The 57,671-nt window shown below is 54.9% G+C and carries 50 protein-coding genes (1 of these 50 only partly in view); 26 read left to right on the top strand and 24 right to left on the bottom strand.

Annotation, left to right across the window (positions count from 1 at the left end; genetic code table 11):
• The 4 genes in view from H5T64_06145 to H5T64_06160 are tightly spaced (at most 43 nt apart) and all read right to left on the bottom strand, a layout consistent with a single transcriptional unit that may run on beyond the window.
• Positions 1-689, bottom strand: partial view of a nucleotide sugar dehydrogenase gene (locus H5T64_06145; GenBank protein ID MBC7263928.1) — the 5' portion only. The gene continues 676 nt to the left of window position 1, outside the view; 689 of the gene's 1,365 nt are visible here — the first part of the coding sequence; its start codon is at positions 687-689; its stop codon lies off the left edge, out of view.
• A complete protein-coding gene (locus H5T64_06150; GenBank protein ID MBC7263929.1) occupies positions 686-1,729 on the bottom strand; it encodes an undecaprenyl/decaprenyl-phosphate alpha-N-acetylglucosaminyl 1-phosphate transferase in 1,044 nt (347 codons plus the stop codon). Before H5T64_06150 ends, H5T64_06145 begins: the two co-directional genes overlap by 4 nt.
• Positions 1,730-1,772: 43 nt before the next feature.
• A complete protein-coding gene (locus H5T64_06155) occupies positions 1,773-5,186 on the bottom strand; it encodes a tetratricopeptide repeat protein (protein ID MBC7263930.1) in 3,414 nt (1,137 codons plus the stop codon).
• Positions 5,187-5,210: 24 nt separating this feature from the next.
• Positions 5,211-6,197 carry a GDP-mannose 4,6-dehydratase gene (locus tag H5T64_06160; protein ID MBC7263931.1) on the bottom strand — a complete coding sequence of 329 codons (987 nt, stop codon included), beginning with the start codon at positions 6,195-6,197 and terminating at the stop codon, positions 5,211-5,213.
• A 142-nt stretch (positions 6,198-6,339) separates the two neighbouring features.
• Here H5T64_06160 and fusA point away from each other — a divergent pair, with 142 nt between their 5' ends.
• From fusA to H5T64_06180, 4 genes are all read left to right on the top strand, one after another.
• Positions 6,340-8,415 (top strand): elongation factor G, encoded by a 2,076-nt coding sequence (gene fusA, locus H5T64_06165; protein ID MBC7263932.1) that lies wholly within the window; start codon positions 6,340-6,342, stop codon positions 8,413-8,415.
• 99 nt (positions 8,416-8,514) lie between these two features.
• Positions 8,515-11,448, top strand: a complete 2,934-nt coding sequence (locus H5T64_06170) for a cation-transporting P-type ATPase (GenBank protein MBC7263933.1) — start codon at positions 8,515-8,517, stop codon at positions 11,446-11,448.
• A gap of 79 nt (positions 11,449-11,527) precedes the next feature.
• Positions 11,528-12,178: an NAD-binding protein gene (locus H5T64_06175; protein MBC7263934.1), complete on the top strand. Its 651-nt coding sequence runs from the start codon at positions 11,528-11,530 to the stop codon at positions 12,176-12,178.
• An 11-nt stretch (positions 12,179-12,189) separates the two neighbouring features.
• Entirely contained in the window at positions 12,190-12,864 is a 675-nt protein-coding gene (locus H5T64_06180; protein ID MBC7263935.1) for a TrkA family potassium uptake protein, read from the top strand.
• On the opposite strand, the gene H5T64_06185 is transcribed toward H5T64_06180, so the two are convergent.
• The gene (locus tag H5T64_06185) at positions 12,853-13,380 is read right to left on the bottom strand and encodes a helix-turn-helix transcriptional regulator (protein MBC7263936.1); all 528 of its coding nucleotides are present in this window, start codon (positions 13,378-13,380) and stop codon (positions 12,853-12,855) included. The two genes, H5T64_06180 and H5T64_06185, sit on opposite strands and share 12 nt — an antisense overlap.
• Before the next feature lie 127 nt (positions 13,381-13,507).
• On the opposite strand from H5T64_06185, the gene H5T64_06190 reads away from it, so the two are divergent.
• The 3 genes from H5T64_06190 to H5T64_06200 are packed head-to-tail and all read left to right on the top strand — an operon-like array spanning position 13,508 to position 15,706.
• Positions 13,508-14,173: a PHP domain-containing protein gene (locus tag H5T64_06190; protein MBC7263937.1), complete on the top strand. Its 666-nt coding sequence runs from the start codon at positions 13,508-13,510 to the stop codon at positions 14,171-14,173.
• Positions 14,170-15,183, top strand: coding sequence for a PrsW family intramembrane metalloprotease (locus H5T64_06195; protein MBC7263938.1), 1,014 nt, complete (start codon positions 14,170-14,172; stop codon positions 15,181-15,183). Before H5T64_06190 ends, H5T64_06195 begins: the two co-directional genes overlap by 4 nt.
• A 31-nt stretch (positions 15,184-15,214) precedes the next feature.
• Positions 15,215-15,706 carry a metallophosphoesterase family protein gene (locus tag H5T64_06200; GenBank protein MBC7263939.1) on the top strand — a complete coding sequence of 164 codons (492 nt, stop codon included), beginning with the start codon at positions 15,215-15,217 and terminating at the stop codon, positions 15,704-15,706.
• A 34-nt stretch (positions 15,707-15,740) separates the two neighbouring features.
• Here H5T64_06200 and H5T64_06205 read toward each other — a convergent pair whose 3' ends face one another.
• From H5T64_06205 to H5T64_06285, 17 genes are all read right to left on the bottom strand, one after another.
• Entirely contained in the window at positions 15,741-16,439 is a 699-nt protein-coding gene (locus H5T64_06205) for a deoxynucleoside kinase (GenBank protein ID MBC7263940.1), read from the bottom strand.
• A 4-nt stretch (positions 16,440-16,443) separates the two neighbouring features.
• Positions 16,444-17,472 (bottom strand): deoxynucleoside kinase, encoded by a 1,029-nt coding sequence (locus H5T64_06210; protein MBC7263941.1) that lies wholly within the window; start codon positions 17,470-17,472, stop codon positions 16,444-16,446.
• A 252-nt stretch (positions 17,473-17,724) separates the two neighbouring features.
• The gene (locus H5T64_06215) at positions 17,725-18,948 is read right to left on the bottom strand and encodes a hypothetical protein (GenBank protein MBC7263942.1); all 1,224 of its coding nucleotides are present in this window, start codon (positions 18,946-18,948) and stop codon (positions 17,725-17,727) included.
• Positions 18,948-19,253 (bottom strand): acylphosphatase, encoded by a 306-nt coding sequence (locus tag H5T64_06220; GenBank protein ID MBC7263943.1) that lies wholly within the window; start codon positions 19,251-19,253, stop codon positions 18,948-18,950. Before H5T64_06220 ends, H5T64_06215 begins: the two co-directional genes overlap by 1 nt.
• A gap of 38 nt (positions 19,254-19,291) precedes the next feature.
• Complete coding sequence (locus H5T64_06225; GenBank protein MBC7263944.1) at positions 19,292-20,239, bottom strand: radical SAM protein; 948 nt, start codon at positions 20,237-20,239, stop codon at positions 19,292-19,294.
• 74 nt (positions 20,240-20,313) lie between these two features.
• On the bottom strand, positions 20,314-21,309 hold the full coding sequence (locus H5T64_06230) for a HEAT repeat domain-containing protein (protein MBC7263945.1): 996 nt from the start codon (positions 21,307-21,309) through the stop codon (positions 20,314-20,316).
• Positions 21,310-21,388: 79 nt separating this feature from the next.
• Positions 21,389-22,213, bottom strand: a complete 825-nt coding sequence (locus H5T64_06235) for a zinc ribbon domain-containing protein (protein MBC7263946.1) — start codon at positions 22,211-22,213, stop codon at positions 21,389-21,391.
• Positions 22,214-22,220: 7 nt separating this feature from the next.
• Positions 22,221-23,282, bottom strand: a complete 1,062-nt coding sequence (rseP, locus tag H5T64_06240) for an RIP metalloprotease RseP (protein ID MBC7263947.1) — start codon at positions 23,280-23,282, stop codon at positions 22,221-22,223.
• 183 nt (positions 23,283-23,465) lie between these two features.
• The gene (locus tag H5T64_06245) at positions 23,466-24,266 is read right to left on the bottom strand and encodes an isopentenyl phosphate kinase family protein (protein MBC7263948.1); all 801 of its coding nucleotides are present in this window, start codon (positions 24,264-24,266) and stop codon (positions 23,466-23,468) included.
• The gene (locus tag H5T64_06250) at positions 24,259-24,657 is read right to left on the bottom strand and encodes a DUF126 domain-containing protein (GenBank protein MBC7263949.1); all 399 of its coding nucleotides are present in this window, start codon (positions 24,655-24,657) and stop codon (positions 24,259-24,261) included. Before H5T64_06250 ends, H5T64_06245 begins: the two co-directional genes overlap by 8 nt.
• Positions 24,658-24,754: 97 nt before the next feature.
• Positions 24,755-26,047 carry an aconitase X catalytic domain-containing protein gene (locus H5T64_06255; GenBank protein ID MBC7263950.1) on the bottom strand — a complete coding sequence of 431 codons (1,293 nt, stop codon included), beginning with the start codon at positions 26,045-26,047 and terminating at the stop codon, positions 24,755-24,757.
• Between the two features lies 1 nt (position 26,048).
• Entirely contained in the window at positions 26,049-27,383 is a 1,335-nt protein-coding gene (locus tag H5T64_06260) for a UbiD family decarboxylase (protein MBC7263951.1), read from the bottom strand.
• Positions 27,358-28,308, bottom strand: coding sequence for a ribonuclease Z (locus H5T64_06265; GenBank protein ID MBC7263952.1), 951 nt, complete (start codon positions 28,306-28,308; stop codon positions 27,358-27,360). Before H5T64_06265 ends, H5T64_06260 begins: the two co-directional genes overlap by 26 nt.
• A complete protein-coding gene (locus H5T64_06270) occupies positions 28,301-29,662 on the bottom strand; it encodes a hypothetical protein (protein MBC7263953.1) in 1,362 nt (453 codons plus the stop codon). Before H5T64_06270 ends, H5T64_06265 begins: the two co-directional genes overlap by 8 nt.
• Positions 29,663-29,772: 110 nt before the next feature.
• Positions 29,773-31,446 carry a putative DNA binding domain-containing protein gene (locus H5T64_06275; protein ID MBC7263954.1) on the bottom strand — a complete coding sequence of 558 codons (1,674 nt, stop codon included), beginning with the start codon at positions 31,444-31,446 and terminating at the stop codon, positions 29,773-29,775.
• 7 nt (positions 31,447-31,453) lie between these two features.
• Positions 31,454-33,970, bottom strand: coding sequence for an endopeptidase La (gene lon / locus H5T64_06280; GenBank protein MBC7263955.1), 2,517 nt, complete (start codon positions 33,968-33,970; stop codon positions 31,454-31,456).
• 67 nt (positions 33,971-34,037) lie between these two features.
• Entirely contained in the window at positions 34,038-34,475 is a 438-nt protein-coding gene (locus tag H5T64_06285; protein ID MBC7263956.1) for an Hsp20/alpha crystallin family protein, read from the bottom strand.
• Positions 34,476-34,684: 209 nt separating this feature from the next.
• On the opposite strand from H5T64_06285, the gene H5T64_06290 reads away from it, so the two are divergent.
• The 10 genes from H5T64_06290 to H5T64_06335 all read left to right on the top strand — a co-directional run bounded on the left by H5T64_06290 (position 34,685) and on the right by H5T64_06335 (position 43,668).
• A complete protein-coding gene (locus H5T64_06290) occupies positions 34,685-35,608 on the top strand; it encodes a lysophospholipid acyltransferase family protein (GenBank protein MBC7263957.1) in 924 nt (307 codons plus the stop codon).
• A 12-nt stretch (positions 35,609-35,620) separates the two neighbouring features.
• Entirely contained in the window at positions 35,621-36,529 is a 909-nt protein-coding gene (locus H5T64_06295; protein ID MBC7263958.1) for a lysophospholipid acyltransferase family protein, read from the top strand.
• Positions 36,519-37,286 (top strand): phosphotransferase, encoded by a 768-nt coding sequence (locus tag H5T64_06300; GenBank protein MBC7263959.1) that lies wholly within the window; start codon positions 36,519-36,521, stop codon positions 37,284-37,286. Before H5T64_06295 ends, H5T64_06300 begins: the two co-directional genes overlap by 11 nt.
• Positions 37,283-38,428 carry a glycosyltransferase family 4 protein gene (locus H5T64_06305; protein MBC7263960.1) on the top strand — a complete coding sequence of 382 codons (1,146 nt, stop codon included), beginning with the start codon at positions 37,283-37,285 and terminating at the stop codon, positions 38,426-38,428. The genes H5T64_06300 and H5T64_06305 overlap by 4 nt, the downstream gene beginning before the upstream one ends.
• On the top strand, positions 38,418-39,005 hold the full coding sequence (locus H5T64_06310) for a CDP-alcohol phosphatidyltransferase family protein (GenBank protein ID MBC7263961.1): 588 nt from the start codon (positions 38,418-38,420) through the stop codon (positions 39,003-39,005). Before H5T64_06305 ends, H5T64_06310 begins: the two co-directional genes overlap by 11 nt.
• Positions 39,006-39,011: 6 nt before the next feature.
• Positions 39,012-39,773, top strand: a complete 762-nt coding sequence (locus H5T64_06315; GenBank protein ID MBC7263962.1) for an MBL fold metallo-hydrolase — start codon at positions 39,012-39,014, stop codon at positions 39,771-39,773.
• Between the two features lie 71 nt (positions 39,774-39,844).
• Complete coding sequence (locus H5T64_06320) at positions 39,845-40,468, top strand: CDP-alcohol phosphatidyltransferase family protein (protein MBC7263963.1); 624 nt, start codon at positions 39,845-39,847, stop codon at positions 40,466-40,468.
• Between the two features lie 126 nt (positions 40,469-40,594).
• A complete protein-coding gene (locus tag H5T64_06325) occupies positions 40,595-41,197 on the top strand; it encodes a GNAT family N-acetyltransferase (GenBank protein ID MBC7263964.1) in 603 nt (200 codons plus the stop codon).
• Between the two features lie 2 nt (positions 41,198-41,199).
• Entirely contained in the window at positions 41,200-42,789 is a 1,590-nt protein-coding gene (locus H5T64_06330) for an amidohydrolase (GenBank protein MBC7263965.1), read from the top strand.
• Positions 42,790-42,810: 21 nt separating this feature from the next.
• Positions 42,811-43,668: an ATP-dependent Clp protease proteolytic subunit gene (locus H5T64_06335; protein ID MBC7263966.1), complete on the top strand. Its 858-nt coding sequence runs from the start codon at positions 42,811-42,813 to the stop codon at positions 43,666-43,668.
• Positions 43,669-43,775: 107 nt separating this feature from the next.
• Here H5T64_06335 and infA read toward each other — a convergent pair whose 3' ends face one another.
• Positions 43,776-44,024 (bottom strand): translation initiation factor IF-1, encoded by a 249-nt coding sequence (infA, locus tag H5T64_06340; protein ID MBC7263967.1) that lies wholly within the window; start codon positions 44,022-44,024, stop codon positions 43,776-43,778.
• Positions 44,025-44,061: 37 nt separating this feature from the next.
• Positions 44,062-45,270: a sigma-70 family RNA polymerase sigma factor gene (locus tag H5T64_06345; GenBank protein ID MBC7263968.1), complete on the bottom strand. Its 1,209-nt coding sequence runs from the start codon at positions 45,268-45,270 to the stop codon at positions 44,062-44,064.
• 545 nt (positions 45,271-45,815) lie between these two features.
• Between H5T64_06345 and H5T64_06350 the strand changes: the two genes are divergently transcribed.
• The 9 genes from H5T64_06350 (at position 45,816) to H5T64_06390 (ending at position 57,611) form a co-directional block, all read left to right on the top strand.
• Positions 45,816-47,210 (top strand): undecaprenyl-phosphate glucose phosphotransferase, encoded by a 1,395-nt coding sequence (locus tag H5T64_06350; GenBank protein MBC7263969.1) that lies wholly within the window; start codon positions 45,816-45,818, stop codon positions 47,208-47,210.
• Between the two features lie 172 nt (positions 47,211-47,382).
• The gene (gene hrcA, locus H5T64_06355; protein ID MBC7263970.1) at positions 47,383-48,432 is read left to right on the top strand and encodes a heat-inducible transcription repressor HrcA; all 1,050 of its coding nucleotides are present in this window, start codon (positions 47,383-47,385) and stop codon (positions 48,430-48,432) included.
• Positions 48,433-48,448: 16 nt separating this feature from the next.
• Positions 48,449-49,123, top strand: a complete 675-nt coding sequence (locus H5T64_06360) for a nucleotide exchange factor GrpE (protein ID MBC7263971.1) — start codon at positions 48,449-48,451, stop codon at positions 49,121-49,123.
• 34 nt (positions 49,124-49,157) lie between these two features.
• The gene (dnaK, locus tag H5T64_06365; GenBank protein ID MBC7263972.1) at positions 49,158-51,053 is read left to right on the top strand and encodes a molecular chaperone DnaK; all 1,896 of its coding nucleotides are present in this window, start codon (positions 49,158-49,160) and stop codon (positions 51,051-51,053) included.
• A gap of 141 nt (positions 51,054-51,194) precedes the next feature.
• Positions 51,195-52,307, top strand: a complete 1,113-nt coding sequence (gene dnaJ, locus H5T64_06370) for a molecular chaperone DnaJ (GenBank protein MBC7263973.1) — start codon at positions 51,195-51,197, stop codon at positions 52,305-52,307.
• Entirely contained in the window at positions 52,291-53,229 is a 939-nt protein-coding gene (gene prmA / locus H5T64_06375) for a 50S ribosomal protein L11 methyltransferase (protein MBC7263974.1), read from the top strand. The genes dnaJ and prmA overlap by 17 nt, the downstream gene beginning before the upstream one ends.
• Positions 53,230-53,244: 15 nt before the next feature.
• Positions 53,245-53,997 (top strand): 16S rRNA (uracil(1498)-N(3))-methyltransferase, encoded by a 753-nt coding sequence (locus H5T64_06380; GenBank protein ID MBC7263975.1) that lies wholly within the window; start codon positions 53,245-53,247, stop codon positions 53,995-53,997.
• Between the two features lie 2 nt (positions 53,998-53,999).
• Positions 54,000-56,888 carry a DEAD/DEAH box helicase family protein gene (locus H5T64_06385; GenBank protein ID MBC7263976.1) on the top strand — a complete coding sequence of 963 codons (2,889 nt, stop codon included), beginning with the start codon at positions 54,000-54,002 and terminating at the stop codon, positions 56,886-56,888.
• Positions 56,889-57,611 carry a DUF2085 domain-containing protein gene (locus H5T64_06390; protein MBC7263977.1) on the top strand — a complete coding sequence of 241 codons (723 nt, stop codon included), beginning with the start codon at positions 56,889-56,891 and terminating at the stop codon, positions 57,609-57,611.
• Positions 57,612-57,671: the final 60 nt, after the last annotated feature.

Genomic DNA, 57,671 nt, shown 5'->3' on the forward strand with positions numbered 1-57,671 from the left:
ATGTTCACACTACGGAAAATGTTTTCCAACAATTTGGACATCTCTGCGGCTCGTGGGGAGGAGACAAGGTGCACAGCCGGGGTAAGATGTGAGAGTAACGCTGCAGCCAGTCGTCCGCATTCCGGCGTCAGCCCACCTACTACCTTTGGCGTGTTTTCCACAGTATGCTTTGTGTCTCCCGGATTGATGCGCTCTGGAGAAAAGGCTAAGTGAAAATCCACACCCGCCACCAACCCACTCGCACGCTCGAGGATGGGTAATACCACTTCCTCGGTCGTCCCCGGATACGTAGTGCTCTGGAGGATGATCAACTGTCCGACTCGCAGGCGTGTGGCGATGCCCTCGGCTGCCGCTTCCACAAACGATAGATCGGGGGCTTTCATACGATTGAATGGTGTGGGAACACAGATGAAAATCACATCTGCTTCCCGCAAGACATCGTAATCCGTGGTTGCCCGGAACCGGCCAGACTTCGTTATCACCTGCAGATCTTCATCTCGGATATCACCGATATAACTTCTGCTAGCAGCGAGGCTTCGCACTCGGCTCTCATCTGTGTCCAGGCCTGTTACGTCATAACCGCAGCGGGCGAAGGCCACCGCCAAGGGCAGACCCACATATCCGAGCCCGATGACAGCAATACGAGCCTGCTTGTTGTGAATTGTCTGCTCCAAATCAGATGTGTTCACTTTGTTTCGCTTGACTGCGCCGTTTCACGTGTGATTCTGAGTTGGCCACCTGGCACTCGCCACTCCAGCCATACTAAAGCCACAAGCCCCCCAACGAAGGCGATGCTGCCCAGGATGTAACCCATGACCACACTGGCCTCAGTGATGGCCATCGCCAGTACCCCACCCGCCCCGCAAGCCAGATACAACATCAGCACAGCCTCACGCCGGGTGTAGCCCAATGCCACTAAGCGGTGTGAGACATGGTCCTTGCCAGGCGTGGTCAGCGGATTCTTGCCCCGCCGTAGCCGAGAGAGTACTACCAGCGCCATATCAAAAATAGGCAAAGCCAACACAGCCACAGGAACCATCCAGGTCACGAAATCCACATTATCAGGGAAGCGTAATTTGATCCCTACTGCAGCGAGCACGAAGCCGAGGAAAAGCGCACCTGAATCGCCCATAAATATGGTGGCAGGGTTGAAGTTATAGAGGAGAAAGCCGAGTGAAGCACCCATCACTGCGGCGGCCAAACTGCCCACCAGGTATTGTCCGCTGAGCCCAGCCATAAGGACAAAGAAAGTGGAGGCAATAGTCGCTACTCCTCCAGCCAGCCCGTCCATATTGTCCAGAAAGTTGAGAGCGTTGGTGATGCCCACCACCCAGATCACGGTAACCAGAGCGTTCAGCACAGGGTGGTGCAGGAAGCCAACCTCTACGCCAGAACCGATCAGGATCAAGGCGGCGAGTATCTGCCCCACTAACTTCAGGTAGGCTGGTAGCCCCCGGCGGTCATCCCACGCGCCTAGGAGCGAGACCAGCGTCGCGCCCAGGAAAATGCCAACTACCTGAGAAATATAGAAGCGGTTGCCGAGAAGAACGAGGGCCAGCATGAAGGCCGTGTAGATGGCAACACCGCCCAGGCGGGGGATAGGTTGGCTATGTATTTTACGCTCGTTAGGCAAGTCGAGCACATCCAGGCGCAATGCCAGCCTGCGGGCCAGAGGTGTGCCACCCATGGCCAGGAGCAGCGCGCTTATGAAAATCAGCAGATAATTCATATCCTGATCCTCAAATGCGCCCCCAAAGCAGGATAAGGCCAGATCACTGCGTGGTGGGGGTAACTATTTGTCCTATCATCTGCTCCAACTGTTGTATGAAGGCCTGCATGGTGGGCTTCTCGCTCTCAGGCGAGAGCGAAAGAGCAATGCGTGCTTCCTCGAGAGCCAGTTCATATTGACCCGTTTGTTGGTACAGGATAGCCAGGTTGCGATGACTGACCAGGTCATCTGGCGCGAAATCTAGCACATTGAGGTTAGCCTGAATAGCCTCGGTGAGCATGCCTTGATCATAATAGATCTTGCCCAGAGTGCTGTGAGCTTGGATTAGATTGGGTGCCAGCGCAATAGCCTTCTGGTTCGCCTCAATCGCCTTGGTGATCGCCCCCTGTTCGTAGTAGAGCAATCCCAGGGAGGCATAGGCCTGGACTTGCTCAGGATTTATTTCCACTGCCTTCTCATAATTCTCGATGGCCTTCTCTCGATCGCCGGTAATAGAGTAGTAATTCCCTAAGAGGACGTAGGTCATGTCGAATTTCTGATCCAGACTGAGTGAGTATTCGAATTTCTCCAAAGCGTTGGGCATGTCCCCCAATACTAAGTACGTCAGGCCCCACTCATTGATGATCTGGGCGTTATGAGGACTGAGCGAAGCAGCCTTCTCATAGTAGCCGAGGGCAGTCTGGAGTTTCTCCTGCCGCTCCTCGGGCGTAGCCGCGTAATCGGCCCAAGTCCGATACAGGCGACCCAGATTGGCGAAATGATCAGTATTGAGCGGGTTCAGGTCTTTGGCTTTTTCCAGCGCGGCACGGCTTTGCTCCAACCAAGTAGCACGCTCCTCGGGTGTGGTCACCGCTATGGCTTTTTCCATCAGAGCCCGGCCCAAGAAAAGATAGTAATAATCTTGGTCCGGCGCCCAGGCAATGGCCTTGGAATAAAGGGCAATGCTGGCATCCCAACGTTGCTCCTCCTCCAGTTTGAGACCTTGCTTGTAATAGATGTCCGCCTTCACGATACTCACATTGGTAGTGAAAATCGCTAGCGCGATGCCCGCCGCAAGGATGGGGTATAGCCATAAATTGCTTTTCTGCCAGAACTGAACGGGCAGGGACTTCTGCACGGTGAGGACAATGGACAGGAAGAGCAAGGAGAGACCAAGGAAGAGATAATAGAAGACCACTGTGTTTGCAATGTCTCGGTTCGGTTTGATCAGCGATGTGTGAGTGAACAGAAAGATCAGGAACACCAAGAGCGTGATGAGAGCGTAAACGCCAAACGCCTGAAGGAGCCACGATACGCCCTGTTGGCGCTGACGATATAGAATGAGAATCGAGGCGATAGCAACCATCCCGGCCACCAGCCAGGTGAGCACGAACATCCACAGGACCCCGTAGGCGATGATATGCGGGGACCCTCTTGGAGCCAACGTGGTCAAGGAAAGGCTGATGATGCGTAGTGAATCCATCTCCCCCATCGGATTGGCAACGAACTCGAAACCAAGCGTGCAGAGCAGTACGCTCACCAAGAGCGTCCTGGTGATCAACTCCAACATAGGGTTGGGTTCTGTTGCAACCCCGTGCGTGCTGACTGGCTGGCTGACGAATGCCTCCCGCCTGGATCGCTTTTTCTTGCGCCGGCGGGAATACAGTTCCTGAGATGTTGTGGCTGGCCGGTACACGGGTTCCAGTGCAGGCTCCTCTTTCTGGAACCAACCCATTCCGATCACCACCAACAAGGCCGCAAAAATCCAGAAGTATGTGCGAGTCGCGGCGATAGCGATGCCGAAGTGAATCTCAATGAAATGGCCCACGATCGTTGCGAGCAGTGCAATGAGCAAGATCTGTCGGAACCGATCCTCCCTCTCTCGGCTTTGACCATGCGCAAAGAAAGCAACGATCATTAGGTAGGCAGCAATGCCAGAGATAAACCCCGCGGGCAGAGCCACTCCTACGAAGCGGAACTCGCGGTCTATGATCGCTGCCAACACCGTCGCTGCGGCAGCACCGCCAATGCCCAAGGCTAGGAATAAGTTGCGCTGCCTCCGGGTTTCCATAAAACCCAGCCATTTCAGGCCGTAGTAGAAGACCGCAGTGAACAGCCACATGTAGATGAGAAAACCAACAGCTCCGGTGATGACCAGCGCATCGAACGTCTCATTGTGTGAGCGATCAGGTGAGGCATTGCGGGCCTCGTAATGGGCCAGGTCAGGAGGATAGTAAGGGTTGTAGGCTACATGCATCGTTTCTGGGCCGTACCCAAAGATGGCACGGAAAGGATTTGCGGCAATGAGTTTCACTGCTCCTTCCCAGATTAGCACACGGACCTTGCCCGTGCCCTCCTCCGTCTGGAACAAATTGCCTAGGCGGCCGATATACGGCATTTCTCTGAGGCCCATAAAGGGATTGTTGGGAAGGTTGAACACGACCAGGAAACTGGCCAGGATCAATGATTGAATGCAGAAACTGAGCCATAGCCAACGCATCCCGCGCCGAAAGGCAGCCAAAACCACATAAGCAGGTATCACACCTACGGGCAGGCTGACGACAGCAAAAGCCAGGGCAGTGAGTAACTCGTGCATCGAGAGCCGGGATTGGTCCGGTGCCGTTCTCCGCAACCAGACAAGTAGCAGAAGCACAAAGAAATAGATCCCGCCAAACAACCCCAGCCACGGGCCACGGCTTTGAGTGAAAAAGGTGCAGATTAACTGCACGACAAAAATGAAGGCGTAACTACCTGTGAGAATGGCATCAGCCGCCGTTCCAGTTTCCTCATCCAACAGGGCGTTAAAGTGATCTATGAGGCGTGCTAGTGTGATCGGAATCGCCATGATAAGATATGCAGCCACAAAGATCGCATTGCCCATGTTGGAGGCCACGCGAAGCACCGTGTCGCCACTCCATGGCAGCGAGTCCAGTCGGAAATGCTGGAGGATGCCATACAGTGAAATGGGCAGGCTGGTGATGACCACTGCGTTTAGCAAGCGGTCCAATTGCGCTCTCGTGCGCAGATTCTGGAGCACGATGAAAAAGATCACGATGTACGAGAGGGTGGTATAGGTGCCCTGGAGACGCATATAGGATCCCCACAGGCTGATCCGAGGTGCGACGGAGAAGACGGTGCTGAGAAGATAGATGATGATTGTCAGAAAGGTCGGTAAAATCAGAGGAACACGGATGACGCGTTCAAACAGACTGAGTCGCTGGCTGCTTTCCCGGGGGGCCATCTTGCCATTGCCTTCGCTCTCTGGCGCTTTCTCCCCGACCAGACCCAATCCTTGTTCGGCGAATTTGATAACCCAAGCCCCGATCATTACTAAAGCGATGGAGCGCAAGATGGAGAGTTTGTCTGGCTCAAAAACGCGGCTGGAGTACACGTTGAAGTAGAGAGGCACAACAAGCAGGGCCAGCAGCCAGCCGGTTTCCATCACGCTATCACAGAACGCGCCCAACTTCGTTTTCACAGATACGCCTCTATGCTCCAGAAGTTATGTTTTGCACAGCGTTTCACTATACTGACGTCTGAACCAGCGGATCGTTTCTTCGAGACCCTCTCGCAAAGGAACTTGGGCCTGGAATCCCAGCACACGGCGCGCTTTCGATACGTCCGGCACCCGACGTCTGGGGTCCTCGAAGTTCGGCCCGTACACTTGTTCGTAGGGCAAGTAAGTGAGCCCAGATTTCGCTCCAGTAAGTTCTAAGACCAATGCTGCCAGTTCGAGGATAGTGGTCTCCACGCTGCTGCCGATATTGAAGACTTCACCCAATGCTTCTGGATGCTCCGCAGCGAGCACCGTTCCGCGGACGGTGTCATTCACAAAGGTGAAACACCGAGATTGCTGGCCATCGCCGTGAATGGTTAGAGGCTCCCCGCGCAGGGCCTGCATGATAAAGTTAGCGACAACGCTGCTATAGCCCTGTGGGTCCATACGTGGCCCATATGAGTTGAAATAGCGCACGATGGACACTGGTAGTCCCTCGGCGTAGTAGGCGAAACAAAGGTGCTCGCCCAGTGCTTTGGCTGTGGAGTAGGACCAACGCGTGATTTTCGTCGAGCCTAGTACCCGATCGCCATCTTCTTTCAGGGGCATATGCGGGCTGCGACCATATACCTCAGAAGTTGAAGCAAAGAGCACACGCCTCTTATGCAGGTGAGCCGCCTTCAGGACATTCGCTGTCCCTTCGACGTTGGTGAAGATGCCCCTAAGCGGGTTGGACAGGATATGGCGCACTCCAACGGCTGCCGCCAAGTGATACACCAGATCGCTGCTCGCAACTAAGTCTGCCACCAGTCCGGGATTACAAATGTCTCCCTCTACAAATCGGAAACGCTCCTCGTCCAGGAGATGGGTGATGTTTTCCCGCCTTCCCGTAGACAGGTCATCCACGACGACAACTTCGTGTCCTTCGGCGAATAGATGGTCCACGAGATGCGAGCCGATGTACCCTGCCCCACCGGTGACCAGCACCCTCATAAGTTCTATCTTACCGCAGATAGGAGGAAATGACAAGTGTTGCAATTGACTCCCCACTGATTCTGGTCTAAAATATCGCCAAGATTAGGATAAAGAACAGTACGCCGGACTTGGTGTACCGTTTTATTTTGCAGGAGGATTCATGAAAGAGTATCAGATCAAGCAACTTCGCAATGTTGCTATTGTGGCCCACAGTGGCACTGGCAAAACCTCACTGACAGAGGCCATGCTCTTCAACACGGGCGCTCTCACCCGCCTGGGTCGAGTAGAGGAGGGCAACACTGTTTCCGACTATGATCCGGAGGAGATCAGGCGGCATATCTCGGTCAACACCTCCGTGGTACCCTGTGAGTGGCAAGAGCACAAAATCAACGTGCTGGATACTCCCGGCTATATGGATTTCGCTGGCGAGGTGAAAGGGGCTGTGCGCGTTGCCGATGCAGGCGTGGTAGTGGTCTGCGCTGCCTCTGGCGTGGAAGTGGGCACTGAGTTGGTGTGGAGTTATCTCGATGAATATGGCCTACCACGTTTGGTCTTCATCAACAAAATGGATCGCGAGAACGCCAATTTCCAACGCACCCTGGCACAGTTGCGCGAGAAATTCGAGGCCCAGATAGTACCCCTTCAGATTCCTATCGGCAGTCAGGCAGCATTTCAGGGTTATGTGGATTTGATTAGCCAGAAAGCGTATCTGGGACCCGAAAACCAGGAGGCTGAGGTGCCGGCAGCCCTGAAAGATGAAGTGGAATCGCTGCGCGTAGTGGTGATCGAGGCTGCCGCAGAAGCCGACGATGAGTTGATCGTAAAATACTTGGATGGCGTCGAACTTGCAGAAGAAGAGATTGCCCGGGGTTTGGCTGTGGCGACCCGTACCGGTAAGATAGTCCCCGTGTTTTGTGGCTCAGCAACCCGCAACATCGGTGTCAAAGCGTTGCAGACCGCCATCATCCGCTACCTGCCTTCGCCTGATGAACACAAGGCCACAGCAACCCATCTGGTCACCAATACTGAGGAGTTGTTGGTGCCGGTCTCCTCGGAGCCACTCGCCGCCCTGGTTTTCAAAACTATGGCCGACCCCTATGTGGGCAAACTCACCTATTTCCGGGTCTATTCCGGCATGGTAGCATCTGACTCGCGTGTGTTCAACTCCACCAAGAGAGAAGAAGAACGCATTGGCCAGGTCTATTTCCTGCGCGGCAAGGAGCAGATCCCGACTAAATCAGTGATCGCCGGTGATATTGGCGCGGTGGCCAAACTTCAAGTCACGAGCACTGCAGATACCCTCTGCGACAAGAGCCACCCGCTGGTGCTACCAGGCATCACATTCCCGCATCCGGTCTACTCCACAGCCATCAGCCCAAAGACCAAAGCAGATTTGGATAAGATGGGTAGTGCATTAGCGCGATTGGTCGAGGAGGATCCCACCCTGAAGGTCGAACGCGAGCCTGACACTGGCGAGACAGTGCTTTCTGGCATGGGCGAGTCGCATGTGGACATTGCCATACGTCGCTTGCAGCAGAAATTCGGCGTCGAGGTGGTTTCTTCCTTGCCTAAGGTCCCTTATAAGGAAACCATCACGAAAGTGGCCTCGGCACAGGGCCGGCATAAGAAACAGACGGGCGGTCGTGGTCAGTTTGGCGATGTATACATACGTTTCGAACCCCTGGAGCGAGGAGCGGGTTTTGAGTTCGCGGACGAAGTGGTTGGTGGCGCCGTGCCCAAGAACTTTATTCCCGCCGTGGAAAAAGGAATACGCGAGATCATGACTCAGGGAGTACTGGCCGGGTTCCCCACCGTAGATTTTCGGGCGGTGCTGTATGATGGCTCGTATCACCCGGTCGATTCTTCCGAAATCGCTTTCAAACTCGCCGCCCACCTGGCTTTTCGGAAGGGCATTCCAGAAGCAGGGCCGGTGCTTCTGGAGCCGATCATGAATGTGACCATTACTGTGCCAGAGCAGTTTATGGGCGATGTGTTAGGCGATCTGAACACGAAACGAGCACGGGTGTTGGGCATGGAGCAAAAGAGGGGCAATAGTATCATCAGTGCTCAGGCACCCCTGGCAGAAATGCAGCGTTATGCTACTGATCTGCGCTCGATGACCCAAGGACGAGGTCTATTCAGCATGACCTTCTCACACTATGAGCAGGTACCTTCCCATATTGCAGAAAAGATCATTGAGCAACACAGGAAAGCAAAAGAGGAGGAAAAATCATAATCCCCTCGCGTGTAAGCCCAAGTGATTCCAGTGGTATAGTAAGAGAGAAACGTTGAGCGGCCTGTTCCGACAGGCCGCCTTTGTCCTGTGCTAAGGAAAATGCCAATCCCTTCGGCACGTAGACATTGTAAGCGGAGCCTGGTGACAGAGCAGAGAAGCCCCATTGAAATAGAACAACTGGATATTCGAAGCATCTCGGGGTTCTCCATTCCCGAGGTTTACCTGAGACTGGGGACGGACAAGACGGGACTGACTTCTGAGCAAGTAGCCGAGCGCCGAGCGATTTTTGGCCCCAATGTCATCCCCGAAGTCAAAGGCCCGCCCCTCTGGCGCAAACTGGCCAGCCATCTTGTACAACTGATGGCCCTACTTTTATGGGCAGGCTCTATCATGGCCTTCGTCGCAGGCATGCCAGAACTAGGAGCGGCGATCATCGCTGTCATTCTCATCAATGCTGCTTTCTCTTTCTGGCAGGAGTACAAGGCAGAGCGCGCTACCCAGGCCCTCCGACGATTGCTGCCCGCCCACGTGCGTGTCATACGCGGTGGCCACGAGAGCAGCATTCTCGCCCAAGATCTTGTGCCCGGGGATGTGATGCTCCTGGCCGAAGGTGACAACATCCCTGCCGATGGACGATTGGTGGCAGAGTTTGAATTACGTACCAATAATGCCACTCTGACTGGGGAATCGCTGCCTGTGCGGAAGACCGCCGAGGCAGTGTTCAGAAAAGATCTGGCGGTAACCGAACTGCCAAACATCGTTTTCGCTGGTACCAGCGTCGCCAGTGGCAACGGGACTGCGGTTGTGATTGCCACGGGCATGCATTCCCAGTTCGGGCGCATTGCCGATCTCACCCAGAGCGTAGAAGAGGAACCCAGCCCCTTACAAAAAGAGTTGAGACGAGTCACTACGATCATCACCTTACTGGCCGTAGGGCTGGGAGCGCTATTCTTCGCCTTAAGTGTGGCAGTCCTTAGACTCAATACGCTCGATAGTTTCCTCTTCGCTATTGGCATCATCGTCGCAAACGTGCCCGAAGGACTATTGCCAACGGTCACATTATCTCTGGCGCTGAGTGTGCAGCGCATGGCCGAGCGCCACGCCCTCATCAAGAGGCTCTCCAGCGTGGAGACGCTTGGCTGTACGACAGTCATCTGTACAGACAAGACGGGCACGCTTACCCAGAACGAGATGACGGTGCGCGAGATTTGGTTGCCAGAGGGGCAGGTGGTTGTAACAGGCACCGGTTATGAGCCCGTCGGTGAATTCATCTTTGATGGCAGTTCAGATAGCTCGGTGGCCGGTCCATCGCTACAAGGTCTTTTGCGCGCGGCAGTGCTTTGCAGCAATGCCCGACTCTTGCCGCCAGGCAGTGAGAACTTGGGATGGCGAGTCTTGGGTGATCCCACCGAAGCCGCCCTCCTGGTCGCAGCAACTAAAGCTGGCCTCAGCATCGACGAGATCCGACAGAAGCAGCCACGAGTCTACGAACTGCCCTTTGACAGTCGCCGCAAACGCATGAGTGTAGTATGCAGAGTGGAAAGCGCATCGCGGGTTGGTTCATCTTCTGGGCTGGCTGCATACGTCAAGGGGGCGCCCAAAGAAATATTGGACCTTTGCACCCACGTGTGGATCCGTGGGCAGAGACAACCCCTGAGCAATGATATCCACCAAGCAGCCCTAGTCGCTAATGACCTCCTTGCTCAAAAAGGCCTGCGTGTTCTGGCTGTAGCCGAGAGGATCCTGGATGGCCGCCCCCTCGAGGGGTATTCTGTCGAGAACGTGGAGCGTGATCTCACCCTGTTGGGTCTAGTGGCAATGATGGACCCACCTCGGCCTGAGGTAGCCGAGGCGGTACAGCGTTGCTTTCGCGCCGGCATCCGTGTGCTGATGATCACCGGCGACTATGGCCTCACCGCTGAATCCATCGCCCGGCGCGTCGGCATCGTGCGGAGTGCCCATCCTCGCATCATCACTGGTGCGGAATTAGATGCGTTGTCAGAGCGTGAGTTGCAAACGGCGATACGCGAAGAAACAATCTTTGCCCGTGTGGCTCCAGAACACAAGATGCGCATTGTCTCCGCACTAAAAGAGTCGGGCGAGATTGTGGCAGTCACAGGCGACGGTGTGAATGATGCCCCAGCCTTAAAAAGGGCCGACATAGGCGTAGCAATGGGCATTGCAGGCACAGATGTGGCCAAAGAAGCAGCTGATATGATTCTCACAGACGATAACTTCGCCAGTATTGTGAACGCTATCGAAGAGGGCCGTGCGGTCTATGCCAACATCCGCAAATTCACCACCTACATCCTAGCCAGCAATATCCCTGAACTTGTCCCTTTCTTAGCGATGGTTATTTTTCGCATTCCCCTCGCACTGACGGTAATGCAGATACTCTCCGTTGACCTCGGTACCGATGTAGTACCAGCCCTTGGACTCAGCACCGAGTTGCCCGAGCCCGGCATTATGGATCGTCCACCGCGCTCCATGAAAGAACATTTGTTAAACCCATCCCTTCTCATGCGTGCTTACGGGTTCCTGGGGATCATTGAGGCGCTCGCCAGTATGGCTGCTTTCTATTTCGTGCTCCATCGCGGTGGAGGATGGACCTGGAGGACACTGCCCCAGTTGAACGCACTGATTACCCAGGCCAGGGCTGTCCTGGCACAAGGCGGGACGCTGACGGGGCAGATGGCGCAGGATTATCGCCTCTACCTGACGGCAACAACGGCATGTCTGGCCGGCATCATCGCCACACAGGTAGCGAACGTCTTTGCTTGCCGGACGGAGAGGGAAAGCGTATTTCGCATCGGGCTGTTCACCAATCGCTTGGTGCTGATAGGAATTGTAGTTGAACTCGCGTTGATAATTGCTATCGTCTATTTACCGCCACTGCAGGTCGTTTTCGGTACAGCACCGCTGAATGCAGCAACCTGGCTGTTCATATTCGCCTGGACTCCGGTACTTTTCACTGCTGAGGAGATTAGGAAGTGGATTTTCCGTCGTATTAAGTTTGCTCGGGCAAAGTCATGAAATGGGTTTGGTTTCCACTTGCTGTTCGTCTACGGTCATGGAGAGGATGACCAGGAGACAAGCGTGAGGTGAGAATGTCATGAAAGTGATCATCATTGGCTGTGGTCGGGTGGGGTCAACACTGGCCCGCGCTTTAGACGCCGAGGGACACGATGTGGTTGTGCTGGAGGAAGACTCTGCCGCGTTCCAACGGCTTGGCCCGAAGTTCCGTGGGCGCACGGTCGTAGGAGTAGTCTTCGACCGCGATGTACTGCTAAACGCCGGTATCGAAAATGCCGATGCAGTAGCCGCGGTCACTGCCTCCGATAACGCGAACGCGGTAGTAGCCCGGATCGCACAACAGATCTATCACGTTCCGAAGGTAGTGGCACGTCTATCTGATCCGCGCCGGGCTGAACTTTTCCGGCGTCTGGGATTGCCAACCATCTCGCCAACCACCTGGGGCGTGGAACGCATCGCTCAGATTCTCTGCTATCCCCACTTCGATCCGGTGTTATCATTCGGCAGTGGGGAGGTCAATGTGATCGACGTGGAGGCCACGCCCGCGCTTGTGGGCCGCACAGTTAACAATATTACTGCGCCAGGAGAGACTTGCGTTGTGGCCATCACGCGAGGTGGTGCAGCGTTTATCCCCACGCTTGGGACTGTGTTTCAGAAGGGGGACTTAATTCACCTTGCTGTTCTGAGTTCTGCCAAGGAACGGCTGTCTGGCCTCTTGGGGCTAAAGTGAGGGCAGTGACTATGCGCGTTATTATTGTAGGTGGTGGAAAGACTGGCTCATACTTGGCCAACTTGCTACTGGAAGGGCACCACGATGTCACCGTCATAGAGCACCGAACCGACGTTCTAGCCAAGTTGCAGCGGGAGTTATCAGCGAAATGCGTTGTGGCCGGAGACGGGACCGAACCAGCGGTGTTGGAAGAGGCTGGGATCGCGGGCGCTGATGTGTTAGCGGCAGTGACCGGTGATGATGAGACCAACCTGGTGGCAACAAACCTGGCCCGTTTCGAGTTCGAAGTCCCACGGGTTATCGCCCGGGTGAACAACCCGCGCAATGCCTGGCTTTTCACGCCGGCGATGGGTGTAGATGTAGCAGTCAACCAGGCTGACTTAATGGCCCGGCTGATCGCAGAAGAGATGTCACTGGGCGACATGATGATGTTAATGAAACTCCGGCGCGGGAAAGTGGCCATCGTAGAGGAGAAAATAGACGCAGGGGCCCCAGCCGACGGTCACGTGCTGAGTGATCTCAGCATTCCATCAGGCAGTAATATCATGGCAGTGATTCGCAAAGATGAGGTTATTGTGCCCGATGGGTCCACACGGCTGCAGGCTGGCGATGAAATCATCGCCATAGTACGCTCAGATATGGCTCCGATGTTGGCGAGACTCTTTGGGAATCCTTCAGCCAGTTGAGGAAGCGGAGACTTCGTGAAAAGCCATCTCCTGTTCCCTTGATTGGGGAACAACAAAATAGTCTATGCCGACGCTAAGGTGGCGAGCCAATGCTTCCAGGTCAGCCAAAGGGATATCTTTTTCGCCATACTCATACTGAGACAACCGACGAGTTGAGATCCCTACAGCAGCGGCACATTCTTTCTGTGAGATATTCGCCTCCAGGCGTGCTTGTTTCAGCAGCGCACCGATGATTTTACGGCGCAATTCCATCGCCTTTTCAGAAGGAACTTTAGAGGGCGTCACTGTCGCCGTTTCATCAAAGAAGTACATCAGAGGGACATTACACAGGATAGCCACCACTTCCAATTCCGGCAACGAAATCTCTTTCTCACCCAATTCATACTGAGATATGCGTCGTGCCGTAACCCCCAATGCTTTAGCCACATCCTTCTGGCTTTTGCCAGCGTTCTCGCGAGCGCTGCGAATCAACAAACCGACGATCTTGGAACGGATCTGGCGGGCTTTTTCGCTCACTTCTCTGCCTCCGGGATAACCTCTGGCCTGACAAATTACATTTTATCAAGAATGGCTCAAACAGGCAACTTGTGCTGGACAACCTTGTTAATTTCCACTATACTCCTTGCCCAAGAAAGGCGCGCAAATGATCAAAGCAGACCTGCACGTCCACACCAGCGCTTCGCGAGACTCTATGCTCTCACCCGAGGAGTTGATTGCTTTGTGTTTGCGGCGGGGCATTGGCGCGTTGGCTGTTACCGACCATAATCATATCGCTGGGGCGCTACGCCTGCGTGAGATAGCGCCCTTCCCAGTAATTGTTGGCGAAGAAATCCAGACTACCTGCGGTGAGATAATGGGGCTGTTTTTAGAGGAAACAGTCCCCAAGAACTTGTCTCCAGAAGAGACTGTGATCCGCATCAAGGAACAGGGCGGGTTGGTTATAATACCACATCCATTTGACCGAGTACGTCGCTCTGTATTACGCCGAGATGCATTATATGCTATTCTGGATCAGGTAGACGGTATTGAGGTTTTCAATGCACGCGTGACTCTGCCTAATGATAACATCCGCGCACGGGCTTTAGCTGAGGAGCGTGGCCTTTTGCAGACTGCTGGTAGCGATGGACATATCGCCTGTGAGATAGGCAACGCCTGGGTTGAGATGCCAGAGTTCGAAGACAAAGAAGGTTTCCTTCATGCACTGGCTCAGGGGCGGGTGCATGGTTCGCTGACGAATCCTTTTATCCACGTCATAGGTACGTGGGTCAAGTGGCACAAGCGCCTTAAAGGAAAGCAATCTGTACTATGAATATCGCGACCTCATTATTGGGCCTCTTCGTCTCGCTGCTTGCGGCTGTTTTCCCCACTCTTATCTACGCTGGCATCGTGCATTGGTTCGATCGTTACGAAAAGGAACCGTTCCGGCTGATAGTTTTGGCTTTCTTGTGGGGAGCCATCCCCGCAACGGCGCTATCACTGGTGGTCGAGATCCTATTGGATGCACCCTTAGCGGCCCTGGGTACAACATCGGCAGAGTTCGTTTCTTCCACCGCTGTGGCCCCATTTGTGGAAGAGGCCATCAAGGGGTTGGCGTTGCTCGGGCTTTTCCTTTTCCGCCGATGTGAGTTCGACAATGTTTTGGATGGCATCATATACGGCGCGTTGGTGGGTCTTGGCTTTGCTATGGCCGAGAATTTCATCTACTTCACCAGCGCTTTCCATGAAGGCGGTTACAGTCAACTCACGTTTGTGATTCTGATGCGCTCGTTCGTTTTCGGGCTTAACCACGCGCTGTACACTTCGGTGACTGGTGCAGGACTGGGGTATGTGCGCATAGCCCGATCGCGTTGGAGGCGTTGGGGAATACCTCTGATGGCCTTTGGTGCGAGCGTTGGCCTGCATATCTTCCATAACTTCTTCGCTACGTTGGCAGAGCAGCACTTAATTGGTTTACTAATCGGTTTTGCGGGTGATTGGGCTGCAATCCTCGTGGTGTTCTTTGTCATTGCCTTAGCCTGGCGCGAAGAGAAGAAATGGATTGCAGAAGAACTTAGATCCGAGGTAGAACTCGGAACACTCTCAGCCGAGGAGTACGCAATGACCATCTCCTATCGAAACCGGCTGCGAGCCCAACTGGGCGCATTGCTGAGTAATAGTCTGCGCCACGCTCGCGCACTAAGCCGACTGTCACAGTTGGCTACCGAACTCGCCTTCAAGAAGCACCAGGTCTGGATTCACGGGCCCAGTAGTCCGGAATCGAGACTGATAGAAGAACTGCGCGTTCGCATCAAGGAGCACAGGAGAAACGCAACCGTTTGAAAAGTGCATTCGAGGAAGGAGTGAGCAATCTATGCGTATCGCGGTCTTAAGTGACATCCATGACCACATTTGGAACCTGGAGAAAGTCTTAGCCCGAGAGGACGTCCAAGAGGCCGGCGCTCTGATCTTTTGTGGTGATTTCTGCGCCCCCTTCACTCTCAAGCAAATGGCCGATGGTTTCGTCGGCCCGGTGCATGCGATCTTCGGCAACAACGACGGCGACAAATTCCTGCTCAGCAAGATCGCCCAGGGGACAAAGAATATCACTTTATACGACGAGATGGGCGAAGTTGAATTCGAGGGAGTGCGCCTCGCCTTCGTGCATTACACCAAACTAGGAAGATATCTAGCCGCCTCTGGTCATTTTGCAGCCGTCTTCAGTGGCCACACCCATGAGGCGGGGCAAGAGACCATTGGCAAAACGTTGTGGGCGAATCCTGGCGAGATAATGGGTCGGTTCGGGACTCCTTCGTACGGCATTTATGATACCGAAACGGGGGTTTTCACGCACCGATTGCTGTAGGGAAGGTTATCCTACCCCTGCACACGGATATCCTTCATTCGCTCTTCTTTGAGAGAGACCGCCGTGGCTTTCGTGAACGGGGTTTTATCTCCAGTTCATCGAAATCCACCACTTCTTTGCCCCGCAGGCGTTCCACAATCTTGCGAGCGATGAGCTCCATGTGGGCATTGTATTTCACAAAATCTAAGTCATCCGAGGGAACCGTTAACACCGGGCACAGGGAGAAGCGTTCGATCCACTCTTCGTACAGATTATTGAGTTGTTCCAAATAGGCAGGGGATACGTCACGCTCGAAGTCACGTCCTCGCTGGCGGATACGCTTGAGCAGGGTGGGGACCGAGGCCCGGAGGTAAATCACTAGGTCAGGAGGGGGCAGAAATTGGGTCAGAACCTCATATAATTCACGGTAACTGCGGTGATCGCGTTCGGTCATAAGGCCCTGGCGATAAAGGTTTTCGGCGAATATCTCGGCATCTTCGTAGACGCTGCGGTCCTGCACCACCGTGTTGGGATGGTCGAGAATCTGGCGATGATGGCGCAAGCGGCGGGTGAGGAAAAAGATTTGGGAATGGAAACTCCATGTTCTCATGTCCTTGTAAAAATCGGCCAGGTAGGGGTTATCATCCACCGCCTCATAGAAGGGTTCCCAGCCCAATTTCCGGCTGAGTAGTTCTGTCAACGTGGATTTGCCCACGCCGATATTGCCTGCCACAGCAATGAACTTCTTAACCATGGCTTCACTCCTCTCCGTGCTCTCCTTCGCAACGGCTGCGCATCTTTTCCAGATAAGCATCTTCCAGATCCACACCTACCTGATTCGCCAGGCGAATCAGGTAGGCCAGACTCTCCGCCAGTCTCTGGCGCAAGCCCGGCAAGTTTTGACGCAAAGCCTCTTCACGCGCCTCCTCTTGATTGCCCAGTTGTTGCTGCAATGCCTCTTGGGTAGCCCACGTCCTTTTGAGCAGACTTGCCAACTCCCCGATCTCCTCCTGAAGACCAATAAAATCGAAGTAGAGGTCGGTATAGAAGCCCCTCTCTTCACCCAAGGCGCGGTGCAACCTCTGGAAATCGCCCAGCCTTCGTCGTGAAGTTTGCAGGATAACCTCCGGCTGCTCCACTGATATCGTTCCAAGAGGCAACGGGCGTTGATGGGTGCCCTGCCCCAAGGCCGTGCGGATGCGAGCAACCACACTGGCCAAATCATCCGGGTTCCGCACCCAATCGAGTTCATTAGTGTCTATGGGAAGGACCGGGGTCTGGCGATACTCCGCGAAGAAATTTTCATAAGCCCGGCGTAGGTCGTCAATGTACTGGCGTGACATCGCCCGCTCATAGGGGCGGTCGCGCACAGCAATACGCTCCAAGAGCACATCGGTGTCAGCACGGAGGTAGACAACTAGATCGGGCAGTGGAATATTCTCGGCTAGTTCTTGATGTAGCCGTTCGTAGACATCCAATTCATCGCCTTTTAAATTCAGGTGAGCGAAGAGGCGATCTTTGGCAAACATATAATCGCTGATCAGAGTGGAGCGCCCCACCAAGGGCAAAACTGCGCGGTGTTGTTGGCGATACCGGGAGAGGAGGAAGAATATCTGCGTCTGGAAGGCGTATTTCTCACGGTCGGCGTAGAAATCGCTCAGGAAAGGATTTTGTTCAAACACTTCGAGAAGCAGTTGAGCCCGGAAATCATCTTTCATCAGGCGAGCCAAGGTGGTCTTGCCCACCCCGATTGGGCCCTCAATAGCAATATAGGGGTTGTCCGCCATACACTCATTCTCCCTTACAGACGGCTTCGCCCACCTCAGAGCATGCAGTTTTTCGGAACTCTGCATATGGATGGGCTAAGCCGAAGACTATCCTCCCCCGTGTTTGACAAATCCGTTATAGCCCAGACCTTTCCGGGCTCGATCGTTATGAAACAGCACCATCTTGCCTCCAAAGGTCCCTATCCTTGTGTTCCCTCGCTTTTGGAAGTGTCCTTTGGTTTCCGTGGAAGAGTCTCTGTGCACCGGCAAGCCCTATTCCACGATCAGGCTCACGTCCGACACCAGACTTTCATAACTCCACCCCGAAGCGTACACTCGTAACGAAACGATTTTGTATGGTACGATGGGCAAGTGGCCAATCAGGTTACCAGAATCGAAGGGGTACCACATTGCTTGAGGGATCTGCAAGCCATTCTGTGTGGGGTTCCCTGCCAGATTCTGGTAATAGAATCCCTGTACCCAATGCGTCTCGCTGCCGTACACATCCCGGTAAGTCATACGAATCATGAGCGGGTACTCCGAACTCTGGTAGCCGCCTCCCGATAGACTCTGGTAAACCAGTTTCACGTTAGCGCGGATAATGAGGGTAGTAGGCGGATCGGGAAAGTCGCGATCAATCGTCTGCTCAATGATGGTCTCGCAGTGGTTGTACTCTCCACCGGTGCGGTAGAAGCGTACGGCGCGAAATCCTCCATCGGTGACCATAGTAACCGTGCCGTCCACGTTACCGCCGTCGCCACCTTGATCGTTGAAAGCACGCCAGCCAGTGCTGAGCGGTTGGCTGAAGTCCCCGTTAATCAAAATATCCCGTGCCGCAGGCAAGGGCACAGTTGGAGCCTCACCAGCGCGTACAGATGTGCGCTCCCGCTGTGACAAGTACACTGTCTCCTCTGCGGAGCGCACGCCTGGGTTGGTGGAGGTAACTGTGGCCTCTCCGCGATGGGCCACGACCTCGGTGCGCTCGTTGGTTACGTCAATGGTGTAACTGCCATTTGGCGCTAGAGATGACACTGCTTGAAGGGAATGGACCTCATAGTGGGTCGGTCGCTCCAGTGCCAACACCGTGACCATGCGCATACGCCCGCCTCGCATTTCAATGCTGATCTCGCTCGGTTTTCTGCTCAGGCTGAAACGCGGGGAACGCATCCGGCTCAATTCTACTTGACTAGGGTTGAACAACCGGATGAAGGACTGGTCAAAAAACGTGACAATAGCCTGGGCCTTTTCGTCCACGATGATGGTACTGCCCTCGGGTACCGAGATGCTATTACCTGCCATAACAGGTTTGGCCGGACCGCCTCGCGGGTCCTCCACCACAACCGTCCCTTCCAAGGACTCCACTAGGGCCTCGCGCGCAACAGTGGCGTTAATCAGATACGAACGCACACCCCATGGCACCGCTATTACCAGGAAGCAGAACACGGCAAAACTGACCAAGAGGACGGCCCAGGCCAATCGTTCGGGGTTGCGTCGCATTAGTAGCGCACCTCGAACCCGCGGAATTCACCGCTTGCTTTGTCCCAGGTAACGTCTACCCTCTCCACATGTGCCCCAGGCGGTCCTTGCCGTAAGTAGGCCAAGAATCTTTCTAAGGTTGCTTCTGGTCCTTCGGCTACTACCTCGACCGTGCCATCCCACTGGTTGCGCACATAGCCGCGTAAGCCCAGCATGTGAGCACGTTGGTAGGTGGAGTACCGGAAACCTACGCCTTGCACCCAGCCGTGCACTACGGCGTGGAAACGTCGCTCTTCGCTGGAATTTGAGGACCCATCTTCAGGCATCGCCACCACTTCCTCAACCCAGAAGTTGTTCTACGTAGTCACCACATTACGAAAAGACGCGAGGCTCGGTGATCATCGAGCCGTGTGAGCCCAGCATCCAGGGCCAATCGAACAGCCTGCTGGTACTCGGCATCCGTGATGCGGCGACGAAGTGCCGGTTCTTTCGCGGCCTGATAGCAAGGGCGATATTGAGCCATCACGTTGAGATACGTGTTCCGCGAGATCTCCTTGGCCAGGAAGCGCACGATGCCCGGCGTCCCCGCCAACCCTTCAGGCAACACAAGATGGCGCACCAACAGGCCTCGCTGGGCTACGCCGCGTTCGTCTATCACCAAATCACCAACCTGACGGTGCATCTCTTTCACTGCAGCGCGATTGACCGCAGGATAGTCCTTGATTTTCGACAGCCGCAAGGCTATGTCGGGATCATCGTATTTCATGTCGGGCATGTAGATATCCACTACGCCATCGAGTAGGGCCAAAGTGGACAAAGCATCATAGCCCCCCGTATTGTAGACCAGGGGCAGCCGTAAGCCCCGTTCTGCTGCGATCAGTAACCCGGCCAGGATCTGCGGCACCACATGGGTCGGTGAGACCAAATTGATGTTATGACACCCCATCTCTTGGAGACGCAGCATCATCGCAGCCAGTTCCTCGGGTTCGACTGGTTCACCATGTCCCTCCTGACTGATATCGCTGTTTTGACAATAAATGCAGCGGAGGTTGCACCAAGTGAAGAAAATGGTGCCCGAGCCGCCCCACCCGACGAGAGGCGCTTCTTCGCCGAAATGGGGGCCGTAACTGGATACGACAGCCCGCTCACCAGTGCGACAGGCTGCGCCCTTCGTGCCGGCGCGACGGTTGGCCCCACAGGAACGCGGGCAAATATCGCAGGCCTCCAATCGCTGATAAGCCTGTGCCACGCGCCGACGCAATTCACCGGTTCGCAAAAGATTCAAGTAGGCAGGTTCAAATAGTGAGGACACCCTTTCCCTCACTGAAGAAGACACAGACGCTCCTTCCTCAAGCTCCCGAAGACGGCTGCTGACCCGCAATTGGACTACCACTCCTCGTCCCAATACTCATCCTCGTCTGTTTCCTCCGATTCGTTCTCTTCCGCCTCCTGACTCCCATAGACAAGCAGATCGAAAGGTTCACTACCCAGCGTCAGTTCGGCCAGGGCTTCCTCGGCCGCTTCACGCAGTGCCTCATCTGCTCCTTGGCAACAACGTTCCAGTGCCCTCTGCGCTCGGTTCCCCCCAATCTGTCCGAGTGCCCATATGGCTGCCTCACGCACCTCCGGATCAGGATCCTCAATCAGCCGTATCAGTACTGTTACCGCAGCTTTCGCCTGTAATTCTCCGGCTGCGCGCGCTGCCTCGTAGCGCATAGCAGGGCTCTCGGAGTCTAATTCATTCAGGATGATCTCGGTCCAGTATGGATCAGCAGTGCGACCCATAGCAAATACCGCGCTGAGGCGCATCTGTTCGCTGGTATGGGCGTAAGCCTCGGCGATCACTTCCCGAACCCCCTCTTCGCACAGATAAGCGATGGATTCGATGGCGCGACGGCGAACCTCCAGAGTCTCGTTGGGTGAACGCACCACTTGCCACAGAGCCTCACGGGCTATCCTGGCGTACCGCTCGTCTAAGTCCCCCATTTCGGCCATCAGGACAAAACGAGCCAGCGATATAGCGGCAGCGGCTCGTACCATCTCTGCAGGATCATGTAACATCGCGCTGGCAAGGGGCTGCACCAGTGTGAAGTCCTCATCTTCCCACAGCCCTTCGATGGAAAGAGCACGGACCTCTGCATCCTCATCCTGCATAGTCGCCCGCAGCAGTACACGATAATCCAACTCGTAGTTCCTCTCCGCCGCTTCTGCGAGGAGCCGCACTATTTGACGCCGTCGCTCCAAAGCGATACTCGGCCAGCGTTGCACAAAGAGGTCTCTGTTATTGCGACTGAGGTCTGACAGCGCGTATAGATCTCCTGTTGCCAGGGGTGCGTTGACATCAGCGAGAACTAATAGTGTTTTCTCAAAATCCGAGACCATATTTACTCTCTACACAAGGGCCTGAAAAATGCAGCGATCGCAGGGTGCTTTTCAAATTCCTTTTGACCAGAGATCACCTCTACTGCCAAACGAAGCTACGTATCTCACTCGGCGGGCTAATGGGTACTCCCTCGCGCTCGCCATCGGCCCGTGTGCCTGTCTGGCGCATTACAATAACGCTCCACTCGAAACGGCGTTCGGTCTGTCCTGCCTGGTAATATAGCTCTCGCCATACCCGCCAGGACGTTTCTTTGATCCACGTACCTGAGTAACGAGGCTCGCCTCCCGCCGTGAAACGAATATTGACACTATACCACTCATCGTCAGCCAGTGTGCCAACCGGCTGCCACGCCAGGATAATGGTCGCCCCACTGCCATCGAACTGTTGGCCATCCGCTGGACTTAGGAGCGTTGGCGCGACGAAGGATAGAGTAGGAGTAGATGTAGCCTGTGGACGAACCGTAGCAGTCGGCGGAGCGGGCGTGGATGTCTCAGTAGGTGGCAAGGGCGTCGGTGTAGGCGTACGGGTACGGGTTCGCGTTGGTGTGGCAGTTGGCGTATCTGTGAATGTAGGCAATGGCGCGGAAGTGGGTGTGGATAGGAAAGCGAAGGAAGGTAGATGTACCTCTGAGAACAGCGCTCGGAATCTATCCCGGGCCACATTGCGACCCACGTACCACCCCACCAACAAAATCAGTGCTATGGCCATACCGCGCAGCCTATTGCGAATGCCAGGACGCAGCGGTGCCCCACAGTTTGAGCAAGCAAACAACCCCGCTGGCACAACCGCATGACAGTGGCTGCACTCGATCCTTCGTTGTGCACGGGTATTTATATTGGCCCCACATTCCGGGCAGATATACAGGCCCGATGGGACTTTGCTACCGCAATTTGGACAACGCATTGGTCTCTCAGGGCAAGGGCGACCCGCCCTGCAAGAAACGCATCACATCGAAATAGGAGATCAGTAGCATAAGCGCTACCAGTGCTAACAGGCCTATGAAGTGTACGAAACCTTCTTTTTCTGGCGCGATGCGCTTGCCGCCGCGCAATCCCTCAACGATAATAAACAACACCCGTCCGCCGTCCAACCCAGGAATAGGCAGCAGATTGAAGACGAAAAAGTTGACGCTCAAAAAGGCAGCAAACCGAATCAGGCTGATGATTCCAGAACGGGCTACAATACCGGTCATCTGCATGATACCCACCGGCCCCGCAAAGTCCTGTGGGCTCACCTGTCCCTGAAACAGATATTCAAACGTCGTGGCAATTAGTCCCACCATAGATCCAACGTCCGCGAATCCTTTCGATATCGCCGTCCAAATCGGTTGGCGACGCGGCTCGAACACGTAATCCTTCATGCCAAGGCTCACTCCAAGCGCCCCTTGACCTGGCGGAGGGTTCACTCTCGGCGTGACACGCACGATCAGCGTCTCTGTACCCCGCTCGATGGTCAAAGAGATCTCTTGCCCAGCCAATTCCTTGATACGATTTACCATGTCCACATACGTATGGAAAGGTGTACCTTCCACCGCCACGATCACATCATCAGGACGCAAGCCAGCGGCCTCGGCTGGCGACGCTGGTGCTACTTCGTGAATCACTACTTTGCCAACTGCTACCGGTTCGCCAATTAGATAGACTGAAGTCGCTAATAAGATTGCAAGCAGCAGGTTCATAAGTGGGCCCGCGGAGAGAGTAAGCAATCGGGTAGTGAGACTCTGGCGGGCAAAACTGTCGGGTGCGGAAGGATCTTCTTCTCCCAACATCCGCACGAACCCGCCCAACGGCAACGCATTCAGCGTGTACCTCGTTCCATCGCGCACGGCAATGGTCGCCAGGCGCGGCGGGAATCCTAAGCCAAATTCCTCCACTCTAATACCAGCACGTTTGGCAGCGATAAAATGCCCAGTCTCGTGAGCCAATACCAGCACACTAAAGACAACCACAAACGATGCTATCGTGAATAGCATTGATCGTCCCCTTCCCGTTTGGAGCACAATCGCCGGGACACATTCCTCCGGCGATTCATATTTTACATTAATTGCTGATATTAGGACAAGTCGCGATGGTGGGTACGCATTGGGATCTGGGCGGGCCTGGGCATGCCGAGGACTCCGAGGTGACTGCGAGCGCGCTGATTAAATTCCAAGTGGCTAGGGGTGGATGACCGTGCCACGCACTGGCTCGCCCAGCAATGCAGCGCGCACGCGCCCCGGATGTATCCCTGATAGGAGAGCAACGCGCAGATCCCCCAGTTCCCGCACTAAAGCCAACATTAGCATCACCTTCGATGCCATGCCGCCAGTTACATCCACGCCGTGCGAGCCCGAAAGCACTTGGATGACTTGAGCGGCGTTGGCTCTCGAAATCTCTGGTATCGGTTGTGCGCGGGGGTCTTTGTTGGGATCAGAGGTGAACACACCATTCACCTCTCCGGCCAAAATAATGCGTGAGGGATGCAATGCTCGTGCCAAATAGGCGAAGATCATCTCTGTGGAGATAATAGTGGTGCCCCACTCGGTGTCAAGCGCCACGTCGCCGTATACCAGCGGCACCAGTCCGTGCCTCAACAGTTCTTCCACAGGCCACTCGGCCATACTTACCAACCGTCCAGCCGTTGCTTGTGCTGAGGCCGATGGCTGAACTGAGACGACTGGGACACCCTCCGTCAAGAAAATGCCAGCCACGAGTCGGTTCAAATGGTTGGCCATAGCAGAGGTTTCCGCGTAACCCATCCAATTCGTAACACCTGTCTGCACGTGATACTTGTGGGCCACAATGTGGCCGAAGGAGCCAGCGCCATGCCCCAGCACCAACTGCAAATCAGGCCGGTTTTTCAGGGCCTCGCGTACCTCTCGCGCAAGCCGACGAGTGAGGCGACGGCGAAAAACTCCCGGCCGCCGCTTATCAGTGATAAGAGATCCGCCCAGTTTCAGAAAAACCAACTCAGTCAATGATCACCGTTTCTCCGTCTATTGTCACCCTGTCGCCGGTAACGATTTGTGAAATGTCCACTTGATCTACCATCGGGATGCCAGCAATAATCGCACCGACAGCAACGATGGGCTCGCTCTCGCTATTGATGATGGCGGCCGGGGCCACCCCATTGCGGGCTAGTCGGTAGATAATGTACGAGCCCACGGTGCTGCCTTTCCCAGAGGGAAAGACGAGTATACGCCCAGCGATGCTCTGGCCCTCCAGATCATGCCCAACTTCGATCACACAGGCCGTCTCTGGGTCCACGCCACCCAGAAAACTTATGGGTTCGCGACTCACCAACGCCAGGCCGGATGCCCGACCGGCCTTAATCACACGTCCCTTCAAGCGTCGTTCCACAGTGCTCATGACTTCTACCTTCGCCGATAGAGTGCAACCGCCAACGGGACACTATGGTCGCAGGAAATGGATGCCGACCGATGTGGCAGTGTGCTTGTCCTTCCCGTCACGGCCTTCGACCGGTCCCTCTCCATTGGCCAGTCAGCGCTGCGGCGATGCACCTCTCGAGCGGCCCGAAACGCACGTTTAAACCCAGCTGGCTCGGCGCGTAAAACGCAGTTTTCGCTGAGTTCGTGGCTAGACTTTGGAACCCCAATTCGGCCACTGGTGCAACGATAGGGCAAGTGTCTGCGACCACTTTCCCTCCTGCGTTCTCGATAGTGGCAACATAGCCACGCTGCTGGGCTTCCTCTTTCGTCTCGCGGGCAGTTGTTATCCACAGAGTTGCCCGTACGCGTTGACCAGTCAACGAGTCTGCGATGCGATGGAGAGTAGCAAGTGTGGCATGTGGACAGCCTATGTGCACGAAATCAATCTGGTCCAGGGGCCCATTCAACGCCGCGTAGCCCTCAGACAAACTACTCACCCGGACAACTCGGGCGTCAGAGCGGATGATTTCCGGCTGTGCTTCCGGGGTGACACCTTCCACGTGGTAGAGAGCCACGGCCCCGCTCGCAGCCATTGCTGCACCTAACGCCATCAGCCTATCCAACCCGCTTTCTTCTCCGGCCACAAGCGCATCAATCGCCCGGACTGGGTCGCCTGCCAAATCGCTCACATCGGGCACGTTTAAGTCCCGGAAATATGGCACCCCTGCGCCCACCAGCCGACCCACCAAATAACCCAGCGCACCGAAATCCGCTTCGGATTCCACGGCGCAGTCAACTTCGATGACGTAATCCGCCTGGCGATTCCTCTCGAGATGATAACCATAGCGTGCTGTCCGACCAGTAATGGCTGCTGCCAATGCGCTCGGACCACCTTCACGGTTGGTACGGGCACCCAAAACGCTGTTGGCAAAACAGACCGCGGAAGACTCGCTCCAAGCCACATGCGCGCCTGGTTTGGGCACATTCCCAACCAGATAGGGCGTACAGGTACAAGTACATCGCACACCCATAGTCGAAAAAGTTTCGATAACGGCGATCTGCTTTTCAGCAAAATCTTTGGAGAAACCCAACGTTTCCCAATCGCTCAGGTCCATACCCGCTGGGTTTAGCGTAGCGGGGACATGAACTCTTGCCCCCTCCGCAGCCCACTGGCGCAAGAATTCCAACCCAGCATCTCCCAGGTTCTTATAACTCACCCCAGAGATCTGGGCACTCTCGATGGGCACCAAGCCTTCCGCGCCGTATATTTTCCCCAGGGCCAGCACGATTTCCAGTGCCCGCTGAACTGCGGGCCCCTCTGCACCGGAGAGCATAGCCTGTTCTTCAGGATTTAGTCGTACGTCGCGCATTTCAGAGGTACTTCGCCAGATCTACTGGCGGATAGCGAACTTTCTTAAAACGTGCTCGTTCTTTGTCCGAGAGACGCCGACCTGCTGCATCTGTCCAAGGTATAGTCGCGTCCAGACCCATTTTGCTGGTGCGTGATTTTTCCCCTGCCACATGTGTTGCCGAAGGGTCGAGTGAACTGCCAGGTTGGTTGTCGAGTACCAGCAAATCGCGGTCGGCTTGGAAACGCACCGAGAGCGCCCATTCCACATCTGCCGGGTCATGGATGTTCACATCCTCATCCACTACTATCACGTGTTTGAGTGATGGGTGGCCACGGAAAGCGGCCTCAATGGCCCGCCGCCCATCTTCTGGCCCATGAGAACGGATTTGCACGACGGCGTGCAGCCATGAGCCGCCCCCAGGCGTCAAAAGCACATCTACGACATCGCAAACCTTGCTAACTTCCTGGAAAATAGTGGGTTCACGAGGCATGCCCATCAGTAATTTGTGTTCCTCGCCACCAGGCAATAGGGCTTGATAAATGGGAGCCCGCCGATGGGTAATGCAGGTCACTTCGAAGATAGGCTGTTGTCGCACAATGTCCCGTGTCAATGTCAGGTCGAAAAATGGACCTTCATCGGCCATTTCGCGGGTCAGGCGGCCCTCAAGCACGAACTCTGCATCGGCAGGCACTTCCAAATCCACTTTCTGACATTTCACCAAGGGCGTGGGTTCTAACGCGTTTGCGATGCCTAATTCATCTACGCCGGGGGCAGGCGACATCGCGGCTGCCAGCAAGACCGCCGTGCTGTTCCCAATGCAGAAGGCGATCTCAATCTCACCACCCGCTGCACGGAGTGCCGAGTCTGTGCCGCGTCCCTCGACAATCCGTGCTGCGAAACGCCTCTCATCCAAGCGAAGGAGTCGGTGATAGCTCATGTTGCGCCCCAGGGTGGGATGTTTCACAATAGCAACTCCCGCTGTGACATAGGGGCCCGGATCATCGGCAAAATGGGTCAGGATGGGCAACCGAGTCAAATCCACTTCGTGTTCGATTATCTCTTGGCAGGGACCTGAGGGGATGATTTCAGGCTCGATGGTATTGCACAGCGCGTTCTGCATGATCCGTGGCAATTGCTCTGGCGACACGCCCAACCCCAGGGCAAAGAACTCGCGACGGGCACAAAGCCCTGCCACCACCGGGTAGTCAAAGCCTGCCACGTGCTCAAAGAGCACTGGCCGATTGTGCAAAGCATTGATAACCTGTGCCATTTCGACGTACGGGTCCACTGGTACACCGATCCGGACCAATAGGCCCTGTTTCTCCATTTCAGTCAATAATGTTCGCAGGTTCATCTTTTTCGTTTTTCTTGCGCATTACGCGTATCACATCAAAGTCACGCACTACCACGGTGTCTGGGAAGATGGCGCGAGCCTCTTCCTCAACCGCACGGCTTGAGTATCGCCGTGAGAGATGCGTCAGATAAAGGCGCCCCACCTCCGCCTTACGAGCCAATGTTGCAGCCTCGGCTGCCGTCAGGTGAGCGAATTTGGCGGCCATCTCAGCCTCTTCACGCAGATAGGTAGCCTCAATGACCAAAGCGTCAACCCCTCGCACCACAGGGACCAGATCATCCACCCGTCCAGCATCGCCCACCCAAGCCAATCGCACTCCAGGGACTTCCGGCCCCAATACCTGATCTGGTGTGATCGTTCGGCCATCAGGCAGAACAACATTCTCGCCCGCTACCAATCTTCTGCGCTCTGGGCCTGGAGGCACACCCAAGCGTTCGGCCTCCTCGGCCAAGAAGGGGCGATGGCCCTCTTCTTCAAATAGGTAACCGAAACACCCTGGCCCACGGTGGCTCACCGGGAAGGCATAGATGCTCAGCCGCCCGCTGTTCCAGATGAGGCCCGGCTTGACCTCCACGTATTTGATATCTAACTCCACTTCACCGCCACGTAATACCACAGCCATAAGGTCGCGAACGCGTTCCAAAGCCCAGGTTCCGCCATAGATAGTCAGTTCCGTGATCGCCTCCCACCGAGCGAAAGTGGATACCAATCCTCCCAGCCCCAAGATATGATCGAGGTGACCGTGGGTCAAGAGCACCTTGTCAAGCCTTTTGAAACCGAGACCACTGCGCAGTAATTGGCGTTGCGTACCCTCACCACAATCTATCAGGAAGCGTTGGTCTTGATAGATCACCACGGCTGCTGATAACCCGCGCTCTACAGACGGTGCAGAGGCCGATGTCCCTAGGAAGATGATTTCAATCATGTGTGCCCCTTTGTATCAGTTGTGTCAATTCCTCCACGGTCAGATGCGCTCGTACTGGGTCTGGGTGGGCCTGACACCAGCTTTCGATCTCTCGCCGGAAGCGTAGTAAGCCGAGGATATCGGTTGGATAGAGACGCGGGTTAATGCCCAGCCAGTTTACCTTATGGTTCGACAAGGTGGTCTGCCATTCGGCCATAGGCACAGTATCAAACGCGGGTGCGAAGTTGGGTAGCGGAGCAAAGAGCACCGGCATCTCCGTCGGTATTTCCGGTAACATGCGGCGTAGGAAATCCAGGCTGTCCCTGCAATTGAATGGTAGCCACAATGGCAATAGACGGCTGATTCGGCTGGCCACTGGGTTCACTAGAGTGAAACAATCAAAGAAGACACCTCGTGGCTGGCGACCCTCTTTCTCGCTCAATTTGCGATGGGCGCGATAGGCGAGTACAGAGAAAGCCTCAGGAGTGTTGCCCTCTAACGCCAGGAATTGGTAACCGTTTTGACGAGCGAATGCCTCACACGCCGCCCGAAACTCCGGTAGCGTCCCCCACTCCGACTCGGGCTCAACCGAGAGCGGCAGATCCAATCGCCACCCACCAACGAATGGCGAACCCTCTGCCCGCTGCATAGCCTCGATCTCCGGTGTGCCGGTCATAAATTGCTCATCTGAGACACCGCCGAGTCCGCCCACTTGGAACGTATGTCGTTCAGCCACGCGATATTGCCGCCACAGATAGCGGCAATCAATGAAGATGATGGTGCCACCGGGCTGCAGTCGGATGCGAATGAAATCGCGGTAGGCCTGGGGTAGGGCCAATAACTTCATGCGGATGTGGTTAACGTATTTGACCAGAAAACGATCGTGCAACGGGTCATAATGATTCACGACCGCTAGATCGGGGTTATTCGCCAAGATGGGTTGGGCCAACGCATCGCCATGGGCTTTGTAGGTAGCAATATCATCCGGGTGGGCAGGGTCTCGGTAACTGGTTAGAAAATGCTCGGACAGGAAAGGCACCCCCAGTGCCGTTGCCAGATGGGCTACGCCGCCATTAGGCGCACCCAGGATAACCGCTGAATAGGGTCCTTTGCAATCGTGATACAACGAAACCGCATACTGGGCCAGGTTCTCCGTCCGGACTGCATGGGCGAATCGTGGATTGATACCAGAGGTAGCGACAACGCGTTCCACAGCCCAAGTAATCGCACGCGGACCGAGTAGCGAGATGAACCTCGCCGCCAACTCGGCCAGCGGCCCCCTGTCCTGTGAGGCAAAAAACTCGCCACGCAATGCAGCCGCCACAGAGCGCATAGCAATGGCTGAAGAATCGGTGTTTTCAATGTAAGCAGGCATGGGCTATTCCGTCGCAAAAGCAACCGCTACTGCTAAATGGTGTCCTGGTTTGACACCCTGGTTAGAACGACCCCCGTTCTCGTTACTTTCTCCCGTCTTCAGGTGCCTGATCACTCCCCCTTCATGAATTCCCGCCACTCTCCGTGCACACCCTCCTCCGTGACGCCATAGTAAACATGCAGAGTGCCATTGGCACCGCGTTGCACGAAATCATAACGTGTCCGTCCGGCGCGACGATACGATTTCCAGAGCCCGATGTCACCCCGCCAGGTAACCTTGTCCTCCGTTACGGGGTTCGTTTCTTTTTCTACAATAGCATATTGCCACAGTTTCCGTGCTGAGGTACGGGTTACATCGCGGACCACATTGCCGTTTCGGAGGTCTTTCATGGTATGGTACAGCGTACCCTCCCGCTCCACCGTCTCGATGATCTCCACGCCAGTCTTGGGCGGCTCGATGCGGTGTGCCACCTCATGTGCTTCGACTGCCTCTGGTGGGGCTATCTGAGGACCCAAAGCCTCTTTCACCAATTGCACAATCTCATCGCGCACAGCCTCGCTGGTCTCCGACTCCTGACGGATGTAGATGCGGGTTCCTTCCAAAGCGTAGGGCGGGTCATCTCCCTCAGGCACGTTTAGGCGGATGATGTTACGGCCCCGGCTCTTCAGTACATCCGCATCGACCTCAAGTGGTGGGGTGATGGCGCGCTTGATTTCGGTGAGTAACGTGGCGATTGCCTGTTCAGGCGCATCTACACCCTTGGGTGGAGTCTTTAGGTTCGGTCCTACGCCGACAAAAATCGTGCCGCCCTTTGTATTCGCAAAAGCCACTACATCACATAGGATAGCGCGCAGATGACCACCTTTTCTTTCCATGGAGTCGTGAAAAGATTGGACAATGTTGGGCCCTTGGGCACGGGCAGCCTCAACATAATCAAACGGGGCTTGGGCACGACGGTAAGGTCGCGTGCGAGTGAAATCATCGCCTAAGAAAACGGCTTTGATGGCTTCGAAAGTGGGTTCGGGCAGCAAGATCTCCGTAGCCCGGTCACCGATGCCAAGTTTGTTCCGATCCAGCGGGTCGGCACGTAAGCGATGAGCATCCGAGCCTTGGATACAATGCATCCGGCGAGGATACTCGGGTTTGGAGCCGTTATAGAAGGCAGCGATAGTGCGTCGTCCTTTTGTTTCCAAATCAGTGGTCTCTAAGGCGTGCAAGTGGGGGTCCTGAGTGTAGGCAATTTTCGTCTGGCCGCCGTAGCCGAAGCCGCGCATCGCAACGCCATGGGCAGAATTGACGTGGGCAGCGATAACGAGACCTCCCGCCGCGTCTACCACCCGATATGCGGTGAGCACGTCTGTAGTAGCACCCACTTCTGTAGAGCCCTCATCGAGTTTGTCCGGTGGCACACGCAACTCCAGGAGAAGGTGCTCTAACAGACGCACAGGTGTCTTTTCCGAGAAAATACCGAGAATGTGAAAACCCAAGGTGGCCGTGAATTCAAATCCGGGCAGTACCAGGATTTTCCTCAAGAGCCGCCGGTATTCTTCCAACATCTCCTTCTCAGAGGGATTCAGGCGCCCCAGGCGCTCGAGCAACTCGAGTGCCTCGATCTGGCGTTGCATGCTGGCATAGCCCGCCACCGAATTGTGATCAGTGAAGGCGATGATATCCAGTTCCTGCTCCTCTGCCACCTCCAGCATTTGCAAGTAAGTAACATCTGGCTCCTCGTATTCACGAGACGCGGCGGTGTGTAGATGCAGATCAACACGGTACCATCGCATTGCTTTACTAGGTTTGTCTTTTGGCACTTTTTGACCTGCTCGCTCTCTTGCTTTGTGCTTTTGGGCCCGTGCCATCCGTCAGCGCGGCCGCTAGCACCTCATCCACTGTGTCTACGAGCACAAAGTTCATTTCTTTGCGGATATCTTCGGGCAATTCCTCCAGATCGGGCGCGTTACGTTTTGGCAAGATAACCGTGGTTAACCCTGCTCGCCTGGCGGCCAATACCTTCTCTTTCACACCGCCAACTGGCAACACCTGCCCGCGCAAGGTAATTTCACCGGTCATCCCTACATCCGAGCGCACAGGCCGGTTACTCAGGAGAGAAACCAATGCGGTGGCCATTGTGACGCCTGCTGATGGACCGTCTTTGGGAATGGCCCCTGCTGGGATGTGCAGGTGGAGATCGTTGTGCTCAAAAAAGGTCTTATCAATGCCCAGCGTTTCTGCCTTGGAGCGCACGTAACTTAGGGCTGCTTCAGCGGACTCTTTCATCACGTCGCCCAGTTGCCCGGTGATGGTAAACGCCTTCTTTCCGGGCATCTTGGTGGCTTCGACGAAAAGGATGTCTCCGCCAGTCTCAGTCCAGGCCAATCCAGTGGCCACGCCCGGTATCTCCGTGCGTTCAGCTGCCTCGAAGAAAAAGCGCGGCCGACCCAGATATTCTGCGACCAATTCTGGGGTGACGATTACCTTCTCTTGTATCTCACCTGCTGCGATTTTGGTGGCCACTTTGCGACAGATAGCACCGATCTGCCGTTCCAAGTTGCGCACACCGGCCTCTCGAGTGTAGTCGCGGATGATCTTGCGCAGGGCCTCGACGGTGAATTCAATCTCGCTCTCTTTCAGCACGTTCTCCTTGCGCTGGCGGGGGATGAGGTAGCCCTGGGCGATTTTAATCTTCTCTTCCTCGGTATACCCGGAGAGTTGCAGGATCTCCATCCGATCTCGCAACGCAGGTGGGATAGGGTCGAGCAGGTTCGCCGTGCAGATAAACATCACCTCCGAGAGATCGAATGGCACGTCTAGATAATGATCGCGGAACTCGCGGTTCTGCTCCGGGTCTAACACTTCCAGCAGAGCAGACGACGGGTCACCTCGCCAGTCTGTGCCGATTTTGTCCACTTCGTCCAACATGAAGACAGGATTTTTGGATTCCACGCGCTTGAGAGCCTGGATGATGCGGCCTGGCATAGCACCGATATAAGTGCGTCGGTGACCACGGATCTCGGCCTCGTCTCGCATCCCACCCAACGACTGGCGCACGAACTTGCGCCCCAGCGCCCTGGCGATGGACAGGCCCAGCGAAGTCTTACCGGTGCCAGGCGGCCCCACAAAGCATAAGATTACACCCTCGCGCTGCCGGCGGATGTAGTCCTCGCGCACGTCCTCCTCCACCGTCTCCCCTTCGACAGCGAGGCGCTCTTTCTTGAGTTTGCGCACAGCCAGGTATTCCAAAATGCGGTCTTTGATTTTCTCGAGGTTGTAGTGATCCTCGTCGAGCACCTGACGTGCCCGGTTGATATCCAGGTTATCCGGCGTGGATTTGTTCCAGGGCAGACTCACCAACCAGTCCAAATAAGTCTTGATCACGGAGTATTCGGCCGCGGCGGGCGGCATTTTGGATAGCCGGTCTAATTCGCGCCGTGCCTCCTTATCCGCCTCAGGAGGCATGCCCGCTTCCTCTATGCGCCGGCGTAGTTCGTTTATTTCCGCCTGCTGCTCATCAGCCTCCCCCAGCTCCTTCTGAATGGCTTTCATCTGCTCGCGCAGGATGTACTCGCGTTGAGCTTTTTCCAACTCCGATTGGGCTCGTTCCTGGATTTTTTTACCGAGTTCCAACACCTCCAACTCGCGGTTCATCACGCCGGTCAATTTTTCCAATTTGGCTTTAACGCTATCCATTTCGAGTATTTGCTGGGCATCGTTCATTTCCATGCGCACGTAGGAGGCCAACAAATAGACGAGTTGCCGCGGATCCGTGATGCTCAACGTAGCCATAGTTAATTCTTCAGGCATATAAGGCATGAGTTGAGCCATGCGTCGGAACAGTTCTACTGCATTGCGCATAAGGGCTTCGACTTCGACGCCCTCTTCCGCGCGGTCTGGAATGACCTCGATACGCGCCTTGAAGTAAGGCTCGGACTGGACAAATTCCGTAAGGCGAATCCGTTCGATGCCCTGGATAAACAAGCGGATAGTTCCATCGGGCGCTTTGGCATAGCGATTGATGACCGCGACGGAGCCCACGTGGTACATATCATCTGGGCCCGGTTCCTCTTTGTTGGGATCCTTGAGGGCCACTAATCCTACCAATCGGTCTCCAACCACTACGTCGTCCACCAGACGTACTGAACGAGGCTGCCCAACGATGAGGGGCAGCAAAATGGGTATTGGATACACAACGGTATTCTTTAAAGGCAGAATAGGCAAAACGGACGGGATACTAGGTATCTCGCTCGTGCCTTCCGGCGCTGAAGATTTCACCTGTTCCTGTGGGTTATCGCTTAATGCGAACAACTTCATACCAGGAACCTCCATAGCAAAGTTTTTGTCAGTATGGGCTTGTCACCCGTTTTCCTTGAGGTGAGACTCATTCCCCCTGGTCCCCCAGTGTAATGGGCACCTTTGTGGGGCGCCTCTGCTTGGGGATGGCGATGGTCAGGAAGCCATTATCGTAGGTGGCGACGGCATCTTCCGGCTCTTGGTCCCAGGGCAGATACACCTCAATATGAAACGGACCGTATGGTATCTCCATTCGCTGATATGTGAGTTTAGCCTCAGGGTCCTCTCGGTAGCCCTCAACCGTAAGCACGCGCTTGTCCAACGAGATGGCGAAATCCTCCTCATGCATACCAGCCACTTCGATGCGGACCATCAGATGACTATCGGTCTCGTAAACATCCGTAGGAGGATGCCAGATACGCGGTCTCCGTCTCGAGCGCCACTCATGAGGCGTACTAAACCCAAATGTCCAGCGGATGACTGAGAATTCATCCTCGCTCTGAAGCAATAATTTTTCCGTCTCCATCTTTGTCTGCGCACCCCTTTGTTCACGACTCAATAATATTGTAGCACAAGTATGCATCTCCCTCAAACCACCAGGCACTACTTGTATTAGAATTTTATTAGTTTCTCCAGTGCGAAAAGAGTAAATAGGGTAGGTTCGAGAAGTTTGACAGGCCTCATCTTTGAGGATAATATAGCTATACTTTCCCCAAAGGGGTGTGGCGCGAACTAGTGTCTAGGAGAACAAAAGACCAGCAAAGCCTGATATCCAACAATTTGGGACAACAACTCCTTTACCGATTGGTCGTGATCGTTGCTTCTATCGCTCGCTCTCTTCCACCTTCGTTCTGCTATGCGGTGGCTACGCTTTTGGCAGATGCTGCTTTCGCGATATGGCATTCTAAAAGAGTCATTACGATTGAAAACATGCGTCACGTCTTGGGCGCCGATGCATCCGAAGAGAAGGTTCGGCGCACCGCGCGCAGAGCCTATCGCAACTATACCCGCCTGATCGCCGACATGTTGCTTATGCCCGGCATGAGCAGCGAAGACCTAGAAGCGAGACTGAAAACCAATGCCTGGGAGATAGTCGAGAGCGCACTGGCGAGCGGCAAGGGTGTTCTTTTGGTCAGCGGCCATTTTGGACACCCTATGATAGCAGGGCTTCTCCTGGCCAGTCGGGGCTATAAGGTCAACGTCATTGCAGAGATGCACAGTATCCTCGGCATCAATGCCGTCGTTCGAAGATACCATGCCAACTGGGGGCTGTGCCCCATTCCGATGGAATATGGCCTGAAACAGGTATATAGGGCATTGCGAAACAACGAACTGGTTGCCGTTATCATCGATCGACCTGTTCTCGATGAACCCAACGGCGTGCCGATAATGCTGTTTGGCCAGCAAACCTACTGGCCTGCCGGGTGTGCTACGCTCTCCCTCCGCACGGGTGCGAAGATCCTGGTAGGCTATGTGGCGCGGGAGCCGGATGATGCTTTTCAGTGCACCGTACGATTGCTTGATAGGCCATCAACAACAGGCAATCCAGAGACTGATGTACAGGCGATCACCCAAGAAATTGCCAATATCCTGGAAGAAGGCATCCGTCGCTACCCTGATCAATGGTTTATGTTCCGCCGCACTTGGCACGGCGGGTGAGGTGCAGTATCTGTGGGTCAATCCAAGGCCGTTTACTATATCTACCGACTGGCAGGATTTTTAGTCCCCCACATCCCTCCACGCGTAGGATACTGGCTCTTTGCTCGACTGGGAGACCTCTGTTATTATTTCAGCAGAAATGCACGGGCCAATGTGGTGGACAACCTACATCACGTCCTGGGACCTGAAGCAAGTCGCCAGCACATCCAGCAAGTGGCACGGGAAATCTTTCGTAACCAAGGCCGCAATTACTACGATTTATTTCGCCTGCCCACCCTTTCTCTCTCTAAGATACAATCGCTAGTCGCTGTCCACGGCATCGAACACGTTACGAAAGCACTGGATGCAAAGCAGGGTGTGATATTGGTGACACTCCATTTCGGCAACCTGGATGTAGTAGGACAGATACTCGGCATCTATGGGATAAAGGTTACCGCTCCGGCGGAGCATCTATATCCTCCCGAACTTTTCCGATATGTTTGTGAATTGCGCTCTTTCTTCGGGCTCAAATTGGTGCCTGCAGATTCCTACATGCGGCCGCTGCTGCGTGCGTTGCGCAACAGTGAAGTGGTCGGCATAGCCGCAGACCGCAACCTAAACCAGAGGGGGACTTGGGTGGAGTTTTTTGGCGAGCCCGCCCTCTTGCCCGATGGCCATGTTCGGCTGGCGATGCGCACTGGTGCAAAGATCGTGGTGGCCCTGAGCCGACGCAAATCCGACAATACCTTCGATGCCACAATCGAGCCGTTGACCGACTGGGTGCAGACTGGCAATTTGGAAGAGGATATACAGGCGAACATAAAGGGTATGGTTACTATCCTGGAGCGCTACCTTCGCCGAGACCCCGACCAATGGGTTATGTTCCAGCCGGTATGGAAAGTTGGCAAAAACCCAACTAAGGAGCCGAACAATGGAGGCTGAACGCTGGGGCAAGGCTGACCTGCATATCCATAGCGCTGCCGGTGACGGCATAGCGAGCCCCGCCGAGATATTGGAATATGTTGAATATCACACCGATCTCGATTTGATTGCCATCACCGACCATGACAACCTCTCTGGCAGCATGGAGGCGCGTGAGCTCGCGGCGCGCAAGGGTTATCGCGTCCAAGTCGTTATCGGCAGTGAAGTCACCACCACTGGCGGCCATCTGCTTTGCTATGGCATAGAAGAACGTATTCCGATGCTGCGCTCACTCTCCTATGTAGTCAAACTAGTACACGAGCGTGGGGGTTTCGTGATCGTTCCCCATCCGATGAGTTGGCTCACCATCAGCGTGGGCGAGAGGGCCCTCAGAAAGGCCCAGGCGAGCGAGACAGACGGCCTCTACTTTGATGGGCTGGAAGTGATCAATCCTGCTCTTGCTGGGCGCGTTACTTACTCGCGGCTGCTCCAACTCAACCGCCAGGTGTTGCGCTTAGCCGAATGCGCAGGCAGTGACAGCCACAGCCTCGATTTCCTGGGCACAGTCTACACTCGTTTTCCTGGTTGCACCGTTGAGGATTTCCGCCATGCGCTTCACAACCGCACTACCAAGGCTATGGGCGATTTCTGGGGATTGGAAGAATACCGACAACTATCCAAGATAGCCGGTCGTCAGATGTTCCGTAGTTTAATCCTTGTGCCTGGACAGCATGTACAGCGCGCTTTATACTCCCTCCTTCACAGGCGGGCCCAATGAAAATCGCTCTGGTCTCCCCTTATGATTACCCGTATCCCGGTGGCGTTACGGAGCACATATCTCACCTGGATCGGATCTTCCGTAACTGGGGTCACGAGGTGAAGATCATCGCCCCTTGCACCGCTGAGGCTGGTGAAGGAAGCGAAGACCTTATTAAGATAAGCGATAACGTTGTTCGCTTGCCATTTAGCGGGTCTATTTCGCGGGTGTCGCTTTCACCAAGCGTTTACCGACGGGTCAAGAAGATTCTGCAGCGCGAGAGGTTCGATATCGTGCATTTGCATGAGCCCATGATGCCCGCGGTACCCCTAATGACCTTATATCACTCGAAAAGTATCAACGTTGGCACGTTCCACGCCTATCGGGAGTCGCATTTTATCTTCGAGGCTGCGCAGCCGATTTTACAACGGCTGATGGACAAACTGCATGGAAAGATCGCCGTCTCGATGGCTTCATTGGAGTATATCAGCCGATATTTCCCCGGCGACTATGTGATTATTCCCAATGGCGTTGATGTACAGCGCTTCGGTGCCCCCGATATTCAACCCATTGAGCGTTTTAACGATGGGCGGCCTAACATCCTCTTCGTGGGCCGGCTGGAGAAACGCAAGGGATTCCGCTACTTACTGCAAGCCTATCCCTATGTCAAACAGGCTGTCCCAGAAGTGCGCCTGCTGGTCGTGGGCGCGTACACCAAAGAGGATAAAGAACCCTTCGTTCGTGAGGCCCGGCGGCTTAACTTGCGAGGTATCCATTTCATAGGGCGGGTCTCGGCGGCAGAACTACCTCGCTGGTACCGCTCTTGCGACATCTTCTGTGCTCCTTCCACCGGCTTCGAAAGTTTCGGCATCGTTTTACTGGAGGCGATGGCTGCGGGGAAGCCTATCGTCGCCTCCAGTATTGCAGGCTACCGCACGGTTATGGAAGATGAGGTGGAGGGCCTGTTTGTCGAGCCGGAGAACGAGCGCGATTTAGCCGATAAATTGATTGCCTTGTTAAAAGACCCCGCTCGGAGAAGGCTTATGGGCGAGCGCGGCCGACAGAAAGCCGCAGCCTATTCGTGGGAGCGAGTGGGTGCGCAGGTAATGGACTATTACAATTCGCTTTTAGATAGATGGGGGAAAAGCGCGCATGCTGAGTGAGAGACTACGACGCTGGAGCCAGCGGTTCATCACTCCAATGGCAGTGACAATTGGCAAACTGGGCCTTTCCCCGAACATGTTAACAATCCTGGGGTTCCTCCTGAATATGGCAGTAGCCAGCGTGCTGGCCAGTGGTACATTGCGCGCGGGTGGGGTCTTGGTTATATTGGCGAGCCTGTTCGATACTTTGGATGGCGCGGTGGCGCGTGCGACCAACCGCGTGTCGGTATTCGGGGCCTTTTTCGATTCGGTACTGGATCGGTACTCTGAAGCAGCCTTATACTTTGGCCTGCTAGTATGGTATATCAGACTTGGCTTCACAGAAGGGATATTTCTAGTTTACGCGACCCTCATTGGCTCATTCCTCGTCAGTTACACCCGTGCACGTGCCGAGGGTGTGGGCATTGAGTGCCGCGAGGGCTGGTTCACGCGTTTCGAGCGACTGACCGTGCTTATCCTAGGATTGCTCACACTCCAGTTACGTCTGGCTCTCTGGGTACTGGCCATTTGCTCTAATCTGACGGCAGTGCAACGGATATGGCATGTCTGGCAGGCCACTCGTCAGACACAGCAGTAAGGCACTATGGCAACTCTCACGCTCTTGGGTACTGCGGCGGCCATCCCAACTGTTGGCCACGACACCACATTTATGCTGGTGGCTGGCGACGAATCCACAGTGTTGATTGATTGCGGTGGCAGCCCGGCACAGAAACTGGAGGTGGCTGGGCTTGACATTGAGGAACTGGATTACCTGCTATTCACCCATCGCCACACTGACCACGTCTACGGCGTTCCCTTACTATTGCTCAACTTAAGTCTGTTAGGGCGGACGCGACCGCTGCATTTGGCAGGAAGTGCGGAAACCCTGGACGTCGTTCGACAGTTGCTTAGCACGCTTCATTGGGAAGATTGGCCCACGCCGGTGCCTTTGGTTTGGCATGAGGTATTGATGCGTTATGAAGCGCTGATAGCCGACTTGCCTGATCTACGCCTGAGTGCATGCCCAGTACCTCACTTTGATCTTCAAGCCATCGCTATCAAGGTTCTAGACAAGAAATCGGGCGGAGTAATGGTGTACTCCGGCGACACAGGCTTGGCTTCTCGGTTGGCCCGTTTCGCCCGGGGCGCAGACGTCCTAGTCCATGAGGCAACTGGGCATGTAGATGGTGGGCATTCCTCCGCTGCAGAGGCTGGCCAGGTCGCGCAACAGGCAGGGGCAGGTTTATTGGTTCTTGTGCACTACGATGCGCGAGATCAGGACTTGCGCACCCTAGTCCGCGAAGCCGAGGAGGTTTTCGGCGGACGGGTGGAATTGGGGCGCGATTTCGCGGTATATGAATGGTGATATGCGATGGAAGCGATGAATGTTTTGGGGAACACCATAAGGGTCATCAGGGGATTCCCCTTCATGGCAGGATGAAGAAGTGGGTTACAGAGATGGCATATCAGGGCGACTCTTACTCCTCTCTCGAGCGACGCTTGCTCTGGCCAATACGCAGCGAATTGATGCGCTTCTGGCATCCCTTGGTACGCATTTTGGCTCGCCTCGGTATATCACCCAATGTGGTTTCGTTGTCTCAGATCCCTGCCGGTTTGAGCGTAGTGTGGCTCATCCCAAAACACCCTCGCCTGGCGCTTGCCCTATATGTGATTACCCTCGCGATGGATGGATTGGACGGCGCACTGGCACGACACACAGGCCAGGTCTCCCCGTTCGGTGCACTGATAGACCAATTTTCGGACCATGTCCGCGAGATGATCGTCGTCCTGGGTTTGGTCTGGCTGGGAGCATTACACCCGCTTTTGGGCGGGCTCTTCCCATTCCTGTTGCTCTGTTTTAACCTAACCATTGCCCTCTGCAATCTCTATCAGGTGCCTATCCCACTGGCATTGAAACATTACCTGACCATGTACCCCGGGCTGTTCCTTTATCTGTGGTTCGATATCAATGTGATGAACATTGCTGTGAGCATTAGCGTGTTATTGATGTGCGTAGTAATCATTCAGGGCCTACTGCATTTGCGCGGTGCTCTGACCTAAGCGCGACTATGGCTCGTCGCACCTATAAGCAGGGGACAGAAGCGGGATAGAGTTGCCAAGGTCTATCAATATCTCGAGAACTATTTGCCTGGTCTCTCCCGTCGTTTTCAGATATAATAAGCGTTGATGAAACACTGTGATTTCTGCGACCAGCCTGCTATTTACCGCTGTGCTCAGAGCGGACGCTACCTCTGTGTGAGCCATGCTCGTATTGACGTCGTCGCCCCAGAGGACGGAGACAAAGCACGTCCTCTACCAGTGCGACCGGCTGAACCTGGCGATCGCGAGGCATTGTATGCGCTGGCCATGCACTTCTGGGGGGAAACCGAGGTAGATGCCCTTGGGCAGCGATACGACTTGCTTTCCTTGCCAGCCTTTGTTGCGTGCGTGGGCGATAACGTGGTAGGAGCCCTCTCTTATGCAGTGGAAGATGACCGGCTGCACATTGTTGCCCTTCACATCCTGCCCGACTATCAGGGCTCCGGCACAGGCCACGCCTTAGTTCAAGAAGCCATTGCACAGGCTAAGCGTGAGGGCTTAGCACGGGTTGTGCTCGTTACCACGAATGACAACCTGCCGGCGCTATACTTTTATCAACGCTTGGGCTTCCTTCTCGTTGGTTTGGTACCAGGCGCATTGGTGCACCTACACGGTAGGGAAGAGCCGGGCATGGCAGGCATCCCTGTCCGCGATGAAGTTCAATTGGAACTACCTTTGCGCACGGAGTAAACATGGCAGCGGATCTGATCTTGCGCCGCGGACACATCTACACGATGGATCATAAGCTGCCTTACGCTGAGGCTGTGGCCATCGCAAGGAATCGCATTTTGGCTGTCGGGACGGAAGCGGAGATAGGAGCCTTGTCTGCTCCCGGCACACGAATCATAGATTTGACTGGGCGTGCGGTTATCCCCGGCCTGATTGATGCCCACGTCCATTTTGGCTGGTGGGCTCAAAGATGCCAACGCATAGATCTGCGCAATGCATCCTCAATGCAGGAGTGTCTGGGACGTGTGGCAGCACGGGTAGCGATAACACCAAGCGGTGAATGGCTGCGAGGGGATGGCTGGGATCGTAATCTCTGGTCAGATAGTCCCTTTCCAGATCGTTTTGCATTGGACAAAGTGGCTCCAGAACACCCCGTAGCCCTCTGCAGCAAAGATGGGCATTGCTTATGGGTGAACACGCAGGCTCTTGCTATCCTGGGCATCGGTCCCGATACTCCTGACCCGGCCGGTGGCGAGATCGTCCGCGACCCGCAGACCGGCATGCCCACTGGCATTTTGAAAGAAACGGCACAAAACCTAGTAACCGATCATCTGCCCAAACCAGATTTGCCCACCTACGAGGCTATCCTACGCCAGGCCATCTCTGAGGTCCACCGTCTGGGTATCACTTCGGTGCATGTTCCTGAGGGAACCGAAGAGTTCGCAGCATACCAGTCGCTACGAAACAAGGGCGGACTTCGCCTCCGCATTTATATGATGCTCCCTGTCCAGTCGCTTGAGCAGGCTATCGGAGTGGGTCTGCGCACTGGTTTCGGTGATGAAATGTTGCGCGTGGGTCCAATCAAAATCTTTGCTGACGGGGCTCTCGGATCGCGCACTGCGGATATGTTGGAACCTTATAGCAATGAACCCTACAACTGTGGTATAGAGGTCACCGCCACTGAAGAACTGCGCCAACTCGTTCGGCGTGCCAATGCCGCTGGTTTGACCGTCGCGATTCATGCTATTGGCGATCGCGCCAACCGCCGCGCGATAGACGTGCTATCGGAAATCCATGCCGAGGGATTGGACAAAGGTCTGCGTAACCGCATTGAGCACTTGCAATTGCTCACTCCCGAGGATTTGCCCCGGCTGGCTACATGCGGTGCCATTGCCTCGATGCAGCCTATCCATGCCACATCTGATATGGAGATAGCGGACCGCTATTGGGGAAAGCGGGCGCGCTATGCTTATGCCTGGCGCAGCGTGCTCGACGCCGGGGGGCGGCTGGCCTTTGGATCCGATAGCCCTGTCGAGAGCATCAATCCTTTTCTGGGCATCTACGCGGCGGTTACACGACGCCGTGCCGATGGCACACCGAGGGATGGCTGGTACCCCCAGGAATGTATCAGTGTCGAGGAAGCAGTTCGCGCTTACACGTTAGGAGCAGCCTTTGCCTCAGGCGAAGAACAGATAAAGGGGTCTATCACACCAGGAAAGTTAGCCGATTTGGTGGTTCTCTCCGATAATATTTTCGTCTCTAAACCAGATCGGATGCTCGAAACGTTGCCAGTACTGACGATTTTCGATGGCTGCGTGGTGTTTGAACAATAAAAATACAGTGGGGAGGAAGCGATGGATTTCCTAAATCTATTGTGGCTATTCTTTATCTTGTCGGCGTTAGTACCGGCCATACAGCGCTGGATACTCGTCACCAAGCGCCAGATGGCCATCCACGCCCTGGAACGAAAGCGCAAGTCCCGCGTGATTACGATGATTCACCGGCAGGAGACTATGAGTATCCTGGGGATTCCCATCAGCCGATACATTGACATCGAAGACTCAGAGCAAGTATTACGCGCTATCCGGCTGACTGACGAAAACGTGCCCATTGATCTGGTATTGCACACGCCAGGTGGTCTGGTCCTGGCTGCGGAGCAGATCGCCTGTGCCCTGAACCGTCATAAGGCCAAGGTGACGGTTTTCGTCCCCCACTACGCTATGTCTGGTGGCACATTAGTGGCCTTGGCCGCTGACGAGATTGTGATGGACCCCAACGCTGTACTGGGGCCGGTGGATCCCCAATTAGGCACGCCTGGTGGCGCATATTACCCAGCCGCCTCGGTGCTCGCTGCACTGAAACAGGAGAACCCCAACCGCGATGACCAGACCCTCATCCTAGGTGATGTGGCGAAAAAGGCTATCCAGCAGGTGTACAATACTGTCTTCAATTTACTCCGAGATAACTTGCCCGAAGAAACTGCCAAGAAAATCGCTGGATTGTTGAGCGATGGCACCTGGACTCATGACTACCCCATCTCTGTAGAGGAAGCACGGGGCATGGGCTTGCCTGTTACTGAGGATATGCCCAGGGAGATCTACGAACTGATGGATCTCTATCCGCAGGCCGGTCCACGGCGACCATCGGTCGAGTTCATTCCCCAACCATATCGACCCGTACCCCCTGCACGCAGAAACGGAGAGTCTGTGTAGTATGGTTGGCGGAAAGTACCCTAGCGCACATTTGCGCACCAGTGCGGATTCTGCGCAACAAGAAAGAGGCCCTGGGCGCCATGCCCAGGGCCTCTCGTACTCCTTTTTCAGTCTAATTCGGATGCGCGTTTTTTGAAGCGATAAGTGATACGGCCGCGCATCGGATCATAGGGCGAAAGTTCTACCAGGACCCGATCGCCGAGCAACACCTTGATGTAGTTCTTCCGCATCCGGCCGGAAATATAGGCCAACACCTGTTGACCGTTGTCCAACTCCACACGGAAGGTAGCGTTGGGCAAAGCCTCGGTGATAGTGCCCTGAACCTCTATTTTTTCTTGACTCTCTTTCTTGACCAAAACTCTGCTACTCCTCTTTGATATCGATGCTTGAAGGTTAGGATAGATAATCCCTCAACTGGCGGCTACGGCTAGGGTGTCTGAGCCGGTTCAACGCTTCGCGTTCAATCTGGCGGATACGCTCGCGTGTCAGGCCAAATTTCTCCCCTACCTCTTTTAGGGTATACGAGCGCCCATCCTGAAGCCCGAACCGCAGTCGCAAAATGCGCGCTTCGCGAGGGCTTAAGGTGCTCAACACCTCTTCTAGTTTCTCGGCCAGTAGGTTCTGTGTGGCCATATCGGTGGGTGTAGGCGAATCCTCATCCTCGATGAACTCACCCAGTTCGCTATCTTCCTCCTCGCCAACTGGTTTCTCCAAAGAGAGTGGCCGACGCGAGACCCTCAAGAGCCATCGCACTTTCGTGGGTTCGATGCCCATTTCCTCTGCTATCTCGACCGGCGTAGGCCGTCGTCCTGCATCCTGCTCCAATTGTTGTGCGGTGCGATATACCTTGCGGATACGGTCACCTACGTGGGAGGGCAAACGGATGATACGCCCCTGTTCGGCCAATGCGCGGGTGATGGACTGGCGAATCCACCACGTGGCGTAAGTACTGAATTTGCAGCCGCGGTGGTAGTCAAATTTCTCCACCGCTTTCATCAGGCCAAGGTTGCCTTCTTGGATCAAATCGAGGAAAGGCACACCCTGGCCCATATATCGTTTGGCAATACTGACCACCAAGCGGGTGTTAGCCTTGATGAGATGCGCCCGAGCCGCTTCACCCAACTCAACTTCGCGTTGCAATCTTTCCCGCGTTTGCGGATCCAGGCTGGAAATTCCCTTGGAAGCACGCAGTTGGTTATCGCGGTTCAGGCGCCGAGCAGCACTTCTACCCCGCTCTAGTTGCTTGGCTAACCGGATTTCCTCTTCAGGCGTCAGCAAAGGAACGCTGGCCATTTCCTTCAAGTAGAGACTGATCGTGTCGTCGCTGCCGATGCTACTGAGATCGAAGGCTTCCTCCTGCAACTCTACCTCGGCAGACTCCATCTCCTCGGTTAACTCTTCCTCTTTTTGCTCGCCATCATCGAAGATAATCTCAATGCCTTCGCTATACAAATACATGAACAAGTCTTCTAACTGGGGCAGATTCTTTTCCGCCTCAGGGAAAGCCTCCAAGACATCTTCGAAGGTCAGGTAACCCTGCTCTTCGGCTTTGTCGAGGAGTTCGCGTGTAGGGTTAAGGGTTTTTTCCTTCTCCGTTGTCATGTTGGCAATATCACCACCTAACGTGCGTTTGCGTCTTAGTTGAACGGCAGAGGGCGAAACTGTGGGTTGAGGACTACAGTCCCGCGAAACATGCCCTGCGCTGTTCTCTTGTAGATTCAGCCAAAGTTCTCGTATCTTATCTCTCATCACAGCAGTGTTAATGCCATCCTCTCTTCCTGATTCTCTCGCACGGCTTGCTTTGTCGAAACACGTCGGCTACCGGCTAAAATTGATACGCAAAAATAAACCGCCGCGGTTCGGCGGAGGCGTATACTTAGGTAAGATCGCGCTAAAACAATGAATAGCTTGTATCGCTATCGCGTCATCCTCCTTAACGTAATACTGCCTAACACCGCCAAACCTCGTTTCCTATACTAATTATATCACATTTTCAATCCTATGTCAACCCCCCGCGTCAAGTCAAATGATAATGTCACCGGGAGGCGCATTCTTTCACCCAGGGCAGACCCAGTTGACGCTTTGGCTGGCTAATGGTAGAATGAAAATGCCTATTGCTCTCTGATTTTCGGAGGTCTGGCTCTCGTATGAACGGGAAACGCGCGGTTCTTTTTGGGTTACTTACCGTCCTTATGGACGTGGCGATGATCATCCTGGGCTTTCTCCTGGCCTACTGGATGCGCCTACTCACCGAGTATCCTGCACCTGTGAACCCTTATCCCTTCCGTTACTACAGTGGCATGTTAGTTGTTCAGATATTCACTTTGCTCGCCACTTTCTTTTTCTATCGCCTTTATCACCCCAAGCGCAGTATGTCCCGCATTGACAAGTTCACCTCCATCTTTTCGGCAGTGTCCATTGGCACTATTATGGCCATGGCCTTCACATCCTTTATCTACAAAAATGAACTGGACTACCCTCGTGCTATGATTCTCTATGCCTGGATACTGACTGTGGTCACTGTCGCCATCGGTCGCCTCACCACCGACCATCTTTGGCAACGTTGGCGCAGGGACAATCCGAGCCGTGTGTTGATCGTGGGCGCTGGTGATGTGGGGCGAATGATCTTGCAGAAGATTCATCAGTCTCCCAATTTGGGCTATGTCTGCGTGGGTTTCGCCGACGATACTCCAGGCCGCACAGAAGTGGCGGGTGTGCCAATCCTGGGGCGTACCAGAGAGGTAGGACTCATCATTCGTCAGCACGATGTGCACGACGTCATTATAGGCCTGCCCGAGGCCAGCCATGAAGATATCCTCGAAATCATCTCTCAATGCGAAGGGGCCCGCGTTGGCGTCCGTGTGTTTCCCGACTTATTCCAGATCATGGCCTCCGAAGTGAGCATTGACGATATGAGTGGGTTACCCCTATTGTCGGTGCGCGATGTGGCCATGCGTGGCTGGCGGCTGACTATCAAACGGGCGATGGATGTCATCATCAGCGGGCTCTTTCTTATTTTCGCTTCTCCGCTTATGCTGTTTTTGGCTCTATTGATCAAACTGGATTCACCCGGTCCAGTTTTTTATAGCCAAGAACGCATGGGGTTGGATGCAAAGCCTTTTCCTATGCTCAAGTTCCGTTCCATGCGTGTGGGCGCGGAAGACGAGACCGGTCCAGTATGGGCCACAAAAGACGATCCACGCCGTACACGAGTGGGCTCCTTTTTGCGCCGTTATTCCCTCGATGAGTTGCCGCAGTTCATCAATGTGCTTCTGGGTGACATGAGTTTGGTTGGTCCTCGGCCCGAGCGTCCTATTTTCGTGGAACAATTCCGCCAAGTGGTACCGCGTTACATGGAGCGACACAAGGAAAAGGCCGGTCTGACCGGGTGGGCCCAGGTCAATGGGTTGCGCGGAGATACCTCCATCATCGAGCGTACCAAGTACGACCTCTGGTACATCGAGAACTGGTCCCTAGCCCTCGACATCAAGATCATGTTGAAGACACTCGCTGCCCTCTTCCGAGGCAAGAATGCCTACTAAACTTATTCTCTCTAGTTATTAGGTCTTAAGGAGAGGGCCGCATTCGCGGCTGTGTTAGACTTTCGCTAGAGTTTATTCTCACCCTCTTGACTTAGTGGTTAGTTCGTGGTATGATTTTAGCACTCGATACAATTGAGTGCCAATGAACTTTCGAAATGTTATCTGATATATTATGGACGAGTTGACGGCCCGAAGAGAAAAGATCCTGTGCATTGTGATCAGCGAGTACGTGGAGACGGCCAAGCCGGTAGGCTCTGCCACCATCGTTGAGAACTACGATCTGGGAGTGAGTCCCGCTACGGTGCGTAATGAACTATCCTATCTCACCGAGCAGGGCTATCTCTCCCAACCTCACACATCTGCAGGCCGCGTGCCCACTGAGAAGGGCTATCGCTACTTTGTCGAGAGGCTGATGGAGGATGCTCAATTGCCTCCAGCGGAACAATTAATGATCCGCCATCAGTTCTATCAGGTGGGCATGGACCTAGAACAGTGGATGAAACTGGCTGCGGCGGTATTGGCTCGCACGGGCCGAGGAGCAGCACTGGTCACCACACCTCGTGCGCCCTATTCCCGCTTGCGCCACATTGAACTGATCTCCGTCAGCGAGAACGCGGGGCTGATGGTGTTGGTGCTACAAGGCGGCATTGTACGCCAGCAGGTGTTATTGCTCACCGACCCCGTTAGCCAGGAAGAACTCAGCCGTTTGTCAAATCGCTTGAATATGGCTCTGGTGAATCAGACTGTCAGTGGTGTAGAGACCTACCTGGAACGATTGTCAACGACGGCATTCAGTCGGCTTGAGGTAGAGGTTCTGCAACGCGTGGCAGAGATCATGAGGGCTGCTGATTCACGCCCTGCTTATGAGGTTTACCATGACGGTTTGGTGCAGACTTTGCAGGAGCCAGAGTTTTCTGAGATTACCCGTGCTCGTCAATTTGTAGAGATCGTTGAGGGTGGGTGGCTCTTGGATGCGATCATGGCCCAGATGGTTCGCCAGAACGGTGTGCACGTGATCATTGGAGGCGAGGGCCGCTGGGCTGAGGTTGGCGATTACAGCATGGTCTTCTCTACTTACGGCCCTGCTGAGGCCAGTGGTATCCTGGGGTTGTTGGGGCCGATGCGCATGTCCTACGGGCGGGCCATTTCTACTGTCCGTTACGTGGCCCGATTGATGAGCGATTTGCTACAGAGCCTGTATGGAGAAACGAAAGCGGAGTAAGGAGGGCTTTGGTACTATGGCCGATCGGGGGAATGGAGGAGACGTTAGCGAGACTGCAGTACCGAAAACTCCCGAGACGGGAGTTTCTGATGCAGACGCTGAAGTTCAGGTGGATCTCAATGCGGCTCTCAAAGCGGCCAAGGAAAAAGCGGATGAATACTTGGACCAGTTACGTCGCACGGCCGCTGATTTCGCCAATTATCGTAAGCGGGTCGAAAAAGAGCGTGAAGAAATCATCCGTTTTGGCAACGTTCTTCTGATGACCAAGTTGTTGCCAGTCCTGGACGATTTGGATCGCGCTTTTGCTACTTTGCCGTCGGATCTGCGCCGATTGACTTGGTTCGATGGCGTCGCCCTGATTGACCGCCGATTGCGGTTGATACTGGAACAAGAAGGTTTGCAGGCAATAGAGTGTTTGGGAAAGCAATTCGATCCTACGGAGCACGAAGCGGTTCTCTATGAGGAGACAACTGAAGTGCCCGATGGCCAGATATTGGCCGAACTGCAAAGAGGCTACAAAGCGGGCGATCGGGTGATTCGACCAGCATTGGTCAAGGTCGCGAAAGCACCTGCAGCGTCCCAAAGGGACTCTGCTGTTGCAGGGCCGGACGCCACCATCGCGGAGACTGAACCAGCGAAGGGCTCCAATGAAAGAAAAGCGGGAGGCCCTGCAGAAGATAATGAAAGTTAGAACTGATCTTCACAGGTAGGTAAAGGAGGGTAGTATGGGTAAGATTATTGGTATAGATTTGGGCACCACCTTTTCCGTGATGGCTGTCATGGAGGGTGGTGAACCGGTTGTCATACCGAACTCGGAGGGTGGGCGCTTGACTCCCTCGGTCGTCGCCGTGAACTCGAAAACGGGCGAGCGATTGGTGGGACAAGTGGCGCGGCGTCAAGCTATTACCAACCCAGAGAACACCATTTTTTCTATCAAGCGTTTTATGGGACGTAAGTACGACGATCCCGAAGTACAGCGCGCCATCAAGCGATTGCCGTACAAGGTGACCGCTGCACCCAATGGCGACGTGCGCGTTTGGATGGGCGGCAGAGAGTATTCCCCACCTGAGATATCGGCTATGATCCTGCAAAAACTGAAGGCCGACGCCGAGGCCTATCTAGGCGAGCCCGTAACGCAGGCAGTTATCACGGTACCTGCCTACTTCAATGATAGCCAGCGTCAGGCTACCAAAGATGCCGGTAAGATCGCGGGGCTCGAAGTCCTACGCATCATTAATGAACCTACGGCATCGTCATTGGCCTACGGCCTTGACAAAAAGAAAGACGAGCAAATCGCCGTTTATGATCTAGGCGGTGGCACGTTTGATATATCCATTCTCGATATCGGCGAAGGCGTATTCGAAGTCAAATCAACGAATGGCGATACGTTCCTAGGAGGTGATGACTTCGACCAACGCATCATCGATTACGTTGCTGATGAGTTCAAGAAAGAACAGGGCATTGATCTGCGTCAGGATCGTATGGCCCTGCAACGACTCAAAGAGGCGGCGGAGAAGGCGAAGATTGAACTCTCCACCATGATGGAGACTGAGATCAATCTGCCTTTCATCACCGCCGACGCCTCGGGCCCTAAGCACCTGCAAATGAAACTCACGCGAGCCAAGTTAGAACAACTGGTAGATGACCTAATCCAGAGGACCATTGAGCCTGTTCGACTCGCGCTACAGGACGCCGGGTACAGTGTGGAGGACATTGATGAGGTCGTACTTGTCGGTGGTCAAACCCGGATGCCCAAGGTACAGGAAGTGGTACGCAACTTCTTCAAACGCGAGCCACACAAGGGTGTGAACCCGGACGAGGTGGTGGCGATTGGCGCAGCCATCCAAGCCGGTGTGCTGGGCGGCGAAGTCAAGGACATTCTCCTCCTAGACGTGACACCACTGACACTGGGTATCGAGACCTTGGGCGGTGTCGCCACACCGCTTATAGAGCGCAACACTACCATTCCAACTCGCAAGAGTCAGATTTTCTCGACGGCCGCCGATGGTCAGACCAGCGTGGAGATCCACGTGGTGCAGGGCGAGCGCCCGATGGCTGCCGACAACAAGACACTGGGGCGTTTTATCCTGGATGGCATTCCTCCTGCTCCACGCGGCATCCCACAAATCGAAGTGACCTTTGACATAGACGCCGACGGCATCCTGCATGTCACCGCCCAGGACAAAGCCACCGGGCGCGCTCAAAACATCACCATCACCGCTTCCAGTGGCTTGTCCAAGGAAGAGGTAGAGCGCATGATCAAGGAAGCCGAGCAACACGCTGCACAGGACCGCAAGCGCAAGGAAGAGGCCGAGGCGCGAAATAATGCGGACGCGATGATCTATCAGGCCGAGAAAACGCTTCGTGAGCTAGGCGATAAGGTGCCCGGGAATTTGAAGAGCGAAGTCGAGGGGAAAGTAGCTGCCGTGCGTTCCGCGTTGCAGGGGCAGGATGTGGATCGCATCCGTTCCACCACCCGCGAACTCAGCGAAACCCTCCAGCGTGTGGGCGCTGTGATGTATCAACAGCCAGGCGGGGGTACTCCACCACCGGGTGGCACGGAGACCCGCGGCAAGCCCAGCGACGAGGGAACAGTGGAAGGCGAGTTCCGCGAAGTATAAATGGCGATCAAGACCCTATAGTTAGAGCTCTTGTAGAGGGATAGGGAGAAAGTCCCCTATCCCTCTTCCGCTTTGCAGCGGCCTACACTTGCGGTATACTAAATATAAGATCGAAGACTGGTCGAGCAACAGGCTGTGAGAATGAGCGGCAAACGCGATTATTACGAAGTTTTAGGGGTGGACCGCCGAGCCAGCACTGATGAGATCAAGCGAGCGTACCGCCGTCTGGCCCTGCAATACCATCCCGACAGAAACAAGAACCCCGAGGCAGAGGAAATCTTTAAGGAGATAGCCGAGGCATACGAGGTGCTCAGCAATCCGGAGAAACGCGCTGTCTATGACCGCTACGGACATAGCGGCCCACTGGACGTATGGGGCGGCTTCGGCGACTTTCGGGACCCGTTCGAGATATTCGAAGAAATCTTTGGCTTTGGCACACGACCTCGGACTGGCCGCCGCGCTGTAGCCGGTGAAGACCGCCGTTACAATCTGACTATTTCCTTCGAAGAGGCTGCCTTCGGAACGGAGAAAGAACTGGAGATCGAGCGCCTCGAACTTTGCGATGAGTGTGGCGGCAGCGGGGCGAAGCCGGGGACACACCCAATCCGCTGTCCCGACTGTAATGGTTCTGGCCAAACGCGCCGCGTACAGCAAACCATTCTGGGTTCTTTTGTCAGCGTGACCACTTGTTCTCGCTGTCAAGGGGAAGGCGAGGTCGTGAGTTCGCCCTGCGATAAATGTCATGGACAGCGGCGTGTGCGCGTTACCCGGCGTATTAGCGTGAAGATTCCGGCTGGAGTGGAGGACGGGACTCGTGTCCGTCTTGCGGGCGAGGGTGATGCAGGTATGTGGGGTGGGCCAGCAGGAGATCTGTACATCTTCCTCCGGGTCAAACCTCACCGCTTCTTCCAACGGCAAAACAACGACATCCTTGTGGAACTGGTCATCAATGTGGCCCAGGCCGCTCTTGGTGATGAGGTGATGGTGCCGACGCTCGACGGGGACCAACCCCTGGTGATCCCAGCTGGCACCCAGAATGGCCAAGTCTTCCGACTGAAAGGTAAGGGCGTGCCCTATCTCCGCCGGAGTGGGCGTGGTGACCAGTTGGTAAGCATACGAGTGGCTACTCCCACTAACTTGACTGATGAGCAGAAGAGGCTTTTCCGAGAACTTTCCAAAACGCTTGGGCGCGAGGTGATCCCTCAGGAGCCAAAAGGCTTCTTCGAGAGGGTGCGCGATGCCTTTGGAGTGTGATCTTTCCGAGTGGCTTGAGATCAGCGTGTCGGTTGACGGTGAAGCAGCAGAGGCTGTCTCACAGGTATTCAACCGCTATGGAGTCGGTGGCGCAGTACTAGAGTTGCGTGTGCTGGATGCGCCCGACGACACTTATTACAGCGTTGCGCCGAAGGGCTCAGTCAAAACATACATACCAGTCGAGGATGAGGACACTCGGCAAAAGATAGAGCGGGCGCTCTGGCTCTTGGGACGCCTTTATCCCCTGCCTGAGCCGCAATTCAAAGTCCTGGCAGCCAGAGATTGGGCAGAGGCTTGGCGGCAGAATTTTGGCCTCCAACGTGTGGGGTGCTCATTTGTTATCAAACCGCCCTGGGAGGCTTACACGCCAGCACCAGGTGAACGCATTATTGAACTGGAACCGGGAATGGCCTTTGGCACAGGCTTGCATCCCTCCACACGCCTTTGCCTGATGGCTCTCGAAGATTACCTATCGCCCGGTGATAGCGCGCTCGACCTGGGCACAGGTTCTGGTATTTTGGCAATCGCTGCGGCACGGCTTGGGGCAAATTCGGTCCTGGCGCTGGATATTGACCCTGTGGCCGTGAATGAGGCTCGTAGTAATATTGAACGTAACGGCGTTAGTCAGCAAGTGAGGCTTTATGTGGGCTCATTAATTCCGCCCGCGAACGCAAAACCTGGCTTTTATGTACCGCAAGGCCAACGCTTCGACTGCGTGGTTGTGAACATCCTTGCGGAGATTATCGCCTCGTTGGCTCCTCGCTTGACTGGCTCTCTGAAGCCTACTGGGCGGATCATCGCTTCCGGCATCATTGAGGAGCGGCTTGACATTGTACTTGACGCCTTTGCAAAATTCGGACTGGCCATTCGAGAGGAGAAACGCGAGCAGGATTGGGTGGCCTTGATCGCCACTCTGCGGTGAGAGAAGAGATTGACCGTGCACCGTTTTTTTGTTCCTCCAGAAAGCCTGCGTGGCGGAAAAGCAGAGATCACCGGACCGCAAGTCCACCAGATACGCAGTGTACTGCGCATGGGTCCGGGCGATCAATTCACGGTGCTCGATGATTCTGGCTGGGAATACCAGGTCGAGATCGAGGGTGTAGATCGAGAGCGTCTTGAGGCCCGTATCCTGAACAAGAAACTGGCCACTTCTGAGCCACGCACGAAGATCACCCTCTATCAAGCAGTGCTGAGGGCGCAGAATTTCGAGTGGGTGTTGCAGAAAGGTACAGAGCTCGGCGTGGTGGAGTTTGTACCCATTATCACGGAGCGTTGCGTGATCTCCGCATTGGATGACGTGAGCGAGTCCAAACTACAACGGTGGCGGCGCATTATCCAAGAGGCTGCCGAACAATCGGGCCGAGGACGTCTGCCCAGGCTGCGGCCCGTGCTCCTTTTTCCCCAAGGGTGTGAACGGGCGCGTCACTCAGATTTGGCACTGATTCCATGGGAAGAGGAGCACAGAACCACATTGCATTCAGTTCTCTCTTCGTACTCCGCCAATTGGCGACCTTTTTCGGTGAGCGTTTTCGTCGGTCCTGAAGGTGGTTTTACCAGAAAAGAGATGGATCATGCCCGGCGTTATGGCATCATCCCGGTGACTATGGGCCCACGTGTGTTGCGGGCCGAGACGGCGGCGATGGCCATGACTGCGGCACTCTTCTACGAGTTCGGCGATTGGGGATGGTAGGCGTGGACAGGATTTATGTGGCGTTTGACATTGAGACGACCGGGCTCGATCCTGACCGCGACGCCATTATCGAAATCGGTGCAGTCCGCTTTAAAGACCACACTCCTCTTGCTACTTGGGAAAGCCTTGTCAATCCGCAGCGCCCTATCCCTTATAAGATCACCTTATTGACTGGCATCACTCAGGAAGATGCGAACTCCGCGCCTTCTTTGACTGCGCTACTGAGTCCCCTGTGCGATTTCGTCCGTGATTACCCGGTGGTAGGTCACAACATTGGCTTTGACCTGTCCTTTCTGCGCAGGCACGGAGTCCTGACGCATAACTTGGCACTGGATACGTTTGAATTGGCGAGCATCCTCGTTCCCAAGGCATCGCGCTACAACCTCGATGTGCTTGCCTCAAAATTGGGTATCACTCTCCCCGTCCGGCATCGCGCCTTGGCTGATGCATTGGCAGCGAAGGATCTTTTTCTGGCTTTGCGCGACCTGGCGATGGAAATGGATTTCGATGCTCTGCAAGAGATCAATCGAATAGGCGTTCGTGCCGATTGGCCGCTGCGATTCTTTTTCAGTGATATTGCTCGTGAACGCGCGCGAGGAGCCTTCTCCGGAGCCAGTATCCGTCGCCAATTGGTGGCCAAAGGCGAACTCGATGATGCGGCGATGGGTCTGGTTCTTGGTGATAGGATCCGCGAGCGGCCACTGGAACCACGAGTGCCCCCGGAGCCTGTGGATGTGGAAGCGTTAGCGTCTATGCTGTCGCCGGGTGGCCTCATGGAGCGCGAATTCCCAGGCTACGAGCACCGTGAACAACAGGTGGAAATGCTGCGCCTCGTCGGGAGGGCATTCAATGAAGGCCAGCAACTTTTGGTCGAAGCGGGCACTGGCACAGGTAAATCAATCGCCTATCTAATTCCAGCCATTTACTTTGCCGTGCAGAATAACGAGCATGTGGTTATCTCCACGAATACCATCAATCTCCAAGATCAACTCTACAACAAGGATATCCCTGATCTCCAGCGCATCCTACCGTTAGATTTCAGAGCAACCCTGCTCAAAGGCCGCGGTAATTATCTTTGTCTGCGTCGTTTCGCCCTCTTTCGACGCCAGGCTACTCTCTCGCCGACCGAGATCCAAGTACTAGCCAAGGTGCTGGCTTGGCTGCCCACCACAGATACGGGGGATCGCGCTGAACTGATGCTTGTCAAAGATGAGCCTGTCGTGTGGAACCAGTTGCAGGCTGAGGCAGACCTTTGTCTAGGCGACCACTGTCCTCATCGCATCGAAGGGCGGTGCTTCTTCGCTCGCGCCCGCCGCCGTGCGGAGGCAGCGCATCTCATTATTGTCAACCACGCCCTCTTACTTTCGGATATGGTGACCGAAAACCGGGTGCTACCCGAATATCGCTACCTGATCGTGGATGAGGCCCATCATCTGGAGGACCAGGCCACAGAGCAACTCAGTTTTTCGGTAGACGAAGTTGGTCTGCGCGCCCTCCTGAGCGCCCTGAGTTCCGATGCTGGGCGGCACGGTTTTTTCGCGGAGATACCGGTGCATTTCCGGGCCAGTTCTGTCGAACCCGCGGTCCAACGTCAATTGGGTTCTCTTCTGGACCAGATGCGAGGTGAAGTGGATCGTGCCAGTACAGCCTTGACTGAACTTTTCGAGCACTTAGGTCTTTTCTTGGATGAGCAGACCGAGAAGAGCGAGGGCGAGACCTACGATCGCCAAATCCGTCTGAACAGTGCCATTCGCATCCAACCCGACTGGTCAGATGTAGAGATGCTATGGGGTAACTTGGATGTGCCACTTTCCAGACTAGAGCGAGGATTGAGCAACCTTTATGAGGGTTTCACCAGCCTGGCGGATGCAGATATACTGGATTATGATGTGCTCTTGCAGGACACCCTTTCTTACCTCCGGCGGATCACTGAGATCCGTGAATCCATGAACGCTATCCTGGCTGAGCCGGATGAGCAGGGTATTTATTGGGCCTCAATCTCGACCACGGATAATTCGATCACCCTCCACGCTGCACCGTTACATGTGGGCGAAGTATTGCGCAAGAACCTTTTTGATAAACGGCGCTGTGTGATACTCACCTCGGCTACGCTGCGCACCGGCGAAGATTTCCGCTATCTACGGGAACGTCTGTCCTTGCAGGAAGCAGAAGAGGCGGCAGTGGGCTCGCCCTTTGATTATCTTTCCTCAACTCTGCTTTATTTACCTACTGACATTCCCGAACCAGGCCAGCAGTATTACCAGAAAAAAGTCGAACAAACATTGATCGAACTCTGCCGCGCCATAGGCGGACGCACGTTGGTACTGTTCACTTCCTATGGGCAATTGAACGAGTGTTATCGGGCCATCAGCCGTCCTCTGGAGGAAGCGGGCATCGTAGTGTATGCTCAGGGCATTGATGGGTCACGCCGGCAATTACTCGATAATTTCAAATCCACGCCAAAGGCTGTGCTCTTGGGCACGCGTAGTTTCTGGGAGGGCATTGATGTAGTAGGTGAGGCCTTGAGTTGCCTGGTTATCGTGCGACTACCGTTCTCTGTGCCCACAGACCCCATTTTCGCTGCCCGCAGCGAAGGTTTCGAGGACCCATTTAGAGAATATTCCGTGCCCGAAACTGTTCTGCGTTTTCGACAAGGTTTCGGCCGGCTGATCCGCAGCCGCACCGACCGTGGCGTAGTGGTAGTGCTGGACAAGCGCTTGCAGAGTAAATCCTACGGCCCGACATTCCTCAAATCGCTCCCCGAATGCACCTTGCGTCGCGGGACGTTAGCCGAACTGCCGTCACTGGCGGCAGAGTGGATCAATAATCGCGACTTGGTGCTCCCTTCAGAAAAAATCTTCGCTGAAGAAGATGATCGGTGGATGTATTGAATGGAGTCACCTTTTGCCAATGTGCCAGGGTTGTTGCGGTATGTGGGTTTGCTCCTCAGCGGAGTGTGTCACCAGATTCCCGAGCGCACATACTTCATCGGCACTCAGCAGTTGCCTCTCTGTGCTCGCTGCACTGGGACTTATCTCAGTGCGCTTTGGACGCTTGGTGTAATGGCGGTATTAGGCCGTGCACGAGCCGCCCGGCTACCACCAGCCCGCGTTTTGGTAGCGCTCATTCTCTTTTTTCTGGTCTGGGGAATTGACGGTTTCAATTCGTATTTGAGTGCCATTGAAGGGCTGCCCCATTTCTGCACGCCGCATAACATTTTTCGCTTGGCAACAGGGATGCTAAATGGCCTCGCGCTGATGCTGATCCTTCTGCCCGTGTTTAATTTTGTTATCTGGCAGAATAGTCTTGATCGCCCAGTTGTAGATGGGTTTGGGGAATTGGTCGGTCTTATTATAGTTGTTGCGGTCGCCAATTCAGTAGTTATCTGGGCTCCGCCTGCCTTCTTCTATCCCTTGGCATTGCTGGAGGCCGTCTCGGTGCTCGTCCTGCTGGGCATGGTAAACAGCGTCCTCTTTGTCATTCTGCGGCGGCTGGAGAACACTATCTCGGGCTGGAGAGAGTTAGCCGTGCCCCTGGCTTTGGGGCTAATGGCTGCAGTGGTGGAATTGTGTGCTATTGCAGCGTTGCGGGCATGGCTGGCCAGCCTGTTGTGACCCGGTCTCGGATACCCAGGCTCTCCATTTCACATCCTTTGCTACCAAACCGAAAATACG

It is taken from the genome of Chloroflexota bacterium, from assembly GCA_014360825.1.
Classification (GTDB): Bacteria; Chloroflexota; Anaerolineae; order UBA2200; family JACIWT01; genus JACIWT01.

What these genes read in the sequence shown, in the direction of transcription:
- H5T64_06150 (MBC7263929.1), bottom strand. Translation starts at nt 1,729, where the DNA reads ATGAATTATCTGCTGATTTTCATAAGCGCGCTGCTCCTGGCCATGGGT.
- H5T64_06160 (MBC7263931.1), bottom strand. Translation starts at nt 6,197, where the DNA reads ATGAGGGTGCTGGTCACCGGTGGGGCAGGGTACATCGGCTCGCATCTC.
- fusA (MBC7263932.1), top strand. Translation starts at nt 6,340, where the DNA reads ATGAAAGAGTATCAGATCAAGCAACTTCGCAATGTTGCTATTGTGGCC.
- H5T64_06170 (MBC7263933.1), top strand. Translation starts at nt 8,515, where the DNA reads ATGCCAATCCCTTCGGCACGTAGACATTGTAAGCGGAGCCTGGTGACA.
- H5T64_06175 (MBC7263934.1), top strand. Translation starts at nt 11,528, where the DNA reads ATGAAAGTGATCATCATTGGCTGTGGTCGGGTGGGGTCAACACTGGCC.
- H5T64_06180 (MBC7263935.1), top strand. Translation starts at nt 12,190, where the DNA reads ATGCGCGTTATTATTGTAGGTGGTGGAAAGACTGGCTCATACTTGGCC.
- H5T64_06190 (MBC7263937.1), top strand. Translation starts at nt 13,508, where the DNA reads ATGATCAAAGCAGACCTGCACGTCCACACCAGCGCTTCGCGAGACTCT.
- H5T64_06195 (MBC7263938.1), top strand. Translation starts at nt 14,170, where the DNA reads ATGAATATCGCGACCTCATTATTGGGCCTCTTCGTCTCGCTGCTTGCG.
- H5T64_06200 (MBC7263939.1), top strand. Translation starts at nt 15,215, where the DNA reads ATGCGTATCGCGGTCTTAAGTGACATCCATGACCACATTTGGAACCTG.
- H5T64_06205 (MBC7263940.1), bottom strand. Translation starts at nt 16,439, where the DNA reads ATGGTTAAGAAGTTCATTGCTGTGGCAGGCAATATCGGCGTGGGCAAA.
- H5T64_06210 (MBC7263941.1), bottom strand. Translation starts at nt 17,472, where the DNA reads ATGGCGGACAACCCCTATATTGCTATTGAGGGCCCAATCGGGGTGGGC.
- H5T64_06215 (MBC7263942.1), bottom strand. Translation starts at nt 18,948, where the DNA reads ATGCGACGCAACCCCGAACGATTGGCCTGGGCCGTCCTCTTGGTCAGT.
- H5T64_06220 (MBC7263943.1), bottom strand. Translation starts at nt 19,253, where the DNA reads ATGCCTGAAGATGGGTCCTCAAATTCCAGCGAAGAGCGACGTTTCCAC.
- H5T64_06230 (MBC7263945.1), bottom strand. Translation starts at nt 21,309, where the DNA reads ATGGTCTCGGATTTTGAGAAAACACTATTAGTTCTCGCTGATGTCAAC.
- H5T64_06235 (MBC7263946.1), bottom strand. Translation starts at nt 22,213, where the DNA reads ATGCGTTGTCCAAATTGCGGTAGCAAAGTCCCATCGGGCCTGTATATC.
- rseP (MBC7263947.1), bottom strand. Translation starts at nt 23,282, where the DNA reads ATGCTATTCACGATAGCATCGTTTGTGGTTGTCTTTAGTGTGCTGGTA.
- H5T64_06250 (MBC7263949.1), bottom strand. Translation starts at nt 24,657, where the DNA reads ATGAGCACTGTGGAACGACGCTTGAAGGGACGTGTGATTAAGGCCGGT.
- H5T64_06255 (MBC7263950.1), bottom strand. Translation starts at nt 26,047, where the DNA reads ATGCGCGACGTACGACTAAATCCTGAAGAACAGGCTATGCTCTCCGGT.
- H5T64_06260 (MBC7263951.1), bottom strand. Translation starts at nt 27,383, where the DNA reads ATGAACCTGCGAACATTATTGACTGAAATGGAGAAACAGGGCCTATTG.
- H5T64_06265 (MBC7263952.1), bottom strand. Translation starts at nt 28,308, where the DNA reads ATGATTGAAATCATCTTCCTAGGGACATCGGCCTCTGCACCGTCTGTA.
- H5T64_06270 (MBC7263953.1), bottom strand. Translation starts at nt 29,662, where the DNA reads ATGCCTGCTTACATTGAAAACACCGATTCTTCAGCCATTGCTATGCGC.
- H5T64_06275 (MBC7263954.1), bottom strand. Translation starts at nt 31,446, where the DNA reads ATGCGATGGTACCGTGTTGATCTGCATCTACACACCGCCGCGTCTCGT.
- lon (MBC7263955.1), bottom strand. Translation starts at nt 33,970, where the DNA reads ATGAAGTTGTTCGCATTAAGCGATAACCCACAGGAACAGGTGAAATCT.
- H5T64_06285 (MBC7263956.1), bottom strand. Translation starts at nt 34,475, where the DNA reads ATGGAGACGGAAAAATTATTGCTTCAGAGCGAGGATGAATTCTCAGTC.
- H5T64_06300 (MBC7263959.1), top strand. Translation starts at nt 36,519, where the DNA reads ATGGAGGCTGAACGCTGGGGCAAGGCTGACCTGCATATCCATAGCGCT.
- H5T64_06305 (MBC7263960.1), top strand. Translation starts at nt 37,283, where the DNA reads ATGAAAATCGCTCTGGTCTCCCCTTATGATTACCCGTATCCCGGTGGC.
- H5T64_06310 (MBC7263961.1), top strand. Translation starts at nt 38,418, where the DNA reads ATGCTGAGTGAGAGACTACGACGCTGGAGCCAGCGGTTCATCACTCCA.
- H5T64_06315 (MBC7263962.1), top strand. Translation starts at nt 39,012, where the DNA reads ATGGCAACTCTCACGCTCTTGGGTACTGCGGCGGCCATCCCAACTGTT.
- H5T64_06320 (MBC7263963.1), top strand. Translation starts at nt 39,845, where the DNA reads ATGAAGAAGTGGGTTACAGAGATGGCATATCAGGGCGACTCTTACTCC.
- H5T64_06325 (MBC7263964.1), top strand. Translation starts at nt 40,595, where the DNA reads ATGAAACACTGTGATTTCTGCGACCAGCCTGCTATTTACCGCTGTGCT.
- H5T64_06330 (MBC7263965.1), top strand. Translation starts at nt 41,200, where the DNA reads ATGGCAGCGGATCTGATCTTGCGCCGCGGACACATCTACACGATGGAT.
- H5T64_06335 (MBC7263966.1), top strand. Translation starts at nt 42,811, where the DNA reads ATGGATTTCCTAAATCTATTGTGGCTATTCTTTATCTTGTCGGCGTTA.
- H5T64_06345 (MBC7263968.1), bottom strand. Translation starts at nt 45,270, where the DNA reads ATGACAACGGAGAAGGAAAAAACCCTTAACCCTACACGCGAACTCCTC.
- H5T64_06350 (MBC7263969.1), top strand. Translation starts at nt 45,816, where the DNA reads ATGAACGGGAAACGCGCGGTTCTTTTTGGGTTACTTACCGTCCTTATG.
- hrcA (MBC7263970.1), top strand. Translation starts at nt 47,383, where the DNA reads ATGGACGAGTTGACGGCCCGAAGAGAAAAGATCCTGTGCATTGTGATC.
- H5T64_06360 (MBC7263971.1), top strand. Translation starts at nt 48,449, where the DNA reads ATGGCCGATCGGGGGAATGGAGGAGACGTTAGCGAGACTGCAGTACCG.
- dnaK (MBC7263972.1), top strand. Translation starts at nt 49,158, where the DNA reads ATGGGTAAGATTATTGGTATAGATTTGGGCACCACCTTTTCCGTGATG.
- dnaJ (MBC7263973.1), top strand. Translation starts at nt 51,195, where the DNA reads ATGAGCGGCAAACGCGATTATTACGAAGTTTTAGGGGTGGACCGCCGA.
- prmA (MBC7263974.1), top strand. Translation starts at nt 52,291, where the DNA reads ATGCCTTTGGAGTGTGATCTTTCCGAGTGGCTTGAGATCAGCGTGTCG.
- H5T64_06390 (MBC7263977.1), top strand. Translation starts at nt 56,889, where the DNA reads ATGGAGTCACCTTTTGCCAATGTGCCAGGGTTGTTGCGGTATGTGGGT.